Source organism: Spirosoma humi (assembly GCF_054776575.1).
The window spans coordinates 1081053-1138723 of the sequence record NZ_BAAHBR010000015.1 but is presented as its reverse complement, the minus strand read 5'-3'; the positions used below and the strand labels follow the sequence as shown (position 1 = coordinate 1138723).

The following is a 57671-nucleotide window of genomic DNA, read 5'->3' as shown; positions in this document are numbered from 1 at the left end:
ACTATCGGCAGGGAGATTACATAGGTCACAACGGGCTGGAAGAGCAGTACGAAGAGCAGCTGCGGGGGAAACGCGGGGTTAAATTCATGATGCAGAATGTCCGGGGCGTAAATAAGGGCTCCTGGAAAAATGGTGAATTTGATACGCTGGCTGTAGCCGGACAAAACCTGATTACAGGCATCGACGTCGACGTACAGAAATATGCCGACAGCCTGATGCAGAACAAAGTAGGGGCTGTACTGGCGGTGGAGCCGTCATCGGGTGAAATTCTGGTGTCTGTGTCGGCACCGACCTATGACCCCAACCTGTTGTCGAGTCGGTTTTTCTCCAAAAATTACCGGGCCTTGATCAAGAATCCCTACAAGCCGCTGATCAACCGGCCCGTCATGGCGAGTTACCGCCCCGGTTCAACGTTTAAGCTGATCCAGGCCTTGATCGCTCAGCAACAGGGTTCGCTTTTGCCATCAACGGTTTATGGACACGCTGGCTCGCCTATGCGCTGCCATTGCCGTGGCGGGAATAACCTGCGCGGAGCAGTTCAGAATTCCTGCAACCCTTATTTCTACTACGTATTTCGGAAGTTCCTTTACTTCAACGGTGAGCACAACACGTTCAAAGCGTCGGCAATAGGCTTACGGCAGTGGCACGATATGGCCGAAAAATTCGGGATTGCCGACCGGCTTGGTATCGACCTGCCAACCGAACGGAAGGGCAATTTGCCAACCCCTGAATACTACGACAAGGCCTATGGCGGTGCGCTACGCTGGAAGTTCTCGAACGTTTACTCGTTAAGTATTGGCGAAGGTGAACTCCTGATCAGCCCCCTGAAACTGGTTAATCTGGCTGCCATCATTGCCAACCGGGGCTGGTACATTACGCCCCATTTCATAAAAGGCTTCGACAAACCGGGCGTTGGCGTACCAGCCGAGTATCGTGAGCGCCACGAAACGGGCATCGAGTATAAATATTATCTGCCCGTCATCGACGGAATGCGGGGCGCTGTTGCCCACGGCACGGTAACACCGCTGGCCAATATTGCCGGTATCGACCTGTGTGGTAAAACGGGTACATCCCAGAACAACAAGTTCGGACATAAATTTGACCACTCTATTTTCATTGGGTTCGCCCCAATGAACAACCCGAAAATTGCGGTGGCGGTGTTCGTCGAGAATGCGGGTTGGGGTGGTAAAGCGGCTGCTTCTGTCGCGGCTTTGGTAGCCGAGCGCTACCTGAAGCGGAAAACAGAGGCCAAGAAACTGGACGAGCAGGTGAAAGCGTCCAATTACCTGCCACCCGCCGGTGGATTGCCGGTCTACAAAAAGCCGGTAGTGCCTAAGAAAGATACCACAGGGCAAAAACCGGCTGCTCCCAAACCCCTGATGACCGCGGCCAAGTCCAGGCCAGTCGTAGCAGCTATTCTAAGCGCAAACTAACTGAAGTAGGATGTGGGGTATACGGTGTGACAATCCGTGATACGTATACAGCCCACATCATACATCCTATATTATACATCACATTGGCCCGTAATAACGACCCATTTTCGCAAAACATCGACTGGCTTACGTTACTGCTCTACCTGAGTTGTGTAACGATGGGCTGGCTGAATGTCTATGCCGCTGTCTACAGTCCGGAAGATCATACCAGTCTTTTCGACATGAATACAAATGCCGGGAAACAGATGATGTGGATTGGCACGACCGTAATACTGATTATTTGTATTTTGGTCGTTAACCATACGTTTTTCGACACCTTTGCTTTTGTTTTTTACGGCTTTATGATCCTAATGCTGGTGCTGGTTCTCTTTGCGGGAGCCAACATCAAAGGTTCTCGTTCGTGGTTTAGATTTGGTGGGTTTCAAATTCAACCTGCGGAGTTTGCCAAGATGGCTACCGCACTGGCGCTGGCCAAGTATCTGGATGTTCCGGGGATCAACCTGACCAAGCGGAAAGACCTGATGGTTATCGGGGGCATTATCATACTGCCCTGTATTCTCATCCTGGCGTCGAATGAAACGGGCTCGACGCTGGTATTTGCCTCATTCGTAATCATGCTCTATCGGGAAGGGCTGCCCAGTTGGATTCCGGCAGTGGGTATTACGGCCGTTGCCCTGTTTGTACTGGCACTGATCTTTCCAAAGCTGTACATTTTCATTGGTATTGGGGCGTTGCTGGGGCTGGTAATTCTGTTGATGCCCCGATACAATCGCACGCTGCCTAACATGCTGGCAATGGGCCTGGTTGGTATCGTTATGGTCGGGTACGTGACAGGCGTCGACTTTTTTGTAAATAACGTCTTGCAAAAACACCAGCGTAATCGGATCAAGGTGCTGGTCGATCCGAAGATTGACCCCCTTGGCGTGGGCTGGAATGTAACCCAGGCTAAAATCGCCATCGGCTCCGGCCGCCTTCAGGGAAAGGGATTTCTGGAAGGAACCCAAACAAAATTTGACTTTGTGCCCGAGCAAAGCACCGATTTTATTTTCTGTACCATCGGTGAAGAGCACGGCTTCGTGGGGGCTTTTGTAGTAATCGCGTTGTTTGTGGGGTTGATTTCCCGCCTTGTTATTCTGGCCGAAAAACAACGAACGAAATTCGCGCGCGTGTATGGATACTGCGTAGCGGGTATTATCTTCTTTCACTTAATGGTCAACGTGGGGATGACCATTGGATTGATGCCCGTTATCGGAATTCCCCTCCCGTTTTTCAGCTATGGAGGCTCCTCACTCTGGTCATTTTCCATCCTGCTGTTTATTTTTCTCAAACTCGACTCCCGCCGAACGGCCCTGACGAGGAGGTAAACGTTGCAGAGCATCCGGTTACCCGGTGGCCCAAAGCGTACGGTACTACCTCGTTGATATCCAATTTACTATACATTATCTTTGGACAGTGCCGAAATTTGGCCTTTCCTCTATGCGCAACCCGTTCCGTCGTTTAGCAACTGTCCAGCTAGCTTGTCCAATAAAATCCACTTTCTGGCAGTCGGGCGGGCGTTTAGTTGTGCTGATGATGAGCGGGCTATTGTTAGTGGGAAGTTGCCAGTCGAAAACGCAGCCTAAGACCTATAAAATTGGCTTTTCACAATGTACGGGGGGCGATGAGTGGCGGAAGACGATGCTCAACGATATGAAGCGGGAGCTAACGTTTCACCCTACTTATACGCTCCTCTATGAAGATGCCGGCAACAGTACCGCCCGGCAACTTAGTCAGGTTCAATCGCTGGTGGATCAGGGCATCGACTTGCTGATTATTTCTCCGAACGAAGCGGCTCCTTTCACCAAAATTGTCGAAGCCGTTTTCCGGAAAGGAATACCCGTTATTTTGCTGGATCGGAAAATCAGGACCGAATCCTACAACGCGTACATCGGTGGTGATAATGTCGAAATTGGCCGACTGGCCGGAGCCTTTATCGGTAATTACCTGAAAGGACAGGGTCGGGTGGTGGAAGTATGGGGCCTACCCAGCTCGTCGCCCGCGCAGGAACGGCACCGGGGTTTTCGGGAGGAGCTACAGAAGTTTCCGGGCATACGGGTTGTCAAAGAATTGAATGGGCAGTGGGAGCGGGATACCGTCCGGCAGGTCGTAGCGTCTGAGCTGAACACGCTGACCGAAGCAGATGTCCTGTTTGCGCATAACGATGTGATGGCGCTCGGGGCTTACGAAGTCTGGAAGCAAAACAAGCGTCAGCACCAACTGGATTTCGTGGGCATCGACGCGCTCCCCGGTTCGAATGCGGGTATGCAGGCCATCACGAATGGCATCCTGAAAGCTAGTTTTCTGTACCCGACCGGTGGTGAAGAAGCCATTGAAACAGCTACCCGAATTCTGGAAGGCAAATCTGTTAAACGCGAGCAAATCCTGAATTCGATTCAGGTGGATGCATCGAACATTCGGGCGCTCAAAGCACAAAGTGACAAACTCCTGGCCCAACAAACTGATATTGAGCGGCAAAGCCAGCGCATAGATAGACTCACAGAGACGTATACATCGCAGAAGAATACCTTGTACTTCACGCTGGCTAGTCTACTGGTGGTTATCTTGCTGGGTAGCTGGGCTTTATACCTGTTCCGGTCAAAACAAGCTGCCTACCGAACGCTCGAAAATCAGAATGAAGAAATTCGAAATCAGAAAGACAAAATAGAAGCGGTATCGCAGCAGGCTCGGCTGGCAACCGAGGAAAAACTTCGGTTTTACTCCTACATTTCCCACGAATTCAACACGCCCCTGAGCCTGATTCTGACGCCTGTCGAAGATTTGCTGAACAAAAAAACGGTCAGCACACACGAGCTGAAAAGCAATCTGACATTGATTCAGAAAAATGCGTACCGACTGCTGCGGCTCATCGACCAGATGCTGGATCTTCGGAAAACGGATGCCGGCAAGCAGCAGATACACGCGGCCGAGCAGGACCTGACCGCCTTCATTAATGACATCGTTCAGGACTTCAAACGGAAGGCCGACAAACAACGCATCGATCTTCAGTTTATCCCGGCAAACGTCAGTTTACCCGTTTGGTTCGACAGTGAAAAGCTAGACAAGGTAATCGTCAACCTGTTGTCGAATGCGTTTAAATACACCCCAAAAGGGGGGCTTATCCATGTCCGGCTGGATGTGGTGAACCAGCAGGTACGCGTTCAGGTGCAGGACAATGGCGAAGGCATGACTCCCGATGAGCAGGCGCATGCCTTCGACCTGTTTTTCAGCGGAACCAAGCCGTTTAATCTCGCCAAGGGGCTTGGACTCGCCCTATCGATGGAGTTTATTCAACTGCATCAGGGTGAAATCAGTGTACAGTCCGAAAAGGATAAAGGGACTCTATTCACAATTCTGCTGCCGCTGGGTAACGCCCATTTAGCCCCCGAAGAAATGGGCGGTTCGGCATCCCGGAATGTGCTTAAGCCGGGCAGTTCAACGCCACAGCGGCTGCTGGCTGATCTGGACGAAGACGAGGATACGGCTCCCGCTGTCGGTTCAGCGGGGCAGTTAGGTACCCTGCTGGTTGTGGAAGACAACGATGATTTACGGACGTTTCTCACTGCCCGTTTGGGTCACGAATTCGATATTATAGCAGAAGACACGGGGGAGGGCGGCTGGGAACGAGCACTTGAACTCATTCCAGACTTAATTATCAGTGATGTGATGTTGCCGGGAATGGATGGCCTGCAACTGACGCAGCGCGTTAAGGCCGACCTGCGAACATCCCACATTCCTGTTTTGCTGCTGACTGCCAAAGGCCAGATAGATCAGCGGATTGAGGGCACTCGGGCTGGTGCCGACGCCTACCTTACAAAACCATTCAACACGGCTTATCTGCTCGAAGTTATCCGCACAACCCTGGCCAATCGCGAAAAATGGCAACGGCGGTACGCATCTGATTTTCTGGCGCAATCGACCGGAGGAAATCGGCAGGATAAGAAGTTCCTGAATGAGCTGACGGGCCTCATCGAACAAGGCCTGACCGACGCGACCTTCGGCGTTGAACGGCTCAGCCGCGACATGGGGCTTTCTCGCGTGCAGTTGTATCGAAAAGTGCAGGCGTTGCTCGACATGACCGTAATTGATTACATCGCCGAGATTCGGCTAAAAAAAGCCAGACGGTTGCTGTCGGAAAGTACAAAGTCAATGGCCGAAATTGCCAGCGAAACCGGCTTTAGCTCACCGGCTTACTTCACCACATTTTTCAAACAGCATACCCAAAAAACGCCCTCCGAATACCGGAAATCACCAACGGGAGTGTAGGGATTTTTGGGATTTCGGTATTCGGTTCGCTGACGTAAAAGCCCGCCTACCAAGGAGAAATATTTATAATACAAACTTTTATTCTTTTAGGTATATAGCGTGTACATTTAGGCAGTTTCTATCATATAATGATCACGCCAGAGAATAGCCTTATGAAATACAGCTTTTTCGCTACTATACTATTGCTCACAACACTACTGTTCAATAGCTGCAACACCAAAGACGTTCAACCCCAGGCCCAACTGTTGCCCAATGGTGATCTGGAGCAAGATCCTTCCAAACAGTGGTCCTTAAACTTCCGCGATAACCTGACTGGTAATCCCAATAAGTATAGAGCGGAGTATTCTACTGAAGCCTCGGCCTCACCTACGCATTCACTTAAAATTTCCTGTGATACGATCCGGAATGACACCACCCATTGTTATTTATTGCAACAGATAACCCCAGGCTCGCTCGCTACCGGCGCTAAGTTGACCTTGAAAACAAAAATAAAAACAGTCAATTTGAAAGGAACAGGCCTGACAATGGTGCTTTTTGGCTATAAAACGTACAACACCGGGTCAAAGGTTGTCTTTTCTTCCTTTACACCCATACCTGCCAAAGGCACCACGGACTTCACTGAATACACTGTCGTGCAGGACAAGTATCCCGGTGGTGTCGATTATATCTACGTTGCCCTATTCTACGAAGCCAAGACAACGGGGGGGGCTTACTTTGATGATATCTATTTGACGGCTGATTGACGAGGGAAAAAGCCTGTCAGGTAAAGAATCTCCCGTAAACCTATCGTCAGCCGTACTACCTACTAAAGGGTACAATCATGTGGCCTAGCAAAGAAAAGTGTACCTGGTTTTTCGTTTATAGCCTGCTTACGGGCTGCCTGTTACTCCCCGTTAGCTGTAAACAGCCAGAGCCAACCGTCCCTTTATCCACTGAGGAGACTGCTTTAGTGCAGGCCTTGAATCAGGTTATTCTACCGCTGAAAGACGCCGACCCCGCTCGTAATTTCGCTGAATTGACACCCCTGGATTCGGTTTTCAGCCAGGTGCAACTGGTTGGCATGGGCGAGGCCACCCACGGCACCCACGAATTTTTTCAGATGAAAGCCCGGCTGTTTCGCTATCTGGTTGAGCAGCATGGCTTTCGAACCCTGGCGTTCGAGGCTAGTTTTGGCAGCTGCGTGTTGGTGAACCGCTATATTCATGGCCAATCGACTTCATTCAGAAACGCCACGGATGCCGTAAAAAGTATGGGCTACTGGACCTGGAGCACCACTGAAGTACGCGACCTAATCGAGTGGATGAGGCAGTACAATACGGGCAAACCCGCTGATGAGCAGCTTTCTTTCTACGGCTTTGATTGCCAAACCCTGAATGATAATTACCCGTTGATCAACGAGTTTTTGACTAAGGTAGACGTAGATACCTATAATAAGCTCCCTGAGTTATACCACAATCCGGCTCGAATTGGGGAGATTTATGACCTGTTTGTGGCCAATGAAGGAAAGTGGGTAGCCGCTGGTGGGCGCATGGATTACGAAATAGCTAAACAAGCAGCTCAAATCCTTGTTCAGCAACAGGGTGTCACAAAGTACGGAGGCTGCAAGCGGGATCAGTACATGGCCGAAAATACTCAGTGGCTAATCAACACCCTGCATGTGGGCAAAGTAAGTTTATGGGCGCATAATTACCATATCGGAAACTGGCCGGGTGCTTGTGGTAGCGGCTCTTCCGTGATGGGCGCCTATTTAAAACAGCAATTCAAGCAACAGTATCTGGCTGTAGGCACGAGTTCATCAAATGGGTCGTTCAATGCGTTATCGACCTCTCATTCCTTTGATGTGTTTTCGGAGCAGAGTCAGAAGGTTACCCGCTCGTATAACTATCTGATGGGTAAAACAAAGTATACAAACTTTGCCCTTAATTTAAATCAACCTTTGTTAGGGAATTTGTTGCTGAACTGGCTCACAGAGGAACATCTCCTGTTTGAACCGGGTGCCATTTATGACGCGAGTAAAGCCGACGATTATTACTACGTCCCCTATTCTTTGAAAGGACGCTTTGATGTACTGATTCATTTTCGGGAGACGACCCCTAGCCAGTTCTTACCTTAGGTTGTCGGGGATGAGAAGGACTTTTCTTTAAGGCTGCTTCTTTCCCTAAACGTAAGAGGGGTGTGAAAAGGACATTTCAGCCCCCGTTCTGGCTTTGGCAACATCTTATCAAGGTCACTTCGTTGATTTGCGTTTCCTTAGAAACCACCAAAGGGCTATGACAAGAACAACGATCACCAGGATTGGCAAAATCAGACTGCCTTTGTAAATCACGCCGTAATACTCGTCTGAAGCTGGTTGGGGTTGTCTGATCGTATTCATTCTGTCTAAGGTTAATGGGGTTACTTACTTGACGTGGCTTCTGCAGTACATAATTGGTATAAAGTGATGAATGACTTTTCTCACCCGTTCCACAAGAGACTTTGTTTCAGGGCTATTCTAGTCCAATGGCATACGCGCCGTAATGGCCGTGGTGACTGATGCTGATTGGTACGGTTGCCGAGTCGCCGATAGTCAGAACGGGAACGCCGAGACTGTCTTTGCCGATGTGAATTTTTTGCCCGGACGCCGGGAAGAACGCCGAGCTATGTTGCCTGATCGACTGTCGAATAAGATCGTGATGGCTCTGATAGTCAGTTGTTTTGAAAGGAATAATTGCCTGGCTATAGGGTAGGGCTGTAGTAGCCGCCAAGGCCACCGTAGCGATGTATTGCGAACTGATCAGGGATCTGGTTCGATAGCCTTCGAAATGAAAGACAGTCCCTTCGGCTGTCGATTCGGTAACGTCGTTGAGAGAGCAGGCTAGTTTTGCAGGGGCAAAGTTCCGCTTTTTTGTTCTTCGAACGGCTACTTTATACGCACTTTCCTTCATGCTCCACAACAGCCAGACCATACGATCAGGATCGGCTGCGTCGTGAATGAGTTGCTGCTCGTGGTGCGTAAAAACTTTGTCAAGAAAGCCTTTCCGACGCCAGTTACTGTCCTGCCTGGCCTGTGCTAAATCGACAATGTCATTGCCGATCATATCTTTTCCGCCAGTTTGTCAAGGATAATGTCGATGGATGAACCGACGGTGAGCATCCGTTCCATGGCTTCGTTGTCAATGACAATGTCGAATTCTTCCTCAACATCCAGTGCAATATCGACCAGATTGGCTGAGTTTATTTTCAGGTCATTCAGGAAGTCGGTAGTTTCCGTAACGTGGGCAAACGCCTGTTCATCCTGCACGTAGGGCTTCACAATTTTCTTAAGTGTATCGATTAATTCGTCCTTGGTTTGCATATTCCTTGATTACGACTGGAACTTGGTTAAAATAACGCACGCATTTACGTCGCCAAAGCCAAAGTTAGCTTTCGCAATTACATTAATATCTTTTCTGATTAGCTCGTGAGGAATTTTCTCCGGCGCGATCATAGCTGCAATGTCGGGGTGCACGTCTTCGCAGTTAATGGATGGGTAAATAAAATCATGGTGCAACTCCAGTACAGCAGCTACGCATTCGATACTGCCAGCCGCGCTGAGGCAATGCCCTACCATGGATTTCAACGAGTTGATGTAGGGAAAGTCGGTTTCCTTCCGGCCCAGGGCGTTGCACCAGGCACTTACTTCGGCGGAGTCTTTACTGGTAGCCGTTAAATGCCCGTCGATAAGATCGATCGCTTCGGGGCGAATATGGGCGGCTGCCAATGCCTGTTGAATACACCGTCTGACGGCCGACGCGTTCGGGGCAGTCATGGAACCTCCGCCCCGCTGACCACCCGAATTCAATTGACCCCCCAGTACTTCGGCATATATGGGAGCCTTTCGCTCCAGCGCCGATTCCAGCGATTCTAAAACCAGCGCACCGGCTCCGCTGCCGGGTACAAACCCACTGGCCGTAGCGCTCAGTGGTCTCGATGCTCGTTCGGGCGCATCGTTGAACTGGTAGGGCATAACGCGCATGGCGTCGAAGCCTCCCCAGATGTAAGGACCATGATCGCTGCAACTACCAGCCAACACCCGTTTTGCCCGCCCACTGACAATGCGTTCATAACCAAGCAATAAAGCTTCGGTTCCTGTTGCACAGGCCGATGAATTGGCCGTTAACTGGTTGCCGCAGCCAATCATACCGCCCAAAAAAGCACTAACCCCACTGGTCATTGTCTGAACGACAACCGTGCTGCCCAGCCGCCTGACTTGTCCGTCGTCGACTTTATAAATTGATTCTCTGAACTTGTCAATGCCCAGAATGCCGGTACCGAACACAATGCCGCTGTCCCAATCGGGTTCATCGGTGGCAATGGGAAGTCCTGCGTTCTGCCAGGCTTCCATACCCGCGACGACGCCATAAATTATGCCGCTGCTATTAAGCTGACGGAGTTGTAACTCGCTGAAATACTGCTTTTTGATAGCTTCCGTAACGGGAGGAATACCGCCAATCTGGCACGAGAATGCCAGGTCAGCCAGACTCTGCTGAAACGCAATGCCGCTGCGTCCTGCCTGGATAGCATCCAGAAAAGCAGGAATACCCACCGCGTTAGGAGCGGCTACGCCTAAACCCGTTATGACAACTCGGTTACGCATGATCGGTTGGTTTCATCATTCCCGAAATAGTACCCCGACAGACCAGTTCAGCACGGCTATTCCACATCTCGACTTTACATTTTAACTTATGAAACCGGAAATATTCTTTCGTCGACCGAACCATAACGGTTTCGGTGGGGAAAACGGGCTTGAAAAAGTCGATTTGTGTACTCGTCATCGCAATACCAATAGCAGCGGTCCGTGTTTGATCGAGCAAAAAAATACCCAGACAAACGACGCCGATCTGCGCCATTACTTCGGTCAGAATGACACCAGGTGTTACGGGAGCCTGTTTGAAATGACCTTCGTAAAAAAAAGAATCTTCCGGGAATGTGTAACTGCCTTCCACGCCGTTTTCATCGACGCGGTGCAGCGTATCGACAAACAGAAAAGGCTCGGCGTAGGGTAATTTCTGCTGAATGTGGGTGAAGTCCTGCACAGGGTAGCCGTTTATTGAAGGTGTTCTCCGCCATTAACCGTAATGACGGTACCGTTAATCCAGGCAGCTTCTTCTTTGCACAACAAATAAACCACGTCAGCCACATCCTCAGGGGTGGTGAGCCTTGAAAAGGGATTCCGTAGTAGGCTGTGACTCAGTAACACATCGGCACCCGGAATAAGGCGTAAGGAAGCTGTATCGGTAACGCCCGCCATGATGCAGTTGGCGCGAATGCCAAAAGGAGCCATTTCCAGAGCAATGCTCCTGGATATGGCTTCCAGAGCGGCTTTAGCCGTCGAAACAGCTGCGTAGTTAGCCCAGGCTTTCTGGCTGCCCTCGCTGGTAAAACTGATGACACGAGCATCGGGCGCAAACAAACCCGCCGAAAAAAGCGCTTTGGTCCAGTCATATAAGCTGATCGCCATAGCATCGATCGTTAACTGAAAGTCGTCGTGCTGAAGTTGTCGAGCCTCGGTTGATACAATGGGTTTTAAATTTCCTTTGGCAATGCTATGTACCAGGGCTCTGATTTTTCCTTCTGCGCCCAGGGTTTCGGTCAGGGTGTCAATGACAATCGTCCGCTTCTCGGGATTGGTCGCGTCGACGTTGTATTGTTTGAGCAAAATTCCTTCGGCTTCCAGTTCCGAAAAGGCGCGGTTTACATTGGGTAAATCCGTTTTTCGTGTGCGGTGCACAAGGCAGAGGTTCATGCCCTGCCTGGCCAGTTTTCTGGCTGTGGCCAGTCCTAATCCTGTACTGCCGCCCAGAATAAGCGCCCAATAGTGTTTGTCTCTAAATTCGTTTACCACTGTAACAAAACGCGTTGCGCTGTAAATCCGGGACCAAAACTTAGCATAAGCCCATAGTCGCCATTGGCCAGGGGTTTATCCATAAAGCGCTCCAGTACATACAGTACCGTAGCGCTCGACATATTTCCGTAAAGCCTCAAGACCTCTTTGGTATCATCGATGTTTTTCCCCAGCTTACCGAATAACTCCTGAATGACGTCAACGATTTTGCGCCCGCCGGGGTGAAAAATGAGGTGGGCAATATCGCCGATGACCAGGCCATTTTTCGCCAGGAAGGGATGAACAATAGCCGGGAAATGGGCTGCAATGTTATCCGTAACGGTTTTATCGAGTACCATTTGTAACCCGCTGTTTGTCAGGTTGAAGCCCATCATGTGCGTGGCATCATAAAAATGATACATTTCTTCCGAAACGACCTCCGGCCCACCGTCATCCTCGTGAGAGGACAGCAGCACACAGGCTGCACCGTCGCCAAATATAGCCGCACTAACGATGTTGGGCATCGAGAAATCATCTAGCTGAAACGTAGCTGTCGGCGACTCGACCGCGAGTAGGGCCGCTCGCTTTCCCGGATTTGCTTTCAGGAAATTCTTCGCGTAAATGATGCCCGAGACACCCGCCACACAGCCCATTTCCGTAACCGGCAACCGAACGATGTCCTGCTTCATCTGGAGGCTATTGATCAGATACGCGTCCAGCGACGGAATCATGATGCCAGTGCAGCTCACGGTGATGAGGTAATCAATATCGGTCGTTTTCCAGTTTACTTTGGCCAACGCTTTGGTTAGGGCATCTTCGCCCAATTTGATGCACTCGCGGGTATAAATGGCGTTTTTTTCTTCGAAAGACGTTTCCGCGAACACTTCTGTTGGGCTCATGATGGAGTATCGCCGATCGACAGCCGCGTTTTCGAAGATCTTTTTTACTTTCCGTTGAAAACGGCTCTCCTGTCCATCCAGCCAGGCGTCCAGAAACGGTAAAATATCACTGGTATCCCGCCAGTGTTGGGGTAATGACTTTGCAACGGCCGCTATTCGTACACTCATATCGTTTTAATAATCCATTGATAGCGGAAAGCCCATCGCCAGGTGACCCGATAGGTTTTTAACCGTAATTGTTTTGAAAAAGATACTAGCTCCGGTTTTTTAAAGCCACGCAAAATAGACGTCAGTCCATCTTCCCGCGACATAGCATTGAGCCGAAAAACAAAGCAAATGAGTTGGAATAAACGGTAAGCCAGTGCCGAACGCTGCAAATCGTTGACGACGACGCCAAGTTTAGCTTTTTTCGCGAACAGACTCATCAAGTGTAAAATCTCTTTATCGCTAAAATGGTGCAGGGTCAGGGTGCACAAGGCAATGTCGTAATCGATAGTGGCAAAATCATCATCGAAAATGTTTTTAACCGCATACGATACGGCGGGAAAACCCGTGGAGCAAGCTCGTGCATGATTGATGGTATAGGCGTTAGCATCAATCCCCAGAATCTGAACTGTAAGTCCTTCCTGTCTGGCGAAATTGGCCACCGCCCGACACATATCCCCGTTGCCGCAGCCTACATCAACTACGGAGAGAACGTTCTCTTTGGGCCAGTGCTTGATTAACTCCCTGATACCGTCCAGCGTAATGCTGTTGCCGCCCAGCCAGTGGTTAATAACCGCAATTTTATCCAACGCGTCGCGCAACACATCGCCTTCTAACGAAAAGTCATCCATAATCTCTTCTTTGGATGTGCGCTGTGCGGTACTTAAAAACATCGGATTACGTTTACTGAGGGTTAAATGAGCTGATTACCGAAATTGGATTTTGATCAACCAACAACGGTCGACCGTGCGTTTGCCTAATAATACGGGGCAGCAGACCGGGGACCAGATGTAAGCCCTTTAGCAGAGCGGACGTGATGCTCGGTGAGGTCAAAATGGATTGCACAAGTCGACCGGTTAGGAGCCGTCCTTTAAACTCCGCCGACCAGGCTGCGGCATATTGCGTCTCCAACGCTAAACGATTGGCTATCTGCCCCTCGAAGAACCGGATAATCAGTTCAGAAACCAGCTTGGCACTATGAATGGCCATGGCCATGCCGTTGCCGCAAAGAGGGTGAATCAATCCGGCCGTATCGCCACACATAAGCATGTGGTTTTCAACCGGCTCTTTCCGGTCAAACGAAATCTGACTAATCGTCAGTGGTTTATCGAACAAAGGAGTAGCGTCGGTAAAAAACTCATGGAGAAGCGGATTTTTGGCAAGGATCTGTTTCTGAAACGCGTCGATGTTCCTGAACCGTTTAAAGATCCGGTAATTCGCTAAGTAACAGGCATTGACAACCCCGTTCTCGACCTGCGACAGTCCACAATAGCCGCCCTCAAAGTTATGAAGAGCTACCTGGTCATTCGGAAGGTTGGCCCGGTAGTGTGCTTTTACGCCCAGCCAGGGCGATTCGTGCTGAAAAAACGCTCGTTGCAGCCGTTTGTCCAATTGGGAGCGCTTTCCGTAGGCCCCAATAACAACTTTAGCCGTATAGCTCTTCTTCGCCGAGGTTGTGGCCGTAAAGCCGTCTTTAATAAACGTAACGTCCGTTACATCAGCCTGCTGTTCGATCGCAACGCCCGCCTGCCGGGCAGTAGTGGCTAAAAAATGATCCAGCCTGTATCGACTGATCCCGAATCCACCTAAGGGAAGTTGGCTCTCAATCGTTTTTCCGGCGGCTGTGCTCAACAAAAAACGCTGAATGTGGGTTGGCTTCAATTCCTCAATCTCGATACCCAGGTAGTGTAGATAGGGGAGGACCTCATTCGAGACATATTCCCCGCATACTTTGTGCTGGGGATAGGTATGCTTTTCCAGTAGTATGACGCGCAAATCTGATTTAGCTAAATGAATGCCCGCTGTTAAACCTGCCAGGCCTCCACCAATAATCAGTACATCGGCATCATATATCATTCCTGGGGACGTCATTGCTGTTAAAACGAGCGTAACATGGAATAGGTTTTAATTTTTAAGTGAGTTGTTGGGGACATCGACCAGAGTCGGTTTTTCTATTAAAGTTCTCCTGAAACAAAATCGAAATTTAATGCATCATAACTGAAAAAAGATTTGTCGGATTTAAGTTAATGGATTGATTTATAGTGATTTATTCGCTTGTCTCATTTCGAAACTATTTGAACGATTCCCGAAAGTCAGTCTTCTGATTATCCGTTAGTTTTGAGTAGAAGTAATCCGGAAATCACTCGTTCTACGGTAACCTATGAGTCAGAAACAACGAATCTTTTTTTGGTCCATTACCGCTGCTTTAGGCGGCTTTCTGTTCGGCTTCGACACCGCCGTTATCTCTGGCGTCGAGCAGTCGCTTCAATCGTTGTGGCAGCTCAATGTGTGGGAGCACGGACTCACCGTTTCCATTGCGCTTATCGGTACGGTGATCGGCTCTATGCTGGGAGGCATACCAACCCAAACGCTGGGCCGCAAAAAAACGCTGTTCTGGATCGCTATTCTGTACTTACTGGCATCTATCGGGACGGCTCTGTCCACAGAATGGGGCGTTTTTCTCGTCTTTCGGTTTCTGGGTGGACTGGGCGTTGGCGCTTCTTCGGTAGCAGCGCCCATGTACATAACGGAAATTTCGCCCGCCAAGTCTCGGGGTAAATTGGTGGGCCTTTTTCAGTTTAATGTTGTGCTTGGCATTCTGATCGCCTATTTGTCCAATTACCTTTTGCAGGGTATTGGCGACGATGCGTGGCGCTGGATGCTGGGTGTTCAGGCGTTGCCGTCGCTGATTTTCCTGATTGCCGTACTCAACATTCCCGAAAGTCCACGCTGGCTGCTGCTCGAAAAAAGAAACCGGTCCGGCGATTCAGTGGACGAAGCTCGTGCCGTGTTGAACATGATCGATCCTGCTACGGCAGAACAGACGCTGGCTGACATTCAGGCTAGCCACCAGTCGACCAAAACGTCGAGCGGGTTGTTCTCGGGTAAGTACAAAACACCGGTTATGTTGGCTGTACTGTTCGCCGTTTTCAATCAGGTATCCGGCATCAACGCCATTATTTATTACGCCCCACGAATTTTTGAAATGACGGGCTTAGGTAAAAGCTCGGCGCTCCTCTCGTCGACGGGCATTGGCGTCATCAACCTTATTTTTACCATGATCTCCATGAATCTGATTGATCGCTATGGTCGGCGAACCCTAATGAAAATTGGATCCGTGGGGTTAATTGTGACTTTGGGCCTGGTTGCCAGGGCTTTTTACCTGGAAGAATTCAGCGGTATGACCGTGCCCCTGTTACTGTTCGCCTATATCGCCTTCTTCGGTTTTTCACAGGGTGCGGTAATCTGGGTGTTTATCTCTGAGATCTTTCCCAACGAAGTACGCTCCAGTGGGCAGGCTCTGGGCAGTTTTACGCACTGGCTGATGGCCGCTATTATCACATTCACGTTTCCGTATCTGGCTGAACATTTTGGCGGAGGAAATACATTTCTATTCTTCACGATCATGATGGTCCTTCAGCTCCTGTTCGTTATCCGGCTCATGCCCGAAACGAAGGGCACCAGTCTGGAGCAGATTGAAAAAACGTTCGCTGTTCATTAGTTCACAACCCTAAACTTTATCAAGGATGAAATCGACAATAACCTGTTTCGGCGAAATATTATGGGATGTGTTGCCAACCAGCAAACAGCCCGGTGGGGCACCCATGAACGTAGCGGCCGATCTGCGAAACTTTGGTATCAATTCTCAACTGGTGAGTCGTGTCGGTAGTGACGATCTGGGCCGCGAACTCCTCGACTTTCTGGACCAGAAAGGGCTGCCCCTCAATCTGATCCAGATTGGCCAGACACACCTGACAGGCGTAGCGAAAGCCAACATATCGGATTTGAACGAGGTGACCTACAAGATTGTCCAGCCGGTTGCCTGGGATTACATTCAACTCGAACCGGCGCTACTCGATGTCGTTCGGAACAGCGCTTTCTTCGTATATGGCAGTTTAGCGGCTCGTAGCCCACAAACGCACGAAACATTAATGGCGCTACTGGCCGTTGCCCCCCGGAAAGTATTCGATGTAAACCTACGGGCACCTCATTATAAGCGGGCTACGGTGGAGGAATTGCTTAGTCAGGCTAGTATTGCCAAACTTAATGAACACGAGTTGGTGGAACTGGCGAGCTGGTATGGTGAAGAAAATGACCTGCACCGGGCCATGCATCAATTGCGCAATCAATTTAAACTCGAGAAACTGATTGTAACGCTCGGGGAGCATGGTGCTGTTCTGCTGGATCAGGCAGGCCTGCATAGCCAGGTAGGCTTCCCCGTCGACGTTGCCGATACCATTGGTAGTGGTGATGCCTTTCTGGCGGCTTTTCTCTATCAAATCATGCAGGGAGCTTCTCCGCAGAAAACATTAGAATTTGCCTGTGCCACAGGTTCTTATGTGGCTATGCAGCATGGAGCTACTCCCTCATTTTCTGAAAAGACAATTAGAAACAATATCCTGTCTACTACGGCTATATAGCCTGCCTGAAGGGTAGTGAACCGTATATTGGCCACGATCGCCTTCGACTTAACTCACGTATATATCATGCGAAAGCTGCTCGTTTATTCGTTTCTGCTGGTTTTACTAAGTCATGTTTCCTATGGCCAAGTGAGCCAGCCTGCTCTGAAGCCAGCGTTACATCGGCCTCTATTTCATTTTTCGCCCAAGGCACACTGGATGAATGACCCGAACGGGATGGTTTATCTGAACGGAACGTACCACCTGTTTTTCCAGTATTACCCGGATGGCACGACTTGGGGGCCTATGCACTGGGGGCACGCCACCAGCCACGATATGGTTCGTTGGCAGGAACAGCCAATTGCTTTGTATCCAGACAGTTTAGGGCTGATTTTCTCGGGTAGCGCGGTCGTTGACGTAGCGAATACCAGCGGCTTTGGCAAAGACGGAAAAACACCGTTGGTCGCTATTTTCACGCATCACAACACTAAGTTAGAGAAAGAAAAATCGGATAAGTTTCAATACCAGAGTCTGGCGTATAGCCTTGACGAGGGAAAGACGTGGACTAAATATGCCGGTAACCCAGTCTTGCCCAATCCGGGCATTACCGATTTTCGGGATCCTAAAGTTCGCTGGTTTGAGCCGCAGAAAAAATGGATTATGACACTGGCTACCAAAGATCGTGTCACCTTTTATTCGTCGCCAAACCTTAAGGATTGGACCAAAGAAAGTGATTTCGGACACGATCTGGGTGCGCACGGCGGGGTGTGGGAGTGCCCGGATTTGTTTCCATTGACGTATAAGGGCCAGAAAGCCTGGGTATTGCTGGTGAGTATCAATCCCGGCGGACCGAATGGCGGTTCAGCGACGCAGTATTTTGTGGGCGATTTTGATGGTAAAAGCTTTAAACCGTATTCCGCCAAAACCAAATGGATGGATTATGGGACAGACAATTATGCGGGTGTAACCTTCGCCAATACGGGTGAGCGGACTATATTAATGGGATGGATGAGCAATTGGCAGTATGCTGGCGTTGTGCCTACCTCGCCCTGGCGTAGCGCCATGACCGTGCCCCGGATGCTTGGTCTGCGCGAAGCTAACAAGGAGCTTTACCTTACGTCGACGCCCGTTAAAGAGCTGAGCGTGCTTAATGGCCCAGCGATCTCAATGAAGAATGTGTCCGTGAAAGGACAGGTCGATCTGACCGCCAAAACGAAAAATGATGCAGGCTTAATCAAACTGGAGTTGACTACTCAGAACACGAACGATTTCTCCATTGTGTTAGCTAATGACCAGGGAAATGAGGTGGTGATCGGCTACGATAAACAGGAGAAAGGCTACTACATCGACCGCAGCCACTCGGGTAAAACAGACTTTGAGAAGGGATTTGGTAAGCGTCATACAGCCCCGCGTCTGTCGCCGGATACCAACATGTCAATGACTCTCCTGATCGATGTGGCTTCTGTCGAGTTGTTTGCCGATAACGGGCTTACCGTGATGACAGACATCTTCTTCCCGGATAAGTCGATGACTAAGCTGTTTATCAAATCGGCTGCCGGTATTACGGTTAGCAACTTGACCTGCACTAAGCTAACTGCCGCAAGTCGGGCAGGGCTATAAGTTTACCAGAAGAAAATTGGTGTGTAGTGGTTAGCGGCTAGTTGCATCCGCCGTAGCGATTGCCTCCGGGACAGTAGTTTCCTCCTGTTGCCGAGTGTCGTTTTGCTGCCGGAGGTTCTTCGCAATTGCTGTAATCTGATCGCCTAGTGGGCCCTGTTCTTCAATGGGAGCCCGGTCGTACTTGATTTGTCGCTTTGGCTCCCAATAGAAAAGCTCTGTCTTGGCGTCATAGATGCCAATTGGTTCGTGATCTTCCAGGGTGAGTAGGTGTTGCAAAGCCGTTTCGGCTTCTGCCTGTGTACTACTGTATAGATGATGAAACTGCTGGTTGAATAGATAGATAACGGAAAAGCGATTCATGCTGTTAATCTGATAAGATAAAGTTCAAGGACACGGATCAAGGCTAACGCAGACAGTTAACAATGAATAAGCGTGAGCTCGTGTCTGTGTGGTTAAGTAACTAATTAGCCGATCGTTAGTACCCTAATGATCGGCTAATTAGCTTACAATCAAACCTTAACATTGTTCAGACTCCTATTCGGCAACAAGGTAACTAGTCGATAAGGCCAAATAGTTTTCATTTATTGGTATAGTGCAAGAAGTGCTTCTTATGTTTTAGTATAAGGCGGTATTAAGTGCAACAGTAGTCTGTTCATCACACATGAATGAGAGTGTTATAGGTATGGTAATGCCGCTACTTGGTTAACTTAATTACTTAGTTCATTCATGTATTTTTCATACGAAGATTGACCGTTAAGCGTAGTTGTCAAAAAATAGCCGCGTCAAAAGTGCCTTCAAGAGTATATATTTTCCCGTCCTGCTCATTTTTACCCGTTGCGGAAAAGGTGCCACTACACCGGGTTTGAGTTATCGTTTTCACAACAGCTTCACCTGCGCTAGGTCGTAACAAGCCATCCGTTCCAGCATAAATGGGTGGTAAGGCATCGCTTTGGTACATGAAATTAGCTTTTCCGGACGTTAATGGTTGGCTACCCGTGATGAATGGATAGGTACCAGCGGTATTTCCCTGCAAACTTAAAACAAGGGAGTGTTTGTTATCGGGACTTGTAATGACTACCTCATAACCATTTCCACCAACGCCAACGGTGTTGGTCGTCTCAAACTGGGTAATGACTTGCCCGTTTTGGCTTAACTTGATCGTTCCGGAGCCTGGGCTACCGCTGCCTTGCGGATCGTCATTTTTCTTGCTACAGCTAACCAGTATAGTCAGCCCAATGAGAATAAAGTAAATGAAAAAAGGAGTTTTCATAATTGGTTGATTTAGGTGAACTACGTATTTCAATTGGGAAAAGCAGGGCGCCGTAAACCTGCAATGGCATTAACTTACCGGACCAGCGGGTTCTTTAATTACGTTGGAATTCGACGGTGTGCCGAACTGTTGTCTCTTTTTGCGCTTCATCGAACACCCATTTCATGGTTGTACCACTCAGTTGTAGGTCGTACTCCGTACGGTGCCCCTTACCATCCTGCAAGACGATTTTGTTCCCTGTGGCTTCCCACGAGGCTTTGCCGGAAGGCATAAACTTGCTGGCCGCTTTCATGATCAGGTTACCCAGCGGATTTTGGCATCCCTTAACGGGAGTCATTTTCAACGTACCATCGGCGTTGAGTAGTAAGCCCATGTCCTCCTGACAGCCGCCATAAAGGTCTTTGAAATGCGTGTAAATGTCTGTAACCCCATTTTGGGCGGGGTCTACCCGATGAGCGATCATGCGCCAGGAGCCGGTCACATCCGGTGAATTGACGGCTGTGGTTTGGAAACTAAATGCGGGAAATAAGAGCAACCCGCTCACAATGAGGCTTTTCATAGTATTATTAAGGCTAAATTTGGTTGGTCAAATGTCCCTAATAGCTGTAGCCTTATCCATAACCCTTTTCACCCATTGAGCAACCGGTTCGGTACACTTGAGTCAAGAAGTGGCGAACTGATGACAAGGGAGAAATTGGGGGACTTAGCCATGACGAGTCCGTCGACGGGAACAACGAACCGACATTTTGTAGCCTCGAGTTCGATGTGTGCAGCCCAAGGTAATGGACTGACCCGAAAGGGTTATTGACAAACCCTTTTCAATGTGTGTCCTTTGTTAATAAATGTTTGTTGGGTTCAACTTTTACGCCCGTAAACTATGACGACCATCTCTATCTACGAAGACAATGACGACTTGCGGGCGTTACTCAAACTACTGGTTGAGAGTGTTGCGGACTTTTCGGTCGTTGGGGCTTACAGCAATGGGCGACGGGTTATGGAGCAGGTGCGTCAGGATAAGCCTGATGTGGTGCTGATGGATATCGACATGCCGGGCCGTAACGGGATTGACTGCGTCCGGTTAATAAAGGAAGTCAGTGTCGATATTGCCGTATTGATGCACACCGTTTTTGATGACGATGATCGGCTATTTGCCTGCCTGAGCAATGGCGCTGATGGGTATCTGCTAAAAAAAGACACGTCGACTCAACTTCTGAATGCCCTGCATGAAGTAATCGATGGGGGAGGACCCATGTCGCCGGGGATTGCCCGTCGGGTATTGAAAACTTTCCAGCAGGCACCCCAGCCTGCTCGGCCAACGTATAATATTACCGAGCGTGAACGGCAAATTTTAAAATGGCTCGCCCAGGGATATACGTATCGAATGATTGCCATTCACGGTACCATTTCCGTTGAAACGGTACGCAGGCATCTAAAAAATATATACCATAAGCTCCATGTTCAGTGCGGCACCGAAGCCGTGGCCAAAGCGATAGGCGAACGAATAATTTAATGCCACGTAGTTGTTACGACAGCCTCACCCACATCGTACCGGAAAGTGTTTCGCCTGGGTTCAGAATGGTTAAACCGTCGCCGTTATTGAAGGCGTCAACATTGGCTGTGAGCGGCTCAATGGCAATGCTATCCCGCCGGGGCGGTGTGTAACAAACAAGGTAATTAAGTTTGTTCTCACCAGTTTGCTGGCCAACAACGAGTTTGACGCCCGTTTCCAAAGAGGTCAGAATCGTTTCGGCAAACGGATCTGGCGCACCCGGTTCGCTCGTTGGCTCAATGGCAAAAGCCGTATCGAGCTGCTGTCCCTCCAACATTATTGTACCACCCGGCTCAAGCCCCTGTCTACCCTCCGGAATCATGTTCTCATTAAGAACGATAGGTGACCGGTTTGGCAACGACAAGCTCATTTGATCGACAGGTTCTTCCGAAAGAGTGAAATACGGATGCCAGCCAAAGGCAGCCGGACAACGCGTGGAGCCTGTGTTGAGTGCTGAGTAGCTGATTTGCAGGGCACACATACGGTCATCATCTGCATGGTCTCCGTAGTTTAGTTGATTGGCCTGTACTAATTTGTACGTAACTGTCAGGGTAAACGGAAACGGATAACCGATTGTGTCGCCCTCATACACATAACGTACCACCAGTTGAGCATACGTAGCTGTTGTTTCCTGACTGACGACCGAAAAGGGCCGCCCATGAACAAATCCATGAATGGCATTGTCCCGCTTCGACTCGTTCATTTTCAGGGTGTAGTCGGCCCCTTCGAAGTGATAGATTCCATGCCGAATCCGGCTGGGAAATGGATAAAGCAGCGCACCCGCGTAGCCTTCATCACTGAAAAGAGCTTGCGGTGACTCGGGCGTCAGTAAGAGGGCAAACAGATCGTGGCCTTTTCGTAACACCAACCGGCGGAGAATACCCCCATATCCTGGAACAATGGTGATGAATTCGCCTGTTTCGGTATGTTCGAGTACGTACTCAATTAGTGGATCGGTTGCGTCTGGCAGTGTGCCAAATTCCTGGGTCGTTATCTGAAAGGGCATATTGTAAAAATGCAGGTCAGTGCTTTTGTAATCCTTCCAGACTATGTATTGTTTTGTAGAAGTCCGAAAAAACCAGTGTAAACCCCAAAAAAAATTTACATCTCGCCTTCCACGCCCAGGCCAAAAAGGGCGAAGTCGTACCGAACCGGGTCCGACGGGTCAAATTGCCGAAGGGTTTCGGTTAGCTCAAGAGCGGCTTTCCAATCGGTTTGGGGGCGGGAAAGCAATTTCAACTGACGAGCTACCCGGTTGACGTGCACATCGATCGGTATGACCAACTGATCAGGGCGCAAACGTGTCCAGATGCCAAAATCAACGCCCCGGTCATCCTGTCGTACCATCCAGCGCAAAAACATCAGCAATCGCTTGCAGGCCGAATTCCGCGCAGGGGTCGCAATGTGTTTCCGCGTGCGTTCGGGGAAAAAATCGGTAAGTCCGCAAAACCGGTCATGAAACGCAATCAGCGACTGCTCGACCGCGAATGGCTCCGTCAGAGAATCGCTTGTTTCGGCGGACAGCTTCCATGATACGTTAGGTAGAAAAGCATCTTCCAGGGAGTCATGCTCCTGGTAATACTGGCGGAAAAAGTGGAGAAAATACAGCGCGTCGGTTGCGTTGAACGTGCGATGTTTGAAGGCCAAAAAACGCTTCAGATCGCTTTCCTGATGACTCCGGATGAAATCATAAGGGTCCCCATCCATAAGCTCAACCAATTCAGTTGTTTTTTTTAGAATAACCGGGCGTTGGCCCCAGGCCAGAACGGCCGCCCAGAATCCCATAATTTCAATGTCCTGCTTCCGGCTAAAGCGGTGCGGAATACTAATGGGATCGCGCTCAATAAAGGAAGGCCGATTGTATTGATCGGCCTTCGCATCTAAAAAGTCTTTTAAAGAAGAACTGTGTTTACGCTCATCGGTCATCATTTACTCCTTCCTCCACTAACCACCCAGGCCGCTGCTTTCGAAATACCCGAAAAAATAGCCAGCAGTCCGGACATGACAAACGTGAAGACCGCGATGAACGGGTAAGCCAGGGTGAACATAATGCTGAATGTCAAATAGCCCGGCGAAGCTTTCATTTGTTCGTCGCGTTCACGGTGACGTCGGGCAATCCGTTCTTCTTTTGTTTCCATACTTGAGTTATCGAACAATGTAACTTACCTCAGCCCGAAAACGCCGATCCTCGGGCGAAAGTTTCGCAAAGGCCTGTGTCGATAATTTAATTAGAATCTTATCATTCACGCCAGTGTTGGGCAACCGGCCAATTACTTTTACCCACAGGCTCTGGTTGTTAAATTCATTTCGTACCTGAACCAGCGTGCCGATGGGGGCTGTCCGGTGCAAGGCCAGATATTTACCTGAACCATCGTTGCCCTCGATCATCTCGGCTACCCCGCTGCTTGACATTCGCCGACCGCGTGTTGGCATGGGTGCATCATTGCCCGGCCGGGGTGGTTCAATTACTTCGGCTGGCTTTTCGGATGACTTCTCCGTTAATTTGTCGGTTGTTTTTTCGACTGGTTTCGCGGCTGGCCTGGCTTCCGGTTCAACGGGTTTTGTGGCGACCGGGGCGGGTGTAGGTACGGGTGAGCGTTCGGGTTTTGGCTCCGCGGGTGTTACCGATTTTGGTTCGGTAGGATGCGTCTCGGCCGGCCGGGTTGGTACATGGGGTGTCGTTTCCGGTTCGGACCGTCGGTTTGGTGTTTCGGTTGGCTTTGCGGGTGTTTCGTTTACTTTTGCCGGTGTGGCTGGCGCCGGAGACGATGGCATACGATCCACGTAAGCTTTTTCAGAAACAATCAATGCCTGACCAATCAGGACGTTGTTGCCGGGTAAGTTGTTCCATTTGCGCAAATCGGCCTGCGACACCCCGTACCGGCTGGCCAGACTATACAGCGTTTGCCGGGGTTCAACCACGTGTATTCCCACCTTCGCTGGATCATCGGCCCTGATAATTTGTTTTTCAGCTGTTTTTTTATCCGCCGTCTTTTCAGACTTTGCTTCTTTAGATACTGACGGCTCTTTAGGCTCGACTACCGTTTTTTCCTTCTCAACGGCTTTCGCTTCTTTTTTCTCCGATTTCTCCTGCTTCTTGATCGCTTTATCGATTACTTTTTCTTCTTTCCGGCTCAGGGTGCCATCGGGAATGGGAATTCTGACCAGTTCAGCGTATTTGACCGTATTAGTCAGCGTTGGATTGGCCGCTCTTATATCTGCTACTGAGCGACCATACCGACGGGCGATGGCATAAAGCGTCTGGCCCTCGTCGACACGGTGGATAATAAATCGTTTACCTTCTTTTTTTTCAACGCCAATCGAATCAGCAACAGTTGCCTTTGCGGGTATAACTGGCTTAGCCTCAATAGCATGAAGGGATAATATGCCGCTTACCAGCCATAATGCAGTGGGAACAGGATTTTTTTTCATGGAGTAGTATCAGCCGGGAAGTAGTCGAAGTCATGCACAACGGCCAACTCTATAAACGGCATATCGTCTAAAATTAGGGAAAAATAGGTCTGTTTTTATATAGAACCGGCAATCAATTGTAGGATTGTCCGGTTCAAAGAACGGTTTTGGTTTACTTTATTGGCTATAGTTTTGACAAAAATACCTTTTTCTGCTGTTAAAAAACCTTAACGCCGAACCACCTGAACAGAAGCGGTCGTTTGCTGTTTAACTATGAAGGAGCGAGGTGTTAAAAAGGGAGCATTACCGGCGGTAAGGTCCTTCTCCTAACTCCTACCTTCTCACTCCTTACACTATTATGCAAAATTATTCGATACTTTGGGCCGATGACGAAATAGACCTCCTCAAGCCCCACATTCTTTTTCTGAAAAATAAGGGATACGACGTTACCCCTGTCAATAGTGGTGCCGATGCGCTGGATCAGGTTGAGCAGACGAACTACGACGTTGTATTTCTGGATGAAATGATGCCCGGTATGACCGGGTTGGAAACACTGTCGCAGATAAAGCAGATACGCCCCAACCTGCCGGTGGTTATGATTACCAAGAGTGAAGAAGAACACATCATGGAAGAGGCCATCGGCTCTAAAATCGCCGATTACCTGATCAAGCCCCTCAACCCTAATCAAATTCTGCTGTCAGTCAAAAAGATCCTGGATAACAAACGGCTCGTAACGGAACGTACCAACATTGGCTATCAGCAGGATTTTCGCAACATTTCCATGCAGTACAATGATCGCATGGATTTTGACGAATGGGTAGATGTCTACAAAAAGCTCATCTATTGGGAGTTAGAACTCGACAGCTCGCAGGATAAAAGTATGTCGGAGGTGATGAACATGCAGAAGAGTGAAGCGAACTCTGAATTCTGTAAGTTCGTGATGGACAATTACGAAGACTGGCTGAACGAACCAAAAATGGAAAGCCCTGTCATGTCGCATCAGCTGATGCGCAAGAAAGTGTTTCCGTTGGTGGAAGCCGGTGGCAGCTCGGCCGCGTCGGGTGGAGCACCGGCCGGTGGGGCACCCCTGTTCTTTCTGCTGATCGATAACCTACGCTACGATCAATGGAAAATTATCGAGCCTCTGCTGGCCGAATACTTTACTGTTGAAGAGGAATCGTCTTATTACTCTATTTTGCCAACGACGACCGGATTTGCCCGGAACGCCATTTTCTCGGGCATGATGCCCAGTGAAATGGAGCGGAAGCATCCTGATTTATGGGTTAATGACGACAGCGAAGACGAGGGGCTGAATAACCACGAAGAGGAGTTTCTGCGTCGGCAACTTGAGCAAAGTCGCCTGAATATCAAGATGTCATACCATAAGATTCTGAATGTCAACCAGGGTAAATCGCTTGTCGATAACTTCAATAACCTGCTGCAGAATCAACTGAATGTTATTGTTTACAACTTCGTGGATATGCTGTCGCATGCCCGCACGGACATGGCGATGATCAAGGAACTGGCTCCCGATGAGTCAGCGTATCGGTCCATCACCCGGTCCTGGTTCCTGCACTCGCCTTTGCTGGAGTTTATTCAGAAAGTTGCGGCTAAAGGCGGTCGGTTAATTGTTACAACCGACCACGGAATGATCCGGGTGCAGAAACCCGCCAAGATTGTTGGTTATCGCGAAACCAACACGAACTTGCGCTACAAACAGGGCAAAAACCTTGGCTTTGATGACAATCACCTGTTTGTGGGCCGTAAACCAGAGCGGTTATTCCTGCCGAAGCCACACGTATCGACCGCTTACGTGTTTACGCTGGAAGATTATTTCTTCGCGTATCCAAACAACTACAACTATTACGTTAACCATTATCGCAATACCTTCCAGCATGGTGGCGTGTCGCTCGAAGAGATGATTATTCCCTTTTCTTACCTGAAGGCGAAATAGGGGCGCAGTTACGTATATATAGAGCGGGTGAATTCCAGGGCCAGTCAGCACTGACATCCTGAAATTCACCCTTTTTGCTGATCAATAGTTCGCGAAAATGTCTTCCATCATGTAGGCATGCGTGCCCAGCCATTTGGCGGTTCCTTCCAACTGGGTGAGTTCAATGGTCATGTCATTCCGGAAATCGCTCAAGCAATACTTACTGATCGCCTGCTCGATGGTGTTTAAAATAAAAGCAGCTGCTTTGGCCAGCACGCCATCCACAATAATGATCTCAGGATTGAACAAACTGATGGCCACGGCCAACCCTTTGCCCAATTGAAAGCCCGTTTCATGCAGCACATCAATCGCGTAGGAATCGCCATGATGGGCTGCGTTGATAATTTCGTCGATGTCAATTTGATCGACCTGATCCCGGAAAGAAGCCATTTTAGAAACCTGTCCCGCCAAAATATCCCGTTGCACGCGTTTAACCAGTGCCGATGCCGAGGTAATGGTGTTGAGGCATCCGATTTTACCACAGTAACAAAGCTCGCCTTCCGGATCAACCTGGATATGTCCCAGTTCGCCGGCAAATCCACTGGCCCCCTGAAATACGTCGCCATTGACGACGATACCGAGTCCTACACCCCAGTCGATATTGATGGCCAGAACCTGTTTTTTGCCTTGGGCTCCGCCAAATCGGCTTTCACCAAGTACAGTGGCTTTAGTATCGTTAATCAGATAAACCGGTTTGTTTAGCAGTTCAGATAACCCATGTGTTAACGATTCTCCGGTTTGCTGGAGATTCATATAGGTTAAGTTTATGCCCCGGCGGGCATCGATCAACCCCGGCATCGACACCCCAACGGCGAGAATATCCTTTGGCTTGATGCCCGAATCGGCCAGTGCGCTAGTAAAATAATGAGCCAATGAGGACAAAAAAGTTGGATTATCCTGAAGCCGTAAATCATAATCACCCCGAAAAATAATTTTTCGGTAAATGTTCATGAACAGAATTTTGGTGTCGTGCGTACTGACATCCAGCACGGCCACGTAGTTATGTTGTGTGTTTAGACCGAATAAAACGGGTCGGCGTCCATTGCTGCCGGTGGCTGTCCCGATTGGCGTTACCCACTTCGTATTAATAAGCTCTTCTACGAGACTCGTAACGGATGGCACGCTGCTGTGCAGTGTCTTTGTGAGGTGGGCAAGTGTACAGGTTCCTTCGGTATATAAGTGAGCTAATACCTTTCGCTGTTTTTGATTCTTCTTATAATCAACGACCGATTGCGAAATTGTTGATTCTTCATCAATTGTAAACGGTATATTCATATCAAACAATCAGGGAGTAGTCTTAACGGATGATCTTATTCTGCAGAAACACAGAGTTTGATTGCCAAAGCATTTGAAATAGTTAAACTACTTATGTACGTTTAGTTCATTATTTTAATAACTCAGCAAGTTTATGAAGTCATGATGGATTAACTACTGTTATATATTAAAAAAAATAGTAATCCAATGGATGTTACATGCTTTATTAGACTGCTCACACATTCAAACGATCTCTATAGTAATCAAGGTAATTAACGGTTCAGGGTGCATAGATTGTTTAGATTCAACTATTCACATAAATTTTTAGTGTAAGCTTTAGTCTTTTCAATAACCTTGGCTGGACGGTCGGATGAACCATTAAAGTCGACGCCAACAATGGCCGGGTGAGAGCCAGTCACTGATTCAGCACCGAATCTGTTTTCATCGCCAGCCCAACTGTGTTGTATTCAGTGACATGTTGATGATCAAGCAGAATATGCTTTCGATTGATCTTCCGCAAATTATGACACAGCGCCTTTGTTTCTTCTGTTGCCTTTACCTTGACCCGTTTGTTTTGAACATTATCGCCCAGAAGAGATATGCTGCTGAGGAGATTTAACAGGAGGAATACCTTGCACGCATAATTGAGACGAAATAAGTGAACTTGCTTCAATCGTGCTTATTTTACACGGTTGAACACAACCTCTTTATAAAAAGCCTTCTTATGCAGACACGAAAGCGATTTCTGAAAAATGTATGTACGCTAGCGGCTGGTGCTTCTTTATTGCCTGTAGATAAGCTGGTAGCCTTTACGAGACCAGCGGCCAAAAAGTCAATCTATTTTGACTTTCATTGCCATCCGGGATGGTCGTTTACCGAGCGTAACTTTGCGCATAACGGGGAGACAACGCAAACGGTTAGGGACATGAAGGAAGGCCATTTGACCAGCGGGTTTCTCGCTCTGGTAGCTGATGCGCCTTTGATAAAACCAGGCCCAAAAGGGATTATTATTAATCGAAAATATGCACCGGGAGATGGCTGGGCAGAATATAAACGCCAGCTACAGCGCCTTAAAGAGGTGTTTGCGCAGATGGGCGTTCCATTTTCGAGCGACCTAAATGAACTGAATGCTAAAACCAGCGGTCCAGTTGGGTATCTAGCGGTAGAAGGGGGTGATTTTTTAGATGACCAGCTAAGTCGGATTGAAGAAGCGTATCAGGATGGGGTTCGATCTATTCAATTGGTGCACTACGCACCTAATAATCTCGGTGATCTTCAAACGTCTGAAACAACGTTTAATGGATTGTCGCCGTTTGGTAAAGACGTCGTAAAAAAGATGAATGAATTAGGCATGGTGATTGATGTAGCCCACGCTTCATTTCAAACGACTAAAGATGTCGCCAACCTGACAAATGCCCCGATCATTTTATCGCATAGTATTTTGCAACTGGATGCCGATCGTCCAATTGCACTAAGGGCTATTTCCAAAGAGCACGCAAAATTAGTTGCCGATACAAGCGGGGTCATCGGTGCTTGGCCTTCGGGGTTCAATAAAAATTTTGATGAGTATATCGATAACATAAAGCGACTGATTGATGTGGTCGGCATTGATCACGTAGGGATCGGTACTGATATGAGTGCCAACTTTCAGCCGGTTTTAACCAATTATACGCAATACCCCCAGGTGGCAGAAGCTTTAAAAGTGAAAGGTCTGACTAGTGACGAAGTGGATAAGGTTATGGGCGAAAATGCCAAAATTGTATTAGAGAGGATCGCTAAATCCAGGACGAAGAAGTCATAATACGCGCTTCATTTTGAATCCAACGAACCTTGACTTGACTACAATCCTCTTTCAGCAGGGTCATCCCGTTGTGATCGTAAGATGATAACAGCCAATTACCCTTTCAGTTCGATCACCTGACCATCCTGGCAGCGCAGCACTCGTGCGGGGTATTTGTGCAGAAGGTCGTAATTGTGGGTAGCCATCAGAACAGCCGTACCGGCATTGTTGATGGCTTGGAATACTTTCATGATTTGGTCCGTAACGGCCGGATCCAGATTACCGGTGGGCTCATCCGCAATGAGGATTTGCGGTTCGTTTAGCATCGCACGGGCCACAACTACCCGTTGCTGTTCGCCACCCGAAAGTTGATGGGGCATTTTTTTCTGGGCCGTTCCCAGACCAACTTGCATGAGCACCTCGGCAATACGGTTGTTCATGTCCGTTTTATTGCTCCAGCCGGTTGCCTTGAGCACAAACTTCAAATTATCTTCGACCGAGCGATCAAAAAATAACTGAAAATCTTGGAAGACAATGCCAATTTTTCGGCGTAGCTGCGGAATATCCCGGGGCTTCAGCGCGTCGAGCGAATAACCCGCGACAGTTCCTTTCCCATTTTGAAGCCAGAGGTCGGCATACAGCGTTTTCAGAAGCGAGGTTTTGCCACTGCCCGTTCGGCCGATGAGGTAAGCAAAGTCGCCTTTGTTGATTTGAAAGGATACGTCGCCCAGTACCAACTTCTTCTCCTGGTAGATGTCGGCATGATCGAGCGTAAGAACGGGTTCCGTAGAAAACATAAGGATGGTTTAGGTTCCGGGTAGTCAGTTCCGGAATTTAGGTTTACGGTTGGCTGGTACAAAATCGAACGTGCGCCAACCAACTGTAAACCTAAACTCAAAGACCAGTCACCGTAAACTATTTTACTGGCAGATTTGCTTTTTCGTGGTCAGCCAGGAATTTAGCCAGACCGCTATCCGTGAGGGGATGGCTAAGCAACATTTTCATAACGCTCAAAGGAGCTGTCATGATATCGGCGCCAATCTCCGCACATTGGATAACGTGCATCGGGTGACGTACGGATGCCGCCAGTACTTCGGTGGTGTAACCGTAGTTGGTAAAGATGGTCACGATCTGCTCGATCAGGGCCATACCGTCAGTTGAAATATCATCTAACCGGCCAACGAAGGGAGATACGTAGGTAGCTCCTGCTTTAGCGGCCAGTAGTGCCTGACCAGCCGAAAAAATCAGCGTACAGTTGGTGCGGATGCCTTTTTCAGAAAAATATTTGATTGCCTTGATGCTGTCGCCACTCATTGGCACTTTTACCACGATATTTTCGTCAATATCGGCCAATTCTTCACCTTCTTTGATCATCTCGTCGTAGGTGACGGAGATAACTTCAGCGCTAACATCGCTCTGTACAATTTCGCAGATTTGCTTATAATGGCGCATTACGTTGTCTTTGCCCGTAATACCTTCTTTCGCCATCAGTGATGGGTTGGTAGTAACCCCGTCGAGAATCCCCATATCCTGGGCTTCGCGAATGTCAGCCAGATTGGCTGTGTCAATGAAAAATTTCATGGTTAAACAATTAAACAGTTAAACAGTCGAGTCATTAGTCAGTAAGGAATTGGTAGACAGATAAATCGACTGCCTGAACGACCCTTCTAACTAATTACATGCGTCCCGTCCTGGATTTTACAGACGTGAAGGTACGTATCTTTCCCCGTTCGGGCTTTATATTGTTTGGTAATCAGCTTTCTGAAATCGTCCAGCACATCTTCCTGAACCAGATTGATCGTGCAGCCTCCAAAGCCTCCGCCCATCATCCGGGCACCCAGCACGCCGGGTTGCTGCCGGGCAATATCCACTAGTATATCCAATTCGGGGCAACTCACTTCATACCAATGGCTTAGCCCTTCGTGCGAGCCATACATCAGTTGGCCAAATGCCGCAATATCATCGGCTTCAAGGGCCGTTACCCCATCGAGTAGTCGTTGATTTTCCTGAACAACGTACGCACAGCGACGATAAATCAGTGGTTCCGCATCACGCAAATGCTGATCGAGCATTGGCATGGTCACATCGCGCAGACTCTTGATTTCGGGGTAAAACGTTTGCAGAAAATGAACGCCCGCTTCGCATTGGGCCCGGCGCGTATTGTACTCCGAGGTTACCAGAGAGTGCTTGACCTGTGAGTCGCACAGAACAACGCTTATGCCATCCATTCGTAAAGGCGCGTACGTATAATCGAGGGACCGGCAATCGAGTTTGATAACATGATTGGCCCTGCCCATCATGCTGGCAAACATGTCCATGATCCCCACTTTAGCGCCCACAAACTCGTTCTCGGCCCGTTGCGACAACTTCACCATGTCTATTCGATCGACTCCTAACTGAAAGAGTTCATTCAGGGCGAAACCTACTCCATTTTCGAGGGCTGCTGACGACGACAGTCCTGAGCCCATGGGAATCGTGCCACCAAACACACAGTTGATGCCGTTCAGGGCATGACCTGCCAGCCGAAATTGTGCCACGACACCGAGCAGATAATCGGCCCAGGTGTGGGTAGGCGTCAGGTTGGTCAATGAACCCTGATAGGTTTTGTCAAGATCATGCGCAATGAAATGGAGTTCGCTGTCCGCGCGCTGACTTACGGCCAGGTAAATTGCCTTGTCAATGGCTGCTGGCAGCACAAATCCTTCATTATAATCAGTATGTTCGCCAATGAGATTAACGCGACCAGGGGAGCAAATCAGGATAGGTTCAGTGTTGAACGCTTGTCGGAAGGAATGGGTAAGCTGATCGAGTAAGTCCATGTTGGGTTCAGAAAATTTAGCGGTTTACTACAGCTAAACGCATAACCCGCTAAACAGCGTAACCGTCCCGAAAAACGATACCAGATTGGACGGAAACAAAAAATGGCAAACCAATGTCTCACCGCTACGACCACCTACCCTTGCTTCGGTCAAGACCTGGGGGATTCAGCAGGAGCTGGTAGCACCGATTTGCCGATGCAAAGTTAAGTAAATGTTAGCCAAACGACCAAATTTCGCCCGTACCTTTACGGCCAAATCAAGTAAGTATGAAGCATTCAGTAGGATTAATTTTAGGTATCGTATTCAGTATCAGTGCGTGTAGCTCATCGGATAAAAACGTTGAACAAGGCCGGATTTATTTAAAAGAAGGCAAATTCAGAGAGGCTGTGCAAGTGTTGAACGAAGCAATTGAGTCGGATGCGTCCAATGTGGAAGCATTTAACTCGCGGGGCGTTGCTTATTTTGAGTTAAAGGAATATGCAAATGCCGCCCTGGACTATGACCAGGCCATCAAATTAAAGCCCGATTTTTATCGGCCTTATTACAATCGGGGGTTACTGAAAGTCGCGCAAAATGACCAAACGGGGGCCTTGAAGGATTACTCGGATGCTATTCGGTTAGTACCTGACACCAGCCGGAACATTGCTGCTGAGTTGTTTCTCAACCGGGGACAGTTGTTCGCCACGCAAGGGCAGGTTCAACCAGCGCTCACGGATTTCTCGAAAGCTATTTCCTTAAATCCAAAGAATGCGTTGGCGCTCTATAATCGGGGCAATCTGCGGTTTACGGAAAAAAATCTGCCCGGCGCTATTGCCGATTTTCAGCAGGCCATTCAGTCAGACCCGAAGTTCGGGAAGGCTTTTTATGGATTGGGCATTGCCCAAATGATAAACAATGAGCGCGAGAGTGGTTGCCTGAGTCTCAAACAAGCGCAGAATTTAGGCTATGCCGATGCGGGCAATGCGGTCGCAGAATATTGTCAATAAGTCCTTGTCAGTTGGGAAACCCTGATAATGGGCAGCATGTCAAGTAAAACAGAGGCTGCAGAGACTTACCCTTTTTACGACTGACACGTTTTACCCGTTTACTTTATGAGAAAGACGATTTCAATCATCTTTGGCCTGTTATTTATTCTGTTTGCTGCTGTTCAGTACAATGACCCTGACCCGGAAATTTGGGTGCCTATTTACGGGCTGGCCGCCATTGCCTGTTTTATGGCCTACGCCGGTCTGGGGAAATGGTGGTTTTTCGTCGGAATGGCCGTTATGTACGTTGTTGCCGCTATTTATCAATGGCCACCTGTTTTTGAAGGCTTCATGTTCAGCGAAACAGGTATGCGGAGCATGAACATTGAAATGGCTCGTGAAGCGGGCGGACTCGCCATTTGCGCTGTTATTATGGGAATGCTGGCCGTGCTTGTCCGTCAACCGATACGCCGATGAAGCTCATTGAATGTCCGCGCGATGCCATGCAGGGACTGGCCCATTTTGTACCGACAGATCTTAAAATACGGTACCTCAACGCGCTGTTACAGGTTGGATTCGATACCTTAGATTTCGGTAGTTTCGTATCGCCTAAAGCCATACCGCAAATGCGTGACACCGCTGAGGTGCTGGCGGAGTTAGACTTATCCGGCACAAAAACAAAGCTACTCGCCATTATAGCGAATGTTCGGGGGGCGGAACAAGCCCTGGCTTACCATCAACTCGATTATGTCGGCTTTCCATTATCTGTATCCGAGACGTTTCAGCAGCGGAATACCAACAAGTCTATTGGCCAGGCTTTTACGGAGGTAGCGGCCATTCAGGCATTGTGCAATCAGCAGGGAAAAGAGCTGGTTGTTTATTTGTCCATGGGCTTTGGGAATCCTTATGGAGATGCCTACAGTCCTGATCTGGTCGGTGAATTTACGGATCAGTTAGTTCAGGCGGGGGTTCGGATTATGGCACCATCCGATACGGTCGGGTCCTCTACACCCGAAGCGATCGAATTCCTATTTACGTACCTGATTCAACAATTTCCGGAGGTCGAATTTGGGGCTCATCTGCACGCCAAGCCCGGTGAAGGCCCGGCTAAAGTGCAGGCGGCTGTGCGGGCGGGCGTTCGTCGTATAGATGGGGCCTTGCGCGGTTTTGGGGGTTGCCCGATGGCGGCTGACACCCTCACCGGTAATTTGCCGACCGAAGAAGTCATTCAGACGCTGACTCAGCAGGGAGTCAAACTCGCCATCAATCAGGAAGCGTTTCAAAAGGCCCTCACCTTATCGGCGGGGATATTCTAAACGGCCTCCTCACATAAACATCACCTGAATTTCTTCCTTAACAGCTTTGAGGGCATCGGCCGTGGGCTGTTTGTCTTTCTGGATAATCCGCTCGAAAATTCGTTTGGAAAGTTCAAGAGCCGGGGCATCGGGACGCGTGTCGCCCGAGGCCTGATTGACGAGGGTCATCACATCATTCATCGCGGCCTGAATCTGATCCCAGGTGGCCTGACTCATGTATACCTGCTGGGACAGATTATGGTTATACTCATCTCTGATTTCCTGTAATAATCGCTGCTGAAACTCCAGCACCGTGGTTGAACTACCGCTCAGCCGCAGTAATAAATTATTCGGGCTAATCCGCTCAAGAAACAAAACCATTCGTTCGTAGGCCTGCAGACGTATGGGCACAACGGTGTCGGTATACCGATTTTTAACGTCGAATTTGTGCCGGTCGGCTTCCCGCTCCAGCAACAGTTTAACGGTCAGATACATGCCGTACAAGACTAAGCCAGCTGGCACAAGCAACTTTAGGAAATCACTCAATAGGTTCATACAAGGGTAACATTGTTTAGCGGAAAAAGGTAATTTTACGTTAACCTATTATCATTTACCAACTATTTTGTCGATAACAGACAACTGTTTACGCACACACGACATGCTCGATAATCCCGTTCTTGTCAAACCCGAAGCGCGTCAGCAAATTCTGGACACGTTGCAGGCGAATAAAATTCCTGGTGACTACGGACTGCGGGTCGGCGTCCGGGGGGGCGGCTGTGGCTCATCCTGGCTGTTAGGCTTCGACCTACCAGGCCCCTCCGACGAAGTGTATAACGTGGAAGGCGTGCAGGTCATTATTGATCGCAAACATTTACTCTATGTGCTGGGGGCCGAAATTGGTTATGAGCCAGGTGGTTTTACCGTAGAGAAAGGGTGATTAGTAGTAATTTATACGAATTCAGTAAAAATAAGTATCTCCTTATCCATTTGATAGTAGCTTAGGCGTAGCTAATTTCGAAATCTGGCATGATTTTAGGGCTATTCTGGTCAAAGCCAACACCTACCTTTTGTGAAACGCATTGAAGAACATGTTTTTTTGCTGTTAGCCGTTCTGGCTGCGGCCTTGTCCATTGTATGCTTCTTCGTACTAGAGCAGAATGCACCAGGGGCCACAGATGAGCAATACGTGAGCGCTGTTCAACAACGGGTAAAAGAAGAGTTACTGGTCAGTGCAACCGAACTGGATAGCGTGGCGGCTCTGCTGAAACGGAAACAAACCCCCACTTTCGCTGACTTAAACATAGCGACGAGGTATCCTTATTTCGTGTTTCGTAATAAACAGATGGTCTACTGGTCCGATCATCGGTTTATTCCTGATTTTGCCCGGCTGGCTTACGTAACCTCGCCTAAACTGGTTGATTTCGACAAGGAACGGTATATCGTTAGTCATAGGCGAGTCGCTAGCGGGGCAGGGGAGGTGGACGTTTTCTCGTTGATCAATATTTACCGCTATTACCATAGTAACAATATCTACCTGCAATCGGGCTACAATCCAAATTTGTTTTCGCTCGATCCCATTGCCCTATCGAGCCAACGATCAAATACGTTTCAGGCTATTTATGATAATTCATCGGCCTTTCTTTTCTCGGTAGTACCCCCCAGAGTCGATGCGTACCGTAACCATAGTACGCCTGTCAATACGGTTATCCTAGGCACGTTGGCCGTAATTTTTCTGGGCCTTTATGTCGTTCAGCTTATGGTTCGGTTGAATCAGAATCGGAAATACGAACTGGCATTTATGTGTCTGGCGGCCTATCTACTGCTGCTGCGGGCGGTAATGCTTTATTTTGGCGTACCGTTTTTGTTTTTTGAATCAGATCTGTTCAATCCTAAGTTCTACGCATCGTCGATATTTGTCCCTTCTTTGGGCGATCTATTATTAAATGCACTGGTTGTTGTAGCACTGGCCTTTTACGGCGTTCGCCATTACTACCGCATGCGTAGCTACGCTTTTCTGCTGCATTTGCCCGTATGGCTGCAGCGACTTCTGTCGGTCGCTTGCGTCATTGCCAGTTATGGGGTCTTCACCCTTTGCTATATCGAGCTTAACAATATTTACGAAAAGTCGCAGTTCACGCTGGACATTACACTGAACATTCGGTTCTCATTTCTGAAAATCGTTTGTTTACTTGTTTTCATTACCATTGCGTTCATCTACTTTTTGATTACGCATCTGCTGGCGAGTCTATTTTTACGGTACAATCGAAAAAATGTTGGCCAGGGCACGCTGCTCCTTCTGGTAGGTACATTAATCAGTGCCGGACTTTGGCCGGGGATAGGGTGGCCAATCAAGGTTATATTTCTTCTCAACGGCGTTTATTTCCTGCTCATATTCGTCAGTGGATTTACAAAAACCCTCTACGGTTTTCGCTATAAAACGTCCATCTACTTTTTTCTGGCGGCTTTTGTGTACGCTGTAATGACGGCTTATGTCGTTTATAACCAAGAGGTTAAGAAACAACTGGTCCACGAACAGGAGTTTGCTATGCAGCTCCTGGCTGAAAACGATGAGTTTGGTGAGTTTCTGATGAGCAAGGCGCAGGAGTCTATCCAGCGTGATGCCGATATCGGCCGGGCATTGCAGACCGATACATTGCTGGTACGGGAACGTATTCAGCAGCGGGTAAAAAGTTTACACCTCGACAAATATTTCGATAAATACGATATTGAAGTGTTTTCGTTTCGAGCCAACGGGCGTCCGCTCGATATTAGCCCGAATGCGGGTTCATTAGCCTCTTTTACAAGCCGCTATCGGCAGCCGGATTATCAGACGGAGTACCCCGGTATCTACTTTGTCAACGAAGTCAAGAATAAGTTTGTAAAACAGTATTTATGTTTCATTCCCATCCGGCAGACAGGGCGGGACGCGTTAGCCGACCAGCCCAGATCGACGGTTGCCAAGGACACCCTGGGGTATGTTGTGCTCGACCTGCGCCTACGAAACGAGCGCCCCAAAAGCGTTTATCCTGAACTGCTGGTCGATACAAAATTTACGCAAACGCCCGATGTACAGGCCTATAGTTATGCTTTTTTCAGTGGTTCGACCGCTGGCGTTCATTCCTTAGGGCAACCATCACAGCACCGGCTACTTTACACCACCGGTAGCTATAACTATGACCGAAAGTTCGATCTGGCCTTACTGGATAACGCGGCTTTGTTTGAAAATGGCTTGTCCAGCAATGGGTATCAGCATGTTGCGCAGCGAGGACAGGATGGCCGAATTGTCGTCGTGTCGTCGGCTGAGTATCCCTTCCGGAATATATTTTCCAATTTCTCATTCCTTTATCTCCTGCTGGTTTTATCGGTGATCGTCGTAATTCTGGGCTACGCCATCAATTACAGATTCTCTGAATTCAGCATTAACTATTCGACCCGAATCCAAATCCTGTTGAATGTTGCTTTTTTTCTGCCCCTGTTGTTCGTCATTGTGATCATCGCTAATGTGATCAGTTCAAATTATATAGCGAATCAGGAAAGTACGTATATCAGCAATACACGCAACATTGCCGCCAATTTCCTAACCTATCTGGATGAGCATTTACACGCGCAAAAGCGTAGTAAGGCGTCGATGGAAGAAGAATTGGGCAAAATAGCTCGCGACGCCGATATCGACATTAACCTGTTTGACACACAAGGGCGATTGTATACGTCCACGCGGCCCCTTATTTACGAGAGTGGTTATTTGTCCAAGTACATCAATCCGGAGGCTTACATTCATATCATCGAGGATAAAGAGAATGAGCGCCTGTTAAACGAGTCCCTGGGCACAAAACAGTACAGAACGGCCTATGCGGGTATCAAGTCGTATGATGGGCGCCTGCTGGGCGTGTTGAGTATCCCTTATTTCTATGCCCGTCCCGAACTCGACCGGCAGATCATCGAGGTGATTGCGTCGGCATTGAGCATCTTCACGGCGCTGTTCCTGTTCTTTCTGATCCTTTCCTATTTTGCCTCCCATGTGCTGACAGAGCCGCTGCGGCTGCTGACGCAAAAAATTAGAAAAACAAACCTTGAGCGACCAAACGATCCTGTTCACTGGCAATCAGACGACGAGATTGGTTTGTTGATCCGGGAGTATAACCGAATGCTGGTTAAGCTGGAAGAGAGTAAGCAGGCACTGGCCCAGACTGAGAAACAGTCGGCTTGGCGGGAGATGGCCAAACAGGTAGCGCACGAAATCAAAAACCCGCTAACACCCATGAAGCTCACACTTCAGCACCTGCAACGAACATTTCCCAATCCGAAGGAAGGGTCGGGGGCGCCAGACCCAGCCCGGCGTATTATTTTGCGAACGTTCGACTCCCTGCTCGACCAGATTGATAATCTGAGTGATATTGCCACGTCTTTTTCTGAATTTGCCAAAATGCCTTTGCCCAAAAAGGAAACATTTGAAGTAACGGGCGTTTTCAACAAAACCGCGGATCTGTATGCCGATGACAAACGCATTTCGCTCCGACGGGAAATAAACAATGGGCCTATTATGGCTGTGGGTGACCGGCAACTGATTGGGCGAATCCTGACGAATTTGCTCATTAATGCCATTCAATCGGTGCCGCCGGGGCGTAAACCTGAGATCGACCTCAAGCTGTACACCAACACGGACACCGTACAAATTGAGATTCACGATAACGGGGCGGGCATCCCCGAAGCAATCAGAAGTAAAGTGTTTTTACCAAATTTCAGCACCAAGCGGGGGGGATCGGGCCTGGGCCTGGCAATTGCCAAGCGGGGTGTCGAACATGCGGGAGGCACTATCTGGTTTGAAACAACCGACAACGTAGGTACAACTTTTTTTGTTACCCTCCCGTTAGCCGGTGTTCTAGGTCCCTTACGGGATGAGACCTTTACTTATTGAGCGTTTCAAAAGGCCAATTACAATCGTCGGACGTCAAGAGTAAGCTAGTCTATTTTAACGTGTTTCCAGTTCTCGCCCGACCGAATGCGGTTAAGTTGTGTATGCGTAATGCCAAACTGTTTGGCGATCATTTTCAGCCGGTTCTTTTCATTCAGCAACAGTTTCTTGATAATCCGGACCTTGCTCTCCGTAAGCTTGTAGTTGCGGGTTTGGCGGGGCAACTGGCGGTTTTTGAGACTGGGATTGTTCCGATTGTGTTCAATCATTTCATCTTTCGTCACCCAGCGCAGATTATGGTGATAGTTGTTCTGCTTGTCATGATCGAGGTGAATAACGAACGTCTGGTCTGGCTGCTCGCGCTTGACAAAATGTTCGGCCACCAGTTTGTGTACATAGCGGTTGAGCGTTTTTCCTCCCGAACGGATGTTCAACGACCGGTAGCCCTGAATGACGGAGCCTTTAATGAATTTGCTGTTGGTCTGGTCGGCACCGGTACCCAGGCGTGTCGCTGATGCCGACTGAAAACTACGCAACCGACCGTAATTTGAGACCTCATAATGAGGTGGGTTTTCGATCCCCTCAAACACAATAACCACCCACTTCTCATTCCAGAAACTTTGGCTCTCTTTGGCGTTCATGAACAAAGCAAATTTTACGCGTAGCTACTGACTTAATCGTACTAAGCAGAAACCGGATAAATAAAATCGACTAGTCAAAGAAAAGCAAACCAATTGATGATCGCTTGATTTCAAATAGACTGTTCTGACTGTCCGATGTTTTTTGTCGTTTACACGAGTATTGATTCTTAACAAGAATAACGTCAAATGGTTGCCTTATTTTTAGGTTAAATCGGTGAATTGAAGATTCTGGACGCACAATCTGCACAACTACCTGGCCTGGCAGACCCTATTATATTGACCGGATTCGAAACCGCCAAAGCTCTGATTTAGTTAAGAATGGACTAGCAATAAGCGGGTAGTTGGTGCCCGACAAGGACATGGATACAAACGTAAGGAAAACAGTAGTCGTTGGCGCCACAGAAAAAGCGGGCCGTTACGCCAATCTGGCAGCCTACAGCCTGCTTCGTCATGGGCATGCTATTGAATTGATTGGTCGCCAGGAAGGGCATATAGAAGGTCACCCTATTCACACCGACCAGCCTCATTTCGAGGACATCGAAACGGTAACGATGTATGTTGGCCCTCAAAACCAGCCGCCACTTTATGACTATATCAAAAGTCTGAAGCCCAAGCGGGTTATTTTTAACCCCGGCTCCGAAAATCCGGAGTTCGAGCGTCAGTTAAAGGCGGAAGGCATTGAACCCATTGAAGCCTGTACACTGGTCATGCTCTCTGTGGGCACGTATTGATTGGCAGTAGGCTACAAGATGTATGGACCAAGGCGAAAGCAACAAGTCATACGCCTGTAACATACTGCCAAACTACCACTTAATTAATGCGGAGGCCCAGGTAAAGCCGCTGCCGAAGGCCGCCAGGCAGACCAGATCGCCGGGCTTTATGCGTCCCTGTTCAAACGCTTCTGTCAAAGCAATGGGAATGGAAGCCGCTGTGGTATTGCCGTACTTCTGAATGTTGTTGAATACTTTCTCATCGGGCAGATTCATCTGTTGTTGCACATAGCCCGAAATACGGATATTGGCTTGGTGCGGTACCAGTAAAGAAAGGTCATGGGGCTGATAGCCATTGGCCACCAAACTCTCGTTGATCACCTCCATGAACCGGACGACCGCGTGTTTGAAAACCGCGTTACCATTCATCGTTACGTTGTAATGGCCTTCTGCCAGCGTGGCTTCTGTAAGCCATTGCCCCTCTCGACTACTGCCCGGATCCCGGATGTACAGGTCTTCGGCGTAGCGGCCATCGGCGTGGAGGTGCGTCGATAAAACCCGGTGTTCCGGATCGGTGGTGGCTTGCAGGACGGCTGCACCAGCACCGTCGCCAAAAATGACTGCCACTCCCCGGCCTTCATTACTCTTATTGAGCAAGGATGACTGGATCTCTGAACCAACGACCAGGATGGTTTTGTACATCCCTGTTTTGATGAACTGGTCGGCAATAGACAGCGCATAGACAAAGCCGGAGCACTGATTTCGGATATCAATGACGCCAATGCCCTCTAATCCTAACTCACGCTGCATAAGAAAGGCCGATCCTGGAAAGTAATAGTCAGGTGTTATGGTCGCGTAGACGATAAGATCAACCGACGAAGCGTCCAGTCCGGCCCGGTCGAGAGCCATGCGCGACGCGGCCGTTGCCATGCTGGCATTGGTATCTTTACCGTACGTAAAATAGCGTCGTTGTTTGATACCCGTCCGTTCCTGAATCCAGGCGTCGGAGGTATCCATGTATTGCGTTAAATCGTCGTTCGTAACAACGTTGTCAGGAACGTAAAAACCTAACCCTTTTATACTGGAGTACACGGTAGTCATTAAATACGGGTAAAATAGTCTGCAAAAATAGCACTTTTTGCGGTTCAGTTTGCACCTGATGAAAGTAGGCTACTCTAGCAGAGAATGAACAGTTATTATGCCGTATAGGGCTCAAACGAATACTATTCTATAATCAGGTTCGCCAACAGCAGGTCGCATCAACATTCAGACGGATGTGCTTACCGATGCGGACGTTGTCGATGGTGTACAAATGCAGGTTATAGAGGCCCAGTTTAACGGCTTTATCTTGAGGAACCAGAATTTCTGATCGGGTCATGATGTCAATTTCAGCGATGTATTTCACTGTAAGGAGTAAAAAAGTGAACGAATGAAAGAGCGAAGTCATCCGGTAGCTTTTCACTCTTCTACTCTTTCGCTCTTTCACTTTTTAGAAAAAAGTGAAACAAGAATATAGAGCAGAATAATTAATGGAATAGCGGCAAAGTGCAGAAATAGCAGGAGCAGCGCGGAAGCGATCAGGAAACTAAATTTAACCCGGTTTTCGGCCCAGCCGAATGACTTGAATTTGAGCGCGAAAAGCGGCAATTCGGAGACGAGCATGAACGAGAAGGCAATCATCATGCCCAGCGCTATATCATTTTTCCAAATGCCATCGTACTGTGGCTGGTAACGCTCCATAAGCGGAAACGCAGCCAGGAGCATGGCATTGGCCGGAACGGGTAGCCCGATAAAGGACTCGGACTGGCGCGTGTCGATATTGAAATTGGCCAGCCGCAAAGCCGACAGAACGGCAATCAGAAAGGCCCCGTACGAGATGGCGCCTAACTCCTGGAACCAGCATAACTGGAAAACGATGGTGGCGGGTAAGGCACCAAACGTAACCACGTCGGCCAGTGAATCCAGCTCTTTGCCAAATGGTCCCGACACCTTTACCATACGGGCCACAAACCCATCGCCAAAATCAAGAATGGCGGCCAGGCCAATTAACCAGGAAGCTGTATCCAGATGACCACGAAGGGCCATGACCATGCCGATACACCCACACAGCAAGTTGCCGCAGGTCATGGCATTAGGAAGGTGTTTGAGTAGTGAAGCCAAGAGTGAATGGTAAATGAGACGTATAACCTGTCAGATGATATATGACGTGAATGAATAGAGAATGCTTTATCGTTGATCTTTACTCATCCTCCCACGATCATTTGACATAAGGGTTGGTTTGTTTTTCCGTGCCGATGGTGGTTGGCTCCATATGACCCGGATAAACAGTGTAATCGTCTGGTAAAGTGAATAATTCCGTTCGAATACTATTGATTAGATCGGCATGGTTCGAATACGGAAAATCTGTACGGCCTACGCTTTCTTTGAACAGAACATCCCCGCCAATTACGTATCGCTCTGCATGATTGATAAAGGCAACATGGCCCGGTGCATGACCTGGTACGAAGACGACATCCAGAACCGTGTTGCCGAATCGAAATTGGTCCCCTTCTTTCAGAAACGCATCAATTGTCGATGGTTCGAAGCCTCTCAGCCCATAAAGCGCACAACGGGTCGGTACGTCATTAAAAATAACCATGTCGAGTTCGTGCAAAAAAGCCTTCACGTTGAACTTACGCTTTACGTAAGCCACCCCAAACACATGGTCAAGGTGAGAGTGGGTTAAAAGGACATACTTGACATCGAGCTTATTCGTGTCTATAAACCGACCCAATGCCTCTTTTTCCGCTTGTTCGTAACAACCCGGATCGATAATAACGGCTTCGCCCGTCGCATCGTCGGCGATGACGTACGTGTTTTCCTGAAAAGGCGAGAACTCGAAAATTTGAATCATGTCGTAAAACAATCGGGCGGCCGTTGCCGCATACTGCCTATAGTGTAACACATTATGGCTGCGAACGGTACGTGAAAATATCGGCCCAGCCACAGTCTCCTTACAAAAGTAGAAACACTGTTGGTTTTTTACGTAAATCCGGCACTTGTGTTTTCCATTCGCGGATGGTCATTGTGCGGATGAAGGCATCGGGGGCAGTTATGTTGCAGGCAACACACAGGCGCGTATTACCCTGGCAGTTAGCCAGTGTGTCGGCAAATAGGGCATCGTTGCGATAAGGTGTTTCCATGAAAATCTGGGTTTGCTGCCGTTGCTGAGCTTCTTTTTCGAGAAAACGCAGTGCCCGCGCTCGGTCCTGCCGTTCGATGGGGAGGTAGCCATGAAAGACGAACGACTGGCCACTCATGCCCGAAGCCATCAGAGCCAGTAAAATAGACGATGGCCCCACCAGCGGCTCGACCCGCCAGCCCAAAGTATGGGCCATGCTGACCACCACCGAGCCGGGGTCTGCCACGCCGGGGCAACCCGCTTCGGATAGGACGCCCGCGTTCCGCTTCCGTTCCATCAACTCCTGAATCTGACGGCGGGTATCGGCCGGGGGCGTATCTTTGTCGAGGTCGAAAAACGTCGTTTCATCAATGACACGACTTGTTTTCAGTCCGCTGATAAAGCGTCGGCCCGATCGGGCATTCTCGACAAAGTAGGCATCCGTTTTTTCAATCACTTCCCGGATATAGGGGGGCAGCACTTTATCGGCCGTGTCGTCGGCGAGGAGGGTAGGTATAAGGTATAAAGTTGGCATTAGCTCGTTATAAAATTCATCAGTACGTCAACAAACTCAACCGGCTTTTCAGCCTGTACCCAGTGGCCTGCACCCTGAATCGTCTGGACTTGGGCGTTTGGGAAAATTCGCTTGATTTCCGGGAGGTCTTCGTCTGTAATGTACGGCGATTCGCTGCCGCGAATAAATAAGGTCGGCGTCGTTACGATGCTGGGATTGGTTAGCTGTTCGCCAATGCCATGCAATTCCCGTTCGATAACCGGAATATTGATCCGCCAGTCGAATACGCCCTGTTCGTTGCGGTACAGGTTCTTTAACAAAAATTGCCGTACGGCCAGTATCGGTTCGTACGCTTGTAAAACAGCGTCGGCTTCATTACGCCCCTTGATGCCCAGCAGGTTGACTGCTTTCAAGCCACGTATGATTTCGGCATGATGAATCGGGTAAAATTTGGGGGCAATATCTACGACGACAAGTTTCTCGAACGTGCCCGGATAGGCCATTGCATACTGCATCACGGTTTTTCCGCCCATAGAGTGGCCTACCAGAATGGGCTTATCAATACGGTGATCGGTCAGGAATTCCCTCAGGTCGGCGGCCATGTTCTGGTAATCCTGGTCGTCAGCCCGGGGCGACTGCCCATGATTGCGTTGATCGAGAAGAAAAACCCGGTATCCTTTAGCGGCAATAGCTTTGCTGTTGGTTAGCCAGTTGTCTGAGGAGCCAAAAAGGCCATGAAGAATGACAATGGCCGGTCCGGTTTCGCCCGTTTGGCGGAAGAATAATTTCATTGATTTAAAGAGTAAAAGAGCAAATTAAAGAGCGAAAGAATGAAAGAGTGAATAAGCGCTCACACCAAGTGCCACTTTTTCGCTTATTCACTCTTTCATTCTTTCGCTTTTTAAATTACGTATACGACCTTTTCCCGTGGCTCTACCAGTTCGCCAAACGCGTGCAGGTCAAAGCCATTTTCGCGGGCTACCCGCTCAAATTCTATTGTACTATCCGGTTCAACAGCAATGAGCAATCCGCCTGATGTTTGTGGATCCGCGAGAATGTATTTCTGTATTTCGGTTAGTTCGCTGATTTTATGACCATAACTCTCCCAGTTACGAACGGTGCCGCCGGGGAAGCTTTTCTGAGCCAGATACTCCTCGATAATGGGCAGCTTCGGTACGTCTTCAACGGTCAGAACGGCACTTAGACCAGACCCTTCGGCCATTTCGGTGAGGTGCCCCAGCAAGCCAAAGCCTGTTACATCCGTCAACGATTTTATATAGGGCAACTTGCCCAGAACGGCACCAAAGCTATTTAGCTTGGCCATTTGCGCGGGAGCAATGTCGGCGTGTTCGGGCTTTAAAATTCCTTTCTTCTGGGCAGTTGTCAGAATACCGACGCCAAGCGGTTTGGTTAGGTATAATTTACAGCCCACGGTAGCGGTATTGTTCTGCTTTAAGTGGTCGAGCCGAACCTTCCCCGTAACAGCCAGCCCAAAAATGGGTTCGGGTGAGTCGATGCTATGTCCACCAGCCAGTGGAATGCCGGCTTCCTGGCAAATGGCCCGAGCACCTTCCATCACCTGTCCGGCTACTTCGGGTGGCAGTTTATCCAGCGGCCAGCCCAAAATCGCAATGGCCATAATGGGTTCGCCCCCCATGGCATACACATCGCTAATGGCATTGGCCGATGCTATCCGTCCGAAGTCGAAAGCATCATCGACGATGGGCATAAAAAAATCGGTCGTACTGATAATGGCGTCTCCATTGCCCATATCCATTACAGCTGCATCGTCGCGGGAATCATTTCCTACGAGCAACCGGGTGTTGATCGGTAAACGTTCCGAAGCAAGCGTTGAGCCGTTGGGGCCACTCGTTTTCCCATGAAGAATCCGATCCAGAATTTTGGGCGAAATTTTACAGCCGCAGCCCGCTCCGTGGCTATACTGAGTTAGTTTAAAGGCAGTCGTTTCGGTTGACGTCATAACGGGACAAAACTAAGATAGAAAAACGGGAGTAAGGCCAAAAACCAGTCTTGTAAGTACATCGTCGGCCGATGAATGGTTCTATTGAGCGCGTAAAGCTATCTATGTGGTTGCGTGGGCATAACAATATGATAATGCTAAGATATTGAATGTATCCAGTCTTAAATAGACTTATTTGTGGATATTTGCCTACATCCTTTCGTATGTTGGTACTTTTTTAAGAAGACGTACTTCGGAGATCAAAAAAATAAAGCATATTTGTCTTTAAATTAATAACCTGATTGAGAGGGTAACATCTCAACGCGTACTAACTAAAAAAACACTTCTATGTCTAAAAAACTACTGCAATTTCGAGTGGCATTGATGCTGATCGGCAGTATTCTCCTGGCTGTGCTTGGTGGAAGCGTAGCCAAAGCTCAGGTAACGACTGCTGTCATCGATGGTCTTGTGACCGACGATAAAGGCGGAGCTCTACCGGGTGCAACAGTAGTGGCTATTCACGAGCCGTCGGGTAGCCGTTATGGTACAACCACAAACGCATCGGGTCGCTATACGCTGCCAGGTGTGCGGGTAGGTGGACCGTTCAAAGTAACCGCCACGTTTGTTGGCTTCAAAGATCAGGTGGTTGATGGGGTTTTTACCAACTTGGGTACATCGTCGGATGTGAGCTTTAAAATGGCTGACAACAGCAACCAGTTGTCAGAAGTAGTCGTTTCGGGCAACCAGAACGGCATTATCAGTTCGAACCGTACGGGTGCAGCTACATCGTATGGTCGGGCAACGATCAACACGATTCCAACGATTGGCCGTACACTGAACGACATCACCAAATATAACGCCTATGGTAATGGCCAGTCATTCGGTGGTCAGGATCCCCGCTTCAACAACATCACCATTGACGGAGCCGTATTCAATAACGGTTTCGGTTTGGGCAGTTCCGCAATAGCGGGTGGCCGGACAGGTACAACGGCCGTTTCATTGGATGCTCTGGACGAGATTCAACTGAACGTAGCGCCTTATGATGTTCGGCAAACCGGTTTTTCGGGAGCGGGCATCAACGCTGTAACGCGTTCAGGAACGAACGATTTTTCGGGATCGGCCTATTATCTGTTCCAGAACAGCAGCTTGGCTGGTAAAAAGGCGGATGGCAGAGACCTGGCACCAGTTACTATCGATAAAAAAACAACGGGTTTTCGCCTAGGCGGGCCGATCATCAAGAACAAGTTGTTCTTCTTTGTAAACGTGGAGCAATTCAAAAGCAGCGTACCCGCGCTGGATTTTGTGGCTGATCGTGGGACGGGAACTGCTGGTAACGTATCGCGTGTAACAGCAGCTGATCTGGAAGACTTGAGCTCGTTCATGAAGACGAACTTCAATCGCGACCTCGGTGCGATTGACAACTTCAACAACCAAGTTAAGAGTACGAAGGGCCTGATTCGGCTTGACTATAACATCAACGACAATCACAAACTGTCGGTACGTTATTCTCACCACGATTCTAAATCAGATCAGGCAATCAGTAACAGTAGCAGCAGCAACACCGCTGGTAATGGCAACCGGACAGGTTATGCTTCTTCTGGTTATGCTGGTAACCTGGCCCTTTCTCCGCAAAATACAGGCTATCAGATTGCCGATAATACCCGGTCGATAGCAGCCGAATTGAACTCTACATTTGGCGGTAAATTTGCCAACAAACTGGTTGCTACCTACAACAAACAAATTGAAGACCGGACGTATCTAACCAGTGTGTTTCCGACCATTGATATTCTGAAAGATGGAACGACATACACCTCTATCGGTTTCGATCCGTTTACGCCTAACAACAAGCTGAATTATTCGACACTGAACGTTACCGATAACTTCAGCTATTTTGCGGGTAAGCACACGCTTACATTTGGGTTGTCGTATGAGAAGTACACGTCCAATAACGTATTCTTCCCGGCTTCCAACGGCGTATACGTATACAACTCAATCGCTGATTTCAAAGCGGCAGCGCTGGCATCTATAAGCAACCCGACAGCAACAACATCGCCTGTTACATTGAATCGCTATAACCTGCGTTACTCGCTGGTACCCGGTGGGGCTGAACCACTGCAGACGCTGCACCGGACTACCTACAGTGCTTATGTGCAGGATGAGTTCCAGATCAACCCGTCCTTTAAACTGACAGCTGGTGTTCGGGCCGATATTTTTGCCTACGATAATTCGACTGCCGAAGCGTTTAACAACGCTAAAGTAGCTAGCCTTACTTACAAAGACGAGAATGGGGCTGATTACAAACTCAATACCGGTGCGTTTCCAAAAGCTCGTCTGCTGGTTTCTCCCCGTGTTGGTTTCAACTGGGACGTAAAAGGGGATAGAACGACTCAGATTCGCGGTGGTAGTGGTCTGTTCGTGTCACGTATTCCGGAAGTATTGGTATCGAACCAGTTGGGTAACAATGGTGTAAACACCGGTGTGTTCAATATCCTGAATGCAAACGTTCCATTCGTTACGGATCCAAGTAAATTGCCAGCAGGTGTATTGCCGCCAATTACGTCAGACGTTCAGAGTTTGTCGGGCTATGCCGTCAACGCAACGGATCCTAACCTGAAGTATCCTACTGTTTGGAAGACAAATATTGCGATTGACCAGCGTTTGCCCTGGGGTTTGGTAGGAACGGTAGAAGTGATTTACAACAAGACGTTACAAGCTTTACGGTACATCGATGCCAACTTGAAAGCACCAGACCGTCAGTTGAGCGGACCTGATACCCGGAGCCGGTTTCCTGCATCGGGTATAACAGGCAATGCCGCTATCAACGCAGCCCGTTATATCAATTCAACCAATACAAACGCGTTTGTACTGAAAAATACAAACCAGGGTAGTTCCTATACGTTTACGGCTAAACTTGAGAAGCCAGCCAGCAATGGTTTCGGTGGCATGTTGGCCTACACGTATGGCCTGTCGAGGGATCTGATGTCGGTTGGTAGCACGGTTGTTGGTAATACGCCCACGGTTGCCGGCCAGAATTACCTGACCCTGTCGTATGGCGATAATGACCTGCGTCACCGGATTATCGGGTACATCAATTACCGGATCAATTACGGTGGTAAATTTGGTGGGTCTACGACCTTCACCCTGGGTGGTACGTCTACCAGCGGGTATAAGCAATCGTACACATACGGTAGTGACCTAAACGGCGACGGTCAGATCAATGACCTGATCTATGTTCCGAAGACAGCCTCCGAGTTGACGTTCTCTGCACTCCCGGTAGGAACTGGAGCATCCGCTGTAACCTATTCGCCGGAGCAGCAACAGGCTGCTTTCGATGCGTACATCAATGGTAACGATTATCTGAAAACCCGTCGTGGTCAGTACGCAGAACGGAATGGTGGATTTGCTCCCTGGTTGACTCGTTTTGATTTCTCGGCTATCCAGGAGTTTTACATCAAAACGGGAGCTAAAGGAACAAGACACAGCATCCAGTTCCGGGCCGACATCCTGAATGCGGGTAACCTGCTCAACAACAAATGGGGTGTAGGCTGGATTCCGACAACAGCTAACCCATTGGCTCTGGTAGGTGTAAGCGCTGCAGGTTTACCAACGTATCGTCTGGCTACCCAAACGGTGAACGGTACGACAACTTTGTTGAAAGATTCATTTGTTAAAAGTGTAACGATTGATAACGTTTGGCAGGCACAGCTTGGCGTTCGTTACTCATTCTAAAAATATGAATTGATTGCCTGTAAATCCCCCGCACAACGCTTGTGACGGGGGATTTTTTTTGACGGATTTTTTATGAAAACAACCTACCTCTTTTTATTAGCTTTCCTGCTGGCGTATGCGGGAGTAGCACAAACGCAGAACCGGTTTCACGATAGCCAGACCGTTGATGCCTATTTCAAGTACAACGCGACCCGTAAGCAGCCGCTCATTTTGGCGCATCGGGGTGGGCCAGGATTGGCCGATACGGAGAACTCAATTACTACCTTCGGTAAGACCGCCAAAGCATTACCCAATGCTATTATTGAACTGGACGTTCGCCTGACGAGCGACGGTGGCTTTGTTTTATTACACGATCCTACTTTGGATCGGGAATCGGACGCTACCGGACCCGTAGCAGAAAAAACACTGGCTGAGCTTAAGCCCGTTAAGCTCAAAACCCTGGATGGGAAGCTAACCGATCAGTCGATACCAACCTTTACGGACGTACTCAACTGGAACAAAAACCGGTATATGCTGGCGCTGGATGTGAAACCCGGCACGGACCCGTTGCTGGTGATGGCGGAAGTTGAAAAATATAAAGCTGTGCATTCTGTTTTTGTCATCTGCTATTCGATGGCCGAGGCCCAGAAGGTTCGCGATCGGTATCCATCGCTTTGGCTGGCTGTTGGGGTGAATGATATGGCTGGTTTGGAGCGGCTCGAAAGCAGTTCATTAGCTGCCGGACGTTTGATTGCTCTGACGCCACAGAAGCTGCAGCCGGTTTCTTTTTACGAACGGCTGCACAAACTCGGTGTTTTGGCGTCTGTTGGCACATACGGTCCGGGCCAGCCGGATGAAAAGCCTCTGCAGGAAGCAGCTGCTGCCTACCGCGATGTTGTGAAGCAGGGCGGTGACATTATTACAACAGATCGCCCACTGGAAGTGTCCGGTTTATTTTAATCGTTTATTCCGAATGCCATTCGCCCGACTCGTATCACTCATCGTTGCTCTGTTCATTACGATAACGGGCTTAGCCCAGCAAGTGGGAAAACCGCTCTCTGTCTGGCAATCCGGTTACCTCGATATTCATCAGATTAATACGGGGCAGGGCAACGCCAGCTTTATCGTGTTTCCCGATGGCACCAGTTTGCTGGTGGATGCCGGAGGAATTAATCCAATAGATTGGCGAACGAACAAACCACGAAATAATCCAGTCAAGCCCAACGCTACCCGGCAGGCGGGGGAATGGATTGCCCGGTATGTGCGGAATGTATTACGTTTCCAAAATGAGCCAGCCATCGACTACGCGATCGTTACGCATTTCCACGACGATCATATGGGGTCACCCTTAAACAGGACGAAGCGGGGAGCGGGCGGATATGTGCTGACGGGCATAACGGAGGTAGGCGACCATGTGCCTATTCGCAAGCTTCTGGACCGTGGCTGGCCTACTTATTCTTACCCGCGTTCTCAGGATACAGATTCGATGGTCGCCAATTATCGTCGGTTTCTGGCCTGGCAAGTGCAGCACAAAGGAATGGTTGTCGAACCATTCAAAGCCGGACGAAACGATCAGGTAACCCTCCTTTCACACCCTGAAAAGTACGCGGTGGAGGTCAGGAATATAGCCGTCAATGGAGAACTATGGACGGGAAAGGGAACGGCTACGCAAACGCTTTTCCCCGATTTAACCGCTTTAAAAGCCGCTGATTACCCAAACGAAAATATGTGTAGCATTGCCTTTCAGATCCGATATGGCGCCTTCGACTACTTTTCGGGCGGTGATATTCAGGGCGTTCTTCAGTTTGGCGCACCTGCCTGGCATGACGTAGAAACGCCGATTGCCAGGGTAGTTAGGCCGGTAGATGTCCAACTCGTAGACCATCATGGGTATGCCGATTCGCAGAATGGTGCGCTGGTAGCCAGTTTACGGCCGCGTGTTTTTATTATTCCTGCCTGGGCATCTTCCCATCCGGGGCGCGATGTTCTGGAGCGTCTCTTTTCTGAACAGATCTATACCGGTCCACGCGATGTATTCGCCACGAATCTGCTTGACGAAGCAAAAGCCGGTATCGGCGATTGGCTGCCGAAGCTAAAAAGTCAATCGGGTCATGTGGTCATCCGGGTTAAGCCCGGTGGCGAATCATACCACGTACTGGTTTTGGATGATACCACAGAATTCTACACGGTAAAAACTATTGAAGGACCTTACCGGTCGCGCTAAAATCAGGGTAACGTTGTCGGGTTCGTGCTCAGACGCTTTTGTTTCAGCGTTTCGGTGCCAGCCTGGTAGCCCTGAACGATCATGCGGCCAATGTCGTCGGAGGTGAATTTCATCAGGTTGAGGTAGAGTGGCTCAGTAGGTCGGACGATCATCAGGTTCAGATCTCGGCCATTGAGATGTTCCCGATTGGCAAATCGTTCGGCCCAGGCAATGTCGTTGTTGACCAATTGGTTGACGGTAATATCCTTCACCCGGTCCATCAGGTTCAACAGGTTCCGGTAGTTAAACTTCTCATTATAAATCTTTTTGGCATGGCAGGCTACGCAGGCAATGTCGGTGGCACGATCCTCGATAGCCACGCGCAGAGGGGCCACTTCCCGAAGACCGCCATCCAGAAAAGCGCGTCGATGGTCGCCCCCGATCTGTACGGCAGGCATTAGAAAAGGCAGTGAACTACTGGCATACACAAAGTCCAGAAAGTTAGGGTCGTGGGCATCGGCATAGAACATGTCGCCCTGAATAATATCAACGGCACCAACTTTAATTTTTACCGGTCCTGTCTTGATCGCTTCCACATCCACATGATTGCGAATCAGAGTCTGAATAGGGGAGTTGTCCAGTAAGCCATCAAAACGACTCATGATGGTATTGTAGCCCATCCGGAAACGAGATCGGATAACCGCAACATCGGCGGGTTTGGTAACGTTTCTAATCCAGAACTCGATCAAGTATTTGCCCACTTTTACCCAGTCAACCTGGCCTGTTTCGGTGTGCTGCCGGGCGGCTTCATTGGCAATAAAGGTGGCATTGAGGCTCCCCACCGAAATACCGTAGAGTTGATCGGGAACAAACCCCGATTCGAACAGGGCCATAACCGCTCCAACCTGAAAAGCCCCTTTCAGCGATCCTCCGCCAAGTACCAGAGCGCGTTGGGGGACAACTGTAGGGGCTGATATGGCTGCCTTATGGGGAAGGGGAGGAGTTGGATTATCGATCATACAGCAGTATAGCAGGTTATGTTAGGCGCATACACGAGCGGAAAGTTGATGCTTTTCGCTTAATAAACAAAACGAATGGGTAAGGTAACAGTTACTAAAGGGATACCTGGTTTTCTGAACGGCTTTTTCCGCGTCTGGGCTTTCCTTACTATACTTGCCGTAAAATAGGGGCCAGCACCGTTTATGCCAGCAAATGGATGTTCGTGCTGCTTCGTTGGCCAATTGGTAACTATCCTGGATTGAAAGCTGTTACCTGAATGCCGCTCACTCATAACTGAACCAATGCCTCTTACCGTCGCCGATATACAAGCCCCGATTGCTGCTGAAATGGAATTGTTTGAGCAGAAATTTAAGGGGCAAATGAAAAGCGATGTTATGCTGCTGGACCAAATCATGAATTATATCGTGAAGCGGAAAGGCAAGCAGTTGCGTCCCATGTTTGTCTTCCTGATGGCAGGGGTTTGCGGCCCCATTTCGGAAGCTACCTACCGGGGTGCCTCACTGATCGAACTGCTGCATACCGCCACCCTTGTTCACGACGATGTGGTCGATGAGTCCAATTACCGGCGTGGATTTTTTTCCATCAATGCGCTGTGGAAAAACAAAGTGGCGGTGCTGGTTGGCGATTACCTGCTCTCCCGTGGCTTGTTGCTTTCCGTGGATAACAACGATTTCGACCTGCTCCGGATTGTCTCAACCGCCGTTCGCGAATTAAGCGAAGGGGAGTTACTGCAGCTTTACAAAGCCCGCCGATTAGACATCACCGAAGATATTTATTACGAGATAATCCGTCAGAAAACGGCTTCGCTCATTGCGGCTTGCTGCGCCGTGGGAGCGCGTTCCGTCGGGGCCGACAAGGCACTCGTTGAGCAGGCACATAACTTCGGCGAAAAAGTAGGGATTGCCTTTCAGATCAAGGATGATTTGTTCGATTATGGGACCGCCGAAGTAGGGAAGCCGTTGGGCATCGACATTAAGGAGAAGAAAATGACGCTTCCATTAATCTATGCGCTGAATAAAAGTGGTTTTCTGGAAAAGCGCCGGATCATTAACATTATCAAGAATGAAAGCGAAAAGCCTAAAAAAGTAAATGAGGTAATCGCTTTCGTCAAAAACTCGGGTGGTATCGAATACGCCACCGAAGCGATGAACCAGTACGTTGCCGAAGCGCAAACGCTGCTGAATGTGTTCCCCGACTCTCCTTACCGGCAATCGCTGCATCAGTTAGTTCAGTACACGATTGACCGAAGCAAGTGAAGAATGTAGACTAATCAATTAGCTATTCTGCATTCTTCACTTGCTTCTGTGTTTTCTCCCCAAACAGCCGGTGAAAATCCGGGCTCTCGGTCCGCATCCACTTGTCCCAGAACGTGAAATACAGACCGTAGTTAAAGCGAAACTGCGCGTGATGGAGGCTGTGGTGCGTAGCGCCAATTAGCCAGCGCCCCAGCCAATGCCGATCAAAATCATGGGGGTAAACTTCCGTGTTCAGGTGATTAATGACGCTTGACAGCGTCATAATCATCAAAATCAGACCTACCGCCGAAATATGCAGAGGCAACACGAATGTCAGGGCTGGTATGATGATGGCTTGCAATGTGCTCTCGATCGGATGAAACGAAAAGGCTGTCCAGGGGGAAGTCGTAATACTGTCGTGGTGCGTTTTGTGTACCCATCGATACACGCCCGGGCGATGCATCCAGCGATGAAGCCAATAATAGTAAGTTTCGTGAATGAACAGCACGATGACGATACTGGCCGGGTACCAGATCAATGGGTAGCTGTTTATGTCCGTATAAATGGCCGTATAGCCGTTTTGATAAGCCAGAATAACAGCCACGGCAATACCTGTAAAGATCAGCGACGTAACGGCCGACCAGCCGATTTCCCGCCAATCCTGCCCCGCCTTTCTCGGCCGCGTTTGTACGGCCCGGTGGGCAAACTGGTCTTTCAGAGATACCTTGAATAGCCACCAGAAACCCAGCGAAAACAGCACGTATCGCCCGAAAACAGCGACAAAGAAAAGGAAGGCTGTTAGCCAAAACGTAGCCGGGCTGTTAATAACAATCATAGAAATGATGAAGCGATTTGTTAGTTAGTCAACCAGAGCCGGGCAGCAATGTTAGAAAAATAGTCTCCTTATTATCAATAATGAGCAAGAAAACTTTGTCTTGATCAAAATGACTTTACACACGCTTCATTTAGTTAGTTCGCTGACCCGTCAATTTGTTTGTACATTTGCCGTAAGTCCTGAATCATACAACAGAAACCGGCTTTATGCGCCTATTTATTTCAATTCTGGTGGTGTCTGTATTCACCACGGCGTCCTTCGCTCAATCCAAGAAAAACACGGTAACAACGGCTAAATCGAGTGCAGCTACCCAAACGTTGGCCAGGCCCAAATTAGTTGTCGGCATTGTCGTGGATCAGATGCGGTATGATTACTTGTACCGCTATTACGACAAATTTGGCGCGGGTGGATTTCGCCGAATGATGGATGGCGGTTTCAACGCCCGCAACAATCATTATCATTATGCCGCAACGTATACGGGCCCTGGTCATGCGGCTATTTATACCGGATCGGCTCCGGCGCTGAACGGTATCGTTGGTAACGACTTTTACGAACGCAACATTGGTCGGTTAATGTACTGCGCCGAAGATACAACGGTTAGTACGGTTGGCAACACGGGCGTCGCTGGTAAAATGTCGCCCCGGAACCTGCTGGTAACCACCATCGGTGACCAACTCAAACTAGCTACCGACGGACGAGCTAAGGTTATTGGCATTGCCCTGAAAGACAGAGGAGCTATTTTACCGGCTGGCCATGCTGCCAATGCCGCCTACTGGTTCGATTCTAAAGATGGTAACTTTATCAGTAGCACATTTTACCAGAAAGAACTGCCCAAATGGGTGCAGGAGTTCAATGCCCGTAAACTGCCCGATCAGTTCATAAGCCAGAAGTGGGAAGCCTCCCTGCCAATGGACAAATACACTGAAAGTACGATTGACGATGAGCCTTACGAGACAATTCTAGCCGGGGAGACCAAATCTGTTTTCCCGCATACATTTGCCATTCAGGCGGGTGGAAGCAAATATGAGCCATTGCGTACAAGCCCTTATGGTGATCAGATTACGAAGGAGTTTGCACTGGCTGCCCTGAAAAATGAACAACTGGGGCAGCGAGGCATTACGGATATGCTGTGCGTAAGTTTCTCGTCGCCCGACTACATTGGTCACGCCTTTGGTACACACGCCATTGAAACGGAAGACCAATACATTCGGCTTGATCAGCAATTGGCTGAGTTATTCAATCAGTTGGATGCTAGTGTGGGGAAAGGACAATGGGTAGCTTTTTTGTCCGCTGACCACGGTGTTGTCGACGCGCCGGGCTTCCTGCAGCAGAATCGGATTCCGGCAGGGGTGCGCAGTTATGGTGAAATTGGTGAGGTCGTAAAATCCACACTCGAAAAAGCGTACGGGCCCGGTCAATGGATGCTGTCGTACTTCAACCAGCAGGTCTACCTCAACCATGCCTTGATGACGGAGAAAAAAATTGCCATGCAGGATGTATACGAGTTGCTGCGAACCGTATTGCTCAAACAAAAAGCGGTTGTGAACGTCGTGAATTTGCATAACCTGGGTGCTGAAGCAATACCAAGCTTGCAGGAAAATCTGTTTCGGAACGTGTATCATCCAAACCGAAGTGGCGATTTCTATGTGATGCAACAACCCGGCTGGCTCGAAGGCCGCAACAAGGGCACAACCCACGGCACAACATACGCTTACGACACACACGTGCCATTTTTAC

The 57671-nt window shown here is 49.0% G+C and carries 51 protein-coding genes and 1 pseudogene (2 of these 52 cut by a window edge); 22 read left to right on the top strand and 30 right to left on the bottom strand.

Features of this window, described 5'->3' with window-relative positions; genetic code table 11:
• The 5 genes from ACYU8Y_RS21080 to ACYU8Y_RS21060 all read left to right on the top strand — a co-directional run.
• A protein-coding gene (locus ACYU8Y_RS21080) for a penicillin-binding transpeptidase domain-containing protein (RefSeq protein WP_460940076.1) crosses the window boundary here: on the top strand, positions 1–1433 show its 3' portion. The gene continues 523 nt to the left of window position 1, outside the view; only the last 1433 of its 1956 coding nucleotides appear in the window; its start codon lies off the left edge, out of view; the stop codon is at positions 1431–1433.
• Positions 1434–1516: 83 nt separating this feature from the next.
• On the top strand, positions 1517–2797 hold the full coding sequence (rodA, locus tag ACYU8Y_RS21075) for a rod shape-determining protein RodA (protein ID WP_460940075.1): 1281 nt from the start codon (positions 1517–1519) through the stop codon (positions 2795–2797).
• A gap of 112 nt (positions 2798–2909) precedes the next feature.
• Positions 2910–5735: a substrate-binding domain-containing protein gene (locus ACYU8Y_RS21070; protein ID WP_460940074.1), complete on the top strand. Its 2826-nt coding sequence runs from the start codon at positions 2910–2912 to the stop codon at positions 5733–5735.
• A gap of 152 nt (positions 5736–5887) precedes the next feature.
• Entirely contained in the window at positions 5888–6478 is a 591-nt protein-coding gene (locus ACYU8Y_RS21065) for a hypothetical protein (protein WP_460940073.1), read from the top strand.
• A gap of 77 nt (positions 6479–6555) precedes the next feature.
• Positions 6556–7848 (top strand): erythromycin esterase family protein, encoded by a 1293-nt coding sequence (locus tag ACYU8Y_RS21060; protein WP_460940072.1) that lies wholly within the window; start codon positions 6556–6558, stop codon positions 7846–7848.
• Between the two features lie 373 nt (positions 7849–8221).
• Here ACYU8Y_RS21060 and ACYU8Y_RS21055 read toward each other — a convergent pair whose 3' ends face one another.
• The 8 genes from ACYU8Y_RS21055 to ACYU8Y_RS21020 are packed head-to-tail and all read right to left on the bottom strand — an operon-like array spanning position 8222 to position 14552.
• Positions 8222–8812: a 4'-phosphopantetheinyl transferase family protein gene (locus ACYU8Y_RS21055; protein ID WP_460940071.1), complete on the bottom strand. Its 591-nt coding sequence runs from the start codon at positions 8810–8812 to the stop codon at positions 8222–8224.
• Positions 8809–9069, bottom strand: coding sequence for an acyl carrier protein (locus tag ACYU8Y_RS21050; protein ID WP_460940070.1), 261 nt, complete (start codon positions 9067–9069; stop codon positions 8809–8811). The genes ACYU8Y_RS21055 and ACYU8Y_RS21050 overlap by 4 nt, the downstream gene beginning before the upstream one ends.
• A gap of 9 nt (positions 9070–9078) precedes the next feature.
• The gene (locus ACYU8Y_RS21045; RefSeq protein ID WP_460940069.1) at positions 9079–10350 is read right to left on the bottom strand and encodes a beta-ketoacyl-[acyl-carrier-protein] synthase family protein; all 1272 of its coding nucleotides are present in this window, start codon (positions 10348–10350) and stop codon (positions 9079–9081) included.
• Complete coding sequence (locus ACYU8Y_RS21040; RefSeq protein ID WP_460940068.1) at positions 10343–10789, bottom strand: 3-hydroxyacyl-ACP dehydratase FabZ family protein; 447 nt, start codon at positions 10787–10789, stop codon at positions 10343–10345. Before ACYU8Y_RS21040 ends, ACYU8Y_RS21045 begins: the two co-directional genes overlap by 8 nt.
• An 11-nt stretch (positions 10790–10800) precedes the next feature.
• Complete coding sequence (locus ACYU8Y_RS21035) at positions 10801–11598, bottom strand: enoyl-ACP reductase FabI (RefSeq protein ID WP_460940067.1); 798 nt, start codon at positions 11596–11598, stop codon at positions 10801–10803.
• Positions 11592–12644 carry a type III polyketide synthase gene (locus ACYU8Y_RS21030; RefSeq protein ID WP_460940066.1) on the bottom strand — a complete coding sequence of 351 codons (1053 nt, stop codon included), beginning with the start codon at positions 12642–12644 and terminating at the stop codon, positions 11592–11594. Before ACYU8Y_RS21030 ends, ACYU8Y_RS21035 begins: the two co-directional genes overlap by 7 nt.
• Positions 12641–13354 carry a methyltransferase domain-containing protein gene (locus ACYU8Y_RS21025; protein WP_460940065.1) on the bottom strand — a complete coding sequence of 238 codons (714 nt, stop codon included), beginning with the start codon at positions 13352–13354 and terminating at the stop codon, positions 12641–12643. Before ACYU8Y_RS21025 ends, ACYU8Y_RS21030 begins: the two co-directional genes overlap by 4 nt.
• A 10-nt stretch (positions 13355–13364) precedes the next feature.
• Positions 13365–14552, bottom strand: a complete 1188-nt coding sequence (locus tag ACYU8Y_RS21020; protein ID WP_460940064.1) for an NAD(P)/FAD-dependent oxidoreductase — start codon at positions 14550–14552, stop codon at positions 13365–13367.
• Positions 14553–14841: 289 nt separating this feature from the next.
• Between ACYU8Y_RS21020 and ACYU8Y_RS21015 the strand changes: the two genes are divergently transcribed.
• The 3 genes from ACYU8Y_RS21015 to ACYU8Y_RS21005 all read left to right on the top strand — a co-directional run bounded on the left by ACYU8Y_RS21015 (position 14842) and on the right by ACYU8Y_RS21005 (position 18700).
• The gene (locus tag ACYU8Y_RS21015) at positions 14842–16182 is read left to right on the top strand and encodes a sugar porter family MFS transporter (protein ID WP_460940063.1); all 1341 of its coding nucleotides are present in this window, start codon (positions 14842–14844) and stop codon (positions 16180–16182) included.
• A gap of 25 nt (positions 16183–16207) precedes the next feature.
• The gene (locus tag ACYU8Y_RS21010) at positions 16208–17101 is read left to right on the top strand and encodes a carbohydrate kinase family protein (protein ID WP_460940062.1); all 894 of its coding nucleotides are present in this window, start codon (positions 16208–16210) and stop codon (positions 17099–17101) included.
• A gap of 66 nt (positions 17102–17167) precedes the next feature.
• Positions 17168–18700, top strand: coding sequence for a glycoside hydrolase family 32 protein (locus tag ACYU8Y_RS21005; protein WP_460940060.1), 1533 nt, complete (start codon positions 17168–17170; stop codon positions 18698–18700).
• 30 nt (positions 18701–18730) lie between these two features.
• Here the strand turns inward: ACYU8Y_RS21005 and ACYU8Y_RS21000 are convergent, their stop codons facing one another.
• The 3 genes from ACYU8Y_RS21000 to ACYU8Y_RS20990 form a co-directional block, all read right to left on the bottom strand.
• Positions 18731–19060: a hypothetical protein gene (locus tag ACYU8Y_RS21000; protein ID WP_460940058.1), complete on the bottom strand. Its 330-nt coding sequence runs from the start codon at positions 19058–19060 to the stop codon at positions 18731–18733.
• Between the two features lie 406 nt (positions 19061–19466).
• Positions 19467–19970, bottom strand: coding sequence for a DUF6252 domain-containing protein (locus ACYU8Y_RS20995; protein ID WP_460940056.1), 504 nt, complete (start codon positions 19968–19970; stop codon positions 19467–19469).
• Positions 19971–20064: 94 nt separating this feature from the next.
• Positions 20065–20529: a hypothetical protein gene (locus ACYU8Y_RS20990; RefSeq protein ID WP_460940054.1), complete on the bottom strand. Its 465-nt coding sequence runs from the start codon at positions 20527–20529 to the stop codon at positions 20065–20067.
• Positions 20530–20847: 318 nt separating this feature from the next.
• Between ACYU8Y_RS20990 and ACYU8Y_RS20985 the strand changes: the two genes are divergently transcribed.
• Positions 20848–21480, top strand: coding sequence for a response regulator (locus ACYU8Y_RS20985; RefSeq protein ID WP_460940052.1), 633 nt, complete (start codon positions 20848–20850; stop codon positions 21478–21480).
• A 13-nt stretch (positions 21481–21493) separates the two neighbouring features.
• Here ACYU8Y_RS20985 and ACYU8Y_RS20980 read toward each other — a convergent pair whose 3' ends face one another.
• The 4 genes from ACYU8Y_RS20980 to ACYU8Y_RS20965 form a co-directional block, all read right to left on the bottom strand.
• Positions 21494–22525 carry an aldose epimerase family protein gene (locus tag ACYU8Y_RS20980; RefSeq protein WP_460940050.1) on the bottom strand — a complete coding sequence of 344 codons (1032 nt, stop codon included), beginning with the start codon at positions 22523–22525 and terminating at the stop codon, positions 21494–21496.
• Between the two features lie 95 nt (positions 22526–22620).
• Positions 22621–23448 (bottom strand): TIGR02757 family protein, encoded by an 828-nt coding sequence (locus ACYU8Y_RS20975; RefSeq protein ID WP_460940048.1) that lies wholly within the window; start codon positions 23446–23448, stop codon positions 22621–22623.
• On the bottom strand, positions 23445–23657 hold the full coding sequence (locus ACYU8Y_RS20970; RefSeq protein ID WP_460940046.1) for a hypothetical protein: 213 nt from the start codon (positions 23655–23657) through the stop codon (positions 23445–23447). Before ACYU8Y_RS20970 ends, ACYU8Y_RS20975 begins: the two co-directional genes overlap by 4 nt.
• A gap of 7 nt (positions 23658–23664) precedes the next feature.
• Positions 23665–24951 carry a LysM peptidoglycan-binding domain-containing protein gene (locus tag ACYU8Y_RS20965; protein WP_460940044.1) on the bottom strand — a complete coding sequence of 429 codons (1287 nt, stop codon included), beginning with the start codon at positions 24949–24951 and terminating at the stop codon, positions 23665–23667.
• A gap of 337 nt (positions 24952–25288) precedes the next feature.
• Here ACYU8Y_RS20965 and porX point away from each other — a divergent pair, with 337 nt between their 5' ends.
• A complete protein-coding gene (gene porX, locus ACYU8Y_RS20960; RefSeq protein ID WP_460940043.1) occupies positions 25289–26884 on the top strand; it encodes a T9SS response regulator signal transducer PorX in 1596 nt (531 codons plus the stop codon).
• Between the two features lie 81 nt (positions 26885–26965).
• Here porX and ACYU8Y_RS20955 read toward each other — a convergent pair whose 3' ends face one another.
• Positions 26966–28198, bottom strand: a complete 1233-nt coding sequence (locus ACYU8Y_RS20955; RefSeq protein ID WP_460940042.1) for an ROK family transcriptional regulator — start codon at positions 28196–28198, stop codon at positions 26966–26968.
• 703 nt (positions 28199–28901) lie between these two features.
• Between ACYU8Y_RS20955 and ACYU8Y_RS20950 the strand changes: the two genes are divergently transcribed.
• On the top strand, positions 28902–29978 hold the full coding sequence (locus tag ACYU8Y_RS20950; protein WP_460940041.1) for a dipeptidase: 1077 nt from the start codon (positions 28902–28904) through the stop codon (positions 29976–29978).
• A 95-nt stretch (positions 29979–30073) separates the two neighbouring features.
• Here the strand turns inward: ACYU8Y_RS20950 and ACYU8Y_RS20945 are convergent, their stop codons facing one another.
• The 3 genes from ACYU8Y_RS20945 to galK form a co-directional block, all read right to left on the bottom strand.
• A complete protein-coding gene (locus ACYU8Y_RS20945) occupies positions 30074–30754 on the bottom strand; it encodes a cell division ATP-binding protein FtsE (RefSeq protein ID WP_460940040.1) in 681 nt (226 codons plus the stop codon).
• Between the two features lie 118 nt (positions 30755–30872).
• Positions 30873–31538, bottom strand: a complete 666-nt coding sequence (fsa, locus tag ACYU8Y_RS20940) for a fructose-6-phosphate aldolase (protein ID WP_046575350.1) — start codon at positions 31536–31538, stop codon at positions 30873–30875.
• Between the two features lie 86 nt (positions 31539–31624).
• The gene (gene galK / locus ACYU8Y_RS20935; protein WP_460940039.1) at positions 31625–32776 is read right to left on the bottom strand and encodes a galactokinase; all 1152 of its coding nucleotides are present in this window, start codon (positions 32774–32776) and stop codon (positions 31625–31627) included.
• Between the two features lie 266 nt (positions 32777–33042).
• On the opposite strand from galK, the gene ACYU8Y_RS20930 reads away from it, so the two are divergent.
• From ACYU8Y_RS20930 to ACYU8Y_RS20920, 3 genes are all read left to right on the top strand, one after another.
• Positions 33043–33762 (top strand): tetratricopeptide repeat protein, encoded by a 720-nt coding sequence (locus tag ACYU8Y_RS20930; RefSeq protein ID WP_460940038.1) that lies wholly within the window; start codon positions 33043–33045, stop codon positions 33760–33762.
• Between the two features lie 105 nt (positions 33763–33867).
• A complete protein-coding gene (locus ACYU8Y_RS20925; RefSeq protein WP_460940037.1) occupies positions 33868–34218 on the top strand; it encodes a transmembrane 220 family protein in 351 nt (116 codons plus the stop codon).
• Positions 34215–35057: a hydroxymethylglutaryl-CoA lyase gene (locus ACYU8Y_RS20920; RefSeq protein ID WP_460940036.1), complete on the top strand. Its 843-nt coding sequence runs from the start codon at positions 34215–34217 to the stop codon at positions 35055–35057. The genes ACYU8Y_RS20925 and ACYU8Y_RS20920 overlap by 4 nt, the downstream gene beginning before the upstream one ends.
• A 9-nt stretch (positions 35058–35066) precedes the next feature.
• Here the strand turns inward: ACYU8Y_RS20920 and ACYU8Y_RS20915 are convergent, their stop codons facing one another.
• Complete coding sequence (locus ACYU8Y_RS20915) at positions 35067–35591, bottom strand: DUF7935 family protein (protein ID WP_460940035.1); 525 nt, start codon at positions 35589–35591, stop codon at positions 35067–35069.
• Between the two features lie 103 nt (positions 35592–35694).
• Here ACYU8Y_RS20915 and ACYU8Y_RS20910 point away from each other — a divergent pair, with 103 nt between their 5' ends.
• Positions 35695–35973, top strand: coding sequence for an iron-sulfur cluster assembly accessory protein (locus ACYU8Y_RS20910; protein WP_460940034.1), 279 nt, complete (start codon positions 35695–35697; stop codon positions 35971–35973).
• A gap of 132 nt (positions 35974–36105) precedes the next feature.
• Positions 36106–39951, top strand: a complete 3846-nt coding sequence (locus ACYU8Y_RS20905) for a sensor histidine kinase (protein WP_460940033.1) — start codon at positions 36106–36108, stop codon at positions 39949–39951.
• Between the two features lie 44 nt (positions 39952–39995).
• Here the strand turns inward: ACYU8Y_RS20905 and ACYU8Y_RS20900 are convergent, their stop codons facing one another.
• Positions 39996–40589: an HNH endonuclease gene (locus ACYU8Y_RS20900; RefSeq protein ID WP_460940032.1), complete on the bottom strand. Its 594-nt coding sequence runs from the start codon at positions 40587–40589 to the stop codon at positions 39996–39998.
• A 359-nt stretch (positions 40590–40948) separates the two neighbouring features.
• Between ACYU8Y_RS20900 and ACYU8Y_RS20895 the strand changes: the two genes are divergently transcribed.
• The gene (locus ACYU8Y_RS20895; RefSeq protein WP_460940031.1) at positions 40949–41320 is read left to right on the top strand and encodes a CoA-binding protein; all 372 of its coding nucleotides are present in this window, start codon (positions 40949–40951) and stop codon (positions 41318–41320) included.
• Positions 41321–41392: 72 nt separating this feature from the next.
• Here ACYU8Y_RS20895 and ACYU8Y_RS20890 read toward each other — a convergent pair whose 3' ends face one another.
• The 7 genes and pseudogenes from ACYU8Y_RS20890 to selD form a co-directional block, all read right to left on the bottom strand.
• A complete protein-coding gene (locus ACYU8Y_RS20890; RefSeq protein WP_460940030.1) occupies positions 41393–42400 on the bottom strand; it encodes a 3-oxoacyl-ACP synthase III family protein in 1008 nt (335 codons plus the stop codon).
• A gap of 154 nt (positions 42401–42554) precedes the next feature.
• Positions 42555–42704, bottom strand: a pseudogene (locus ACYU8Y_RS20885) (phosphoribosylformylglycinamidine synthase subunit PurS); the annotation flags it as partial.
• A 77-nt stretch (positions 42705–42781) separates the two neighbouring features.
• Entirely contained in the window at positions 42782–43459 is a 678-nt protein-coding gene (pssA, locus tag ACYU8Y_RS20880; protein ID WP_460940029.1) for a CDP-diacylglycerol--serine O-phosphatidyltransferase, read from the bottom strand.
• A 97-nt stretch (positions 43460–43556) separates the two neighbouring features.
• The gene (locus tag ACYU8Y_RS20875; RefSeq protein ID WP_460940028.1) at positions 43557–44192 is read right to left on the bottom strand and encodes an MBL fold metallo-hydrolase; all 636 of its coding nucleotides are present in this window, start codon (positions 44190–44192) and stop codon (positions 43557–43559) included.
• A gap of 100 nt (positions 44193–44292) precedes the next feature.
• A complete protein-coding gene (locus tag ACYU8Y_RS20870; protein ID WP_460940027.1) occupies positions 44293–44994 on the bottom strand; it encodes an SAM-dependent methyltransferase in 702 nt (233 codons plus the stop codon).
• Positions 44994–45764: an alpha/beta fold hydrolase gene (locus ACYU8Y_RS20865; protein ID WP_460940026.1), complete on the bottom strand. Its 771-nt coding sequence runs from the start codon at positions 45762–45764 to the stop codon at positions 44994–44996. The genes ACYU8Y_RS20870 and ACYU8Y_RS20865 overlap by 1 nt, the downstream gene beginning before the upstream one ends.
• Before the next feature lie 110 nt (positions 45765–45874).
• A complete protein-coding gene (selD, locus tag ACYU8Y_RS20860; RefSeq protein WP_460940025.1) occupies positions 45875–46954 on the bottom strand; it encodes a selenide, water dikinase SelD in 1080 nt (359 codons plus the stop codon).
• Between the two features lie 327 nt (positions 46955–47281).
• Between selD and ACYU8Y_RS20855 the strand changes: the two genes are divergently transcribed.
• The 3 genes from ACYU8Y_RS20855 to ACYU8Y_RS20845 all read left to right on the top strand — a co-directional run bounded on the left by ACYU8Y_RS20855 (position 47282) and on the right by ACYU8Y_RS20845 (position 52865).
• On the top strand, positions 47282–50662 hold the full coding sequence (locus ACYU8Y_RS20855; RefSeq protein WP_460940024.1) for a TonB-dependent receptor: 3381 nt from the start codon (positions 47282–47284) through the stop codon (positions 50660–50662).
• 72 nt (positions 50663–50734) lie between these two features.
• Entirely contained in the window at positions 50735–51601 is an 867-nt protein-coding gene (locus ACYU8Y_RS20850) for a glycerophosphodiester phosphodiesterase family protein (RefSeq protein WP_460940023.1), read from the top strand.
• 13 nt (positions 51602–51614) lie between these two features.
• Entirely contained in the window at positions 51615–52865 is a 1251-nt protein-coding gene (locus tag ACYU8Y_RS20845) for a ComEC/Rec2 family competence protein (RefSeq protein WP_460940022.1), read from the top strand.
• 2 nt (positions 52866–52867) lie between these two features.
• On the opposite strand, the gene ACYU8Y_RS20840 is transcribed toward ACYU8Y_RS20845, so the two are convergent.
• Positions 52868–53863 (bottom strand): patatin-like phospholipase family protein, encoded by a 996-nt coding sequence (locus ACYU8Y_RS20840; RefSeq protein WP_460940021.1) that lies wholly within the window; start codon positions 53861–53863, stop codon positions 52868–52870.
• Positions 53864–54145: 282 nt separating this feature from the next.
• Between ACYU8Y_RS20840 and ACYU8Y_RS20835 the strand changes: the two genes are divergently transcribed.
• A complete protein-coding gene (locus tag ACYU8Y_RS20835) occupies positions 54146–55120 on the top strand; it encodes a polyprenyl synthetase family protein (RefSeq protein ID WP_460940020.1) in 975 nt (324 codons plus the stop codon).
• 22 nt (positions 55121–55142) lie between these two features.
• Here the strand turns inward: ACYU8Y_RS20835 and ACYU8Y_RS20830 are convergent, their stop codons facing one another.
• Positions 55143–55934 carry a sterol desaturase family protein gene (locus tag ACYU8Y_RS20830; protein ID WP_460940019.1) on the bottom strand — a complete coding sequence of 264 codons (792 nt, stop codon included), beginning with the start codon at positions 55932–55934 and terminating at the stop codon, positions 55143–55145.
• A 206-nt stretch (positions 55935–56140) separates the two neighbouring features.
• Between ACYU8Y_RS20830 and pafA the strand changes: the two genes are divergently transcribed.
• A protein-coding gene (gene pafA / locus ACYU8Y_RS20825; RefSeq protein ID WP_460940018.1) for an alkaline phosphatase PafA crosses the window boundary here: on the top strand, positions 56141–57671 show its 5' portion. The gene runs 140 nt beyond the window's last position; the window shows 1531 of its 1671 coding nt (coding positions 1–1531); its start codon is at positions 56141–56143; its stop codon lies beyond the right edge, outside the window.

What these genes read in the sequence shown, in the direction of transcription:
- ACYU8Y_RS21070 (WP_460940074.1), top strand. Translation starts at nt 2,910, where the DNA reads ATGCGCAACCCGTTCCGTCGTTTAGCAACTGTCCAGCTAGCTTGTCCA.
- ACYU8Y_RS21065 (WP_460940073.1), top strand. Translation starts at nt 5,888, where the DNA reads ATGAAATACAGCTTTTTCGCTACTATACTATTGCTCACAACACTACTG.
- ACYU8Y_RS21060 (WP_460940072.1), top strand. Translation starts at nt 6,556, where the DNA reads ATGTGGCCTAGCAAAGAAAAGTGTACCTGGTTTTTCGTTTATAGCCTG.
- ACYU8Y_RS21055 (WP_460940071.1), bottom strand. Translation starts at nt 8,812, where the DNA reads ATGATCGGCAATGACATTGTCGATTTAGCACAGGCCAGGCAGGACAGT.
- ACYU8Y_RS21050 (WP_460940070.1), bottom strand. Translation starts at nt 9,069, where the DNA reads ATGCAAACCAAGGACGAATTAATCGATACACTTAAGAAAATTGTGAAG.
- ACYU8Y_RS21045 (WP_460940069.1), bottom strand. Translation starts at nt 10,350, where the DNA reads ATGCGTAACCGAGTTGTCATAACGGGTTTAGGCGTAGCCGCTCCTAAC.
- ACYU8Y_RS21030 (WP_460940066.1), bottom strand. Translation starts at nt 12,644, where the DNA reads ATGAGTGTACGAATAGCGGCCGTTGCAAAGTCATTACCCCAACACTGG.
- ACYU8Y_RS21025 (WP_460940065.1), bottom strand. Translation starts at nt 13,354, where the DNA reads ATGTTTTTAAGTACCGCACAGCGCACATCCAAAGAAGAGATTATGGAT.
- ACYU8Y_RS21020 (WP_460940064.1), bottom strand. Translation starts at nt 14,552, where the DNA reads ATGACGTCCCCAGGAATGATATATGATGCCGATGTACTGATTATTGGT.
- ACYU8Y_RS21015 (WP_460940063.1), top strand. Translation starts at nt 14,842, where the DNA reads ATGAGTCAGAAACAACGAATCTTTTTTTGGTCCATTACCGCTGCTTTA.
- ACYU8Y_RS21010 (WP_460940062.1), top strand. Translation starts at nt 16,208, where the DNA reads ATGAAATCGACAATAACCTGTTTCGGCGAAATATTATGGGATGTGTTG.
- ACYU8Y_RS21005 (WP_460940060.1), top strand. Translation starts at nt 17,168, where the DNA reads ATGCGAAAGCTGCTCGTTTATTCGTTTCTGCTGGTTTTACTAAGTCAT.
- ACYU8Y_RS21000 (WP_460940058.1), bottom strand. Translation starts at nt 19,060, where the DNA reads ATGAATCGCTTTTCCGTTATCTATCTATTCAACCAGCAGTTTCATCAT.
- ACYU8Y_RS20995 (WP_460940056.1), bottom strand. Translation starts at nt 19,970, where the DNA reads ATGAAAACTCCTTTTTTCATTTACTTTATTCTCATTGGGCTGACTATA.
- ACYU8Y_RS20990 (WP_460940054.1), bottom strand. Translation starts at nt 20,529, where the DNA reads ATGAAAAGCCTCATTGTGAGCGGGTTGCTCTTATTTCCCGCATTTAGT.
- ACYU8Y_RS20985 (WP_460940052.1), top strand. Translation starts at nt 20,848, where the DNA reads ATGACGACCATCTCTATCTACGAAGACAATGACGACTTGCGGGCGTTA.
- ACYU8Y_RS20980 (WP_460940050.1), bottom strand. Translation starts at nt 22,525, where the DNA reads ATGCCCTTTCAGATAACGACCCAGGAATTTGGCACACTGCCAGACGCA.
- ACYU8Y_RS20975 (WP_460940048.1), bottom strand. Translation starts at nt 23,448, where the DNA reads ATGATGACCGATGAGCGTAAACACAGTTCTTCTTTAAAAGACTTTTTA.
- ACYU8Y_RS20970 (WP_460940046.1), bottom strand. Translation starts at nt 23,657, where the DNA reads ATGGAAACAAAAGAAGAACGGATTGCCCGACGTCACCGTGAACGCGAC.
- ACYU8Y_RS20965 (WP_460940044.1), bottom strand. Translation starts at nt 24,951, where the DNA reads ATGAAAAAAAATCCTGTTCCCACTGCATTATGGCTGGTAAGCGGCATA.
- porX (WP_460940043.1), top strand. Translation starts at nt 25,289, where the DNA reads ATGCAAAATTATTCGATACTTTGGGCCGATGACGAAATAGACCTCCTC.
- ACYU8Y_RS20955 (WP_460940042.1), bottom strand. Translation starts at nt 28,198, where the DNA reads ATGAATATACCGTTTACAATTGATGAAGAATCAACAATTTCGCAATCG.
- ACYU8Y_RS20950 (WP_460940041.1), top strand. Translation starts at nt 28,902, where the DNA reads ATGCAGACACGAAAGCGATTTCTGAAAAATGTATGTACGCTAGCGGCT.
- ACYU8Y_RS20945 (WP_460940040.1), bottom strand. Translation starts at nt 30,754, where the DNA reads ATGTTTTCTACGGAACCCGTTCTTACGCTCGATCATGCCGACATCTAC.
- fsa (WP_046575350.1), bottom strand. Translation starts at nt 31,538, where the DNA reads ATGAAATTTTTCATTGACACAGCCAATCTGGCTGACATTCGCGAAGCC.
- galK (WP_460940039.1), bottom strand. Translation starts at nt 32,776, where the DNA reads ATGGACTTACTCGATCAGCTTACCCATTCCTTCCGACAAGCGTTCAAC.
- ACYU8Y_RS20930 (WP_460940038.1), top strand. Translation starts at nt 33,043, where the DNA reads ATGAAGCATTCAGTAGGATTAATTTTAGGTATCGTATTCAGTATCAGT.
- ACYU8Y_RS20925 (WP_460940037.1), top strand. Translation starts at nt 33,868, where the DNA reads ATGAGAAAGACGATTTCAATCATCTTTGGCCTGTTATTTATTCTGTTT.
- ACYU8Y_RS20920 (WP_460940036.1), top strand. Translation starts at nt 34,215, where the DNA reads ATGAAGCTCATTGAATGTCCGCGCGATGCCATGCAGGGACTGGCCCAT.
- ACYU8Y_RS20915 (WP_460940035.1), bottom strand. Translation starts at nt 35,591, where the DNA reads ATGAACCTATTGAGTGATTTCCTAAAGTTGCTTGTGCCAGCTGGCTTA.
- ACYU8Y_RS20910 (WP_460940034.1), top strand. Translation starts at nt 35,695, where the DNA reads ATGCTCGATAATCCCGTTCTTGTCAAACCCGAAGCGCGTCAGCAAATT.
- ACYU8Y_RS20900 (WP_460940032.1), bottom strand. Translation starts at nt 40,589, where the DNA reads ATGAACGCCAAAGAGAGCCAAAGTTTCTGGAATGAGAAGTGGGTGGTT.
- ACYU8Y_RS20895 (WP_460940031.1), top strand. Translation starts at nt 40,949, where the DNA reads ATGGATACAAACGTAAGGAAAACAGTAGTCGTTGGCGCCACAGAAAAA.
- ACYU8Y_RS20890 (WP_460940030.1), bottom strand. Translation starts at nt 42,400, where the DNA reads ATGACTACCGTGTACTCCAGTATAAAAGGGTTAGGTTTTTACGTTCCT.
- ACYU8Y_RS20875 (WP_460940028.1), bottom strand. Translation starts at nt 44,192, where the DNA reads ATGATTCAAATTTTCGAGTTCTCGCCTTTTCAGGAAAACACGTACGTC.
- ACYU8Y_RS20870 (WP_460940027.1), bottom strand. Translation starts at nt 44,994, where the DNA reads ATGCCAACTTTATACCTTATACCTACCCTCCTCGCCGACGACACGGCC.
- ACYU8Y_RS20865 (WP_460940026.1), bottom strand. Translation starts at nt 45,764, where the DNA reads ATGAAATTATTCTTCCGCCAAACGGGCGAAACCGGACCGGCCATTGTC.
- selD (WP_460940025.1), bottom strand. Translation starts at nt 46,954, where the DNA reads ATGACGTCAACCGAAACGACTGCCTTTAAACTAACTCAGTATAGCCAC.
- ACYU8Y_RS20855 (WP_460940024.1), top strand. Translation starts at nt 47,282, where the DNA reads ATGTCTAAAAAACTACTGCAATTTCGAGTGGCATTGATGCTGATCGGC.
- ACYU8Y_RS20850 (WP_460940023.1), top strand. Translation starts at nt 50,735, where the DNA reads ATGAAAACAACCTACCTCTTTTTATTAGCTTTCCTGCTGGCGTATGCG.
- ACYU8Y_RS20845 (WP_460940022.1), top strand. Translation starts at nt 51,615, where the DNA reads ATGCCATTCGCCCGACTCGTATCACTCATCGTTGCTCTGTTCATTACG.
- ACYU8Y_RS20840 (WP_460940021.1), bottom strand. Translation starts at nt 53,863, where the DNA reads ATGATCGATAATCCAACTCCTCCCCTTCCCCATAAGGCAGCCATATCA.
- ACYU8Y_RS20835 (WP_460940020.1), top strand. Translation starts at nt 54,146, where the DNA reads ATGCCTCTTACCGTCGCCGATATACAAGCCCCGATTGCTGCTGAAATG.
- ACYU8Y_RS20830 (WP_460940019.1), bottom strand. Translation starts at nt 55,934, where the DNA reads ATGATTGTTATTAACAGCCCGGCTACGTTTTGGCTAACAGCCTTCCTT.